Genomic DNA, 57,671 nt, shown 5'->3' on the forward strand with positions numbered 1-57,671 from the left:
CCTACACCATGGTGCACAAGGCCGCGCAGCGCACCGCCACGCCGCACGCGTCGATCGCCCCGGTTCCGGCCCGCTGATATTCTCGGCCTGAACCCGCAGGGAAATTCCCCAGGCAGTCAGACTAGTGCTAAAGTTCCGAGCCATGCCATCTGGTATTACCTGGCGGCATCATGCAAAGTTGATATCGGGAGAGACTGCCTGGCCAAGCGCCGGGCAGCGCCGAAGGAGCAACCGCCCCGGAAACTCTCAGGCAAAAGGACCGGTATCACGTTTGAACTCTGAAGAACCCCGGCGCTCGTCAGCCGGCGGTACCGAAGGAGCAAGCGATCCCCGCCACCCCCAAAGTGGCGTATCGTGAATCTCTCAGGTCAAGGACAGAGGGGGCGTCTTTTGCGCATGCTGCGCAAGAGGCTCCCATCCGACGTCCTGGAACCATAGAGATGAAATCAATTGCCGTTATCGGTGGTGGCATCACCGGCGTGACCACTGCCTACGCGCTCGCCAAACGCGGTTTCTCGGTCACCCTGCTCGAAAAACACCGCTATGCCGCCATGGAAACCTCGTTCGCCAACGGCGGCCAGCTTTCCGCTTCCAACGCCGAAGTCTGGACACACTGGTCCACCATCCTCAAGGGCATCAAGTGGATGCTCAAGAGCGATGCGCCGCTGCTGGTCAACCCGCGCCCGAGCTGGCACAAGCTGTCCTGGTTCGCCGAGTTCATCGCCGCCATTCCCCATTACCGCAAGAACACCATCGAGACCACGCGCCTGGCGATTGCCGCGCGTGACCACCTGTTCTCCTGGGCGGCGGCCGAAGGCATCGATTTCGACCTGAAGAAGGAAGGCATCCTCCATATCTATCGCGACAAGGCGGGTTTCGAGCATGCAGGCAGGGTATCGAAGCTGCTGGCCGAGGGCGGGCTGGAGCGCCACGCGGTCACGCCGGAAGAAATGCGCGCCATCGAGCCGACCCTGGCCGGGCAGTACTACGGTGGCTATTTCACCCAGAGCGACTCTACTGGCGACATCCACAAGTTCACCAGCGGCATGGCCGCGGCTATCGACCGCCTGGGCGTGCGTTGCCTGTACAGCCAGGATGTCCAGTCGGTCAGCACTGACGGCCGGCAGGTCACCATCGTCAGCAGCGACGGCCAGCAGGCCGAATCGCGCGTGTTCGACGGCGTGGTCGTCTGTGCCGGCACCGCCAGCCGGGCGTTGGCGGCCAGCCTTGGCGATCGCGTCAACATCTATCCGGTCAAGGGCTATTCGATCACCGTCAACCTGAACGACGCGCAAAGCCAGGCGGCCGCGCCCGTCGTGAGCCTGCTCGACGACGAGACCAAGCTGGTCACCAGCCGCCTGGGCGTTGACCGCTTCCGCGTGGCGGGCACGGCGGAGTTCAATGGCTACAACCGCGACATCCGCGCCGACCGCATCCGTCCGCTGGTGGAGTGGGTCAACCAGTGCTTCCCCGGTGTCAGCACGCGCAGCGTGGTGCCCTGGGCCGGCCTGCGGCCGATGATGCCTACCATGCTGCCGCGCGTGGGCCGGGGCCGTGCGTCCTGCGTGTTCTACAACACCGGCCACGGCCACCTGGGATGGACGCTGTCGGCGGTCACTGCGGACATGATCGGCGATGTGGTGCAGCAAGCCATGGGCGCCAGGCGTGCGCATGGCGTGCAGGACTCGGTGGCGCTGGTGACTCCGTAAGGGGCCGGACGCGTTACGCGCCAAGCGCGGCCATATTCTCCACCCGCAAGGTCTGCGGGACCGACAGCGAGATATCGGCCGCGCGCAGCCGCTTCAGTATCTCGAACAGCAGGTCGCTCTTGGTCGCGGTGGCGATCCGCGGGCTGCCTACGTAGCCCGTCACGCTTAGCGTGATCCCGTTCGGCGCCAGCTGGCTGAACGTGACGGATGGCGCGGGCTTGTCGAGAATCGCTTCATTTTCCCGATAGGAGTCGAGCAGCAGTTCGCGCACCTGTTCAGGATCGATGTTCAACGGGAAGGTGAGCAGCAGCGTCGCGACGCCTTGCGTGCTGTTGCTCATCGTCACGTTGCGCAGGTTCTGCGAGATCAACTGCGAGTTGGGCACGATCACGGTCGAGCGGTCGCCCAGCAGGATCTCCGTCGCGCGCACGTTGATGCGCTTGATGTCGCCCTCCACGCCGCCGATGCTCACCATGTCGCCGACCTTCACCGGGCGCTCGGTCAGCAGGATGAGCCCCGACACGAAGTTCTTGACGATCTCCTGCAGGCCGAAGCCAATACCCACGGACAGCGCGCTGACGATCCAGGCCAGGTTTTCCCACCTGACGCCCAACAGCGACAGCGTCAGCAATACGATCAGCACATAGCCGATGTTGCTGAACAGCGTGATGAGCGATGCGCGCAGGCCCGCTTCCATGCAGACCTTCGGCAAGAGTTCCGCGTCCAGCCAGCGCCGCACCGAGCGCAGCAGGTAGGTGCCGACCGAGAGCGCGATGACAGCGTTCAGGATGCGGTCGGGCATGATGTTGAGGCTGCGCAGCCGCTCGCCGCCGAGCATCGTCAGCAGGCTGTTGAGCAGGTCGCTCGGCGTGGTGCCGAAGCCGCCGGTCAGCAGCGCGATGACGGCCACCAGGAGCAGCAGGCTGGTGCCGATCCCCGAGAGCACCGTCGACGCCTGCGCGAGATGGCTGTCCCCGAGTCCGAATAACTGCTTGATGACTTTGCCGCTTGGATGGTGCGCGCTGAACACGCTTTCGCAGACGTCGCGGGTCAGTTGCGTCAACAGGTACAGGCTGCACAGGACGATGTCGATCCAGACAAGCTCGTAGGTCAGGAAGCGCGCGAACGTGATGTAGCCGATCAGCAGCGCCATCAGCGAGGCGACGACCGTCACCGTTACGCCAGCGTGGATCAGGCCCGCAAAGGTGGAGCGCGATTCAGGCCGCTCGCCCGCAGCGGCGAGCTTCGTGCGCACGCGGTTGGCGCGCAGCAGCGCCGCGCCGATTGTCAGCACCACCACAAGCGACACCAGGCCGCGGCCTAGCAAGGTCACCTGCAGGCTTGTGTCCGCGGTCCGGTTGAGTTGCTCGAGTGTGCCGGCGATCAGCAGCAGGCCCGCGAGGACACTAGGGAACGGACGCATCGCCAGCGCGACCTTGTCGGCGAGCGCAGGCACGCGCCATGAGGGATGGCGCGTGCACAGCAATGCCCGTCCCAGGCCCGCGATCAGCGCGCTTGTCAGCGTCAGCTTGCCGAGTTCGCTGATCAGGTCCTGCACCTGAGCTGGCAATTCGTAGTGCGGGGCGAAAGCAAAACACACAATCTGTACCGCGATGGCGGTTGCCGCAACCGTCGCGAGTGCCGTTGCAAGCGCGAGTGCGCTGCGCCGCAGCCGGCTCTCGGGCAAACGGGTCAGACAGAACCATGCCAGCGCCCGCTCGATCAGCCGCCGGCCGATGGTCCAGGCGCCGATCGCAAGCAGCAGAAGCAGGGCGGTGATTGCCTGCCGCCCGGGCTGCCAGGCCAGGTCCCACAACGGGGTAACTTGTCCCTTGAACGCGTTCAACCGCTGCTGGTCCTCTGGGCTTGGCGCGAACAACGGCTCCCAGAATGCCATGCTGAGAATGCTGGCCGAGCGCAGCGCGAGCTGGTTCTTCAAGCGGCTGCGCTGCAGCTTGGCGATCTGCTCGGTCAGGTTGGTGACATTGCCCTTGACCTCGGCCGCTTGCTTCAGTCCGCTGTCCAGTTGCGCCTTGCGCGCGTTCAGGTCTGCCCTCTGCTGTGCGACTGCAGCGGCCTCCGGTGTGGTGCCGGCGGCGGGTGGCGGCCCGAGCACGTCGAGCTGTGCCTGCAACTGCGCACGCTGGGGCGTGAGCGCCGCGCTCAGCTTGTCGACGTCGCCTGCCAACTGGTGGATGGCGTCATCCAGCCCTTCGAGCTGCGTGCCGCTGGTGGGCGACGATGCCAGTTGCTTGATGCGGTCCTGCTCGGTCTGGAGCCGTTTCAGCTCGGCAACGGCATCCGCGCGCGATGGCGGCCTGGTCGCGGGAGCATCCGCATTCGCGGTGGTGTCGGCGGCTGCCGCGGCCGGAAGCGCTGTGGGGATCAGGTGCAATAGCGCAACCAGCACAAGGCTCAGCGCGAGCCTGGGGAGTTTGCTCATAGAAAGAGATAGATCCTTACTGATCGGCTTGCCGGGCCGGCAATCGCGCAGGTTCGCGTGGATTGCCATGGCTCGTCAGACGGTCGATGACCGGCGGGCGACGATCAGGATGTTGGGCGGCCGCGCGGCGATCGAGATGGAAGTCGATCGGAGCGCCAGGGGCGATCTTGCCGGCGTGTGCTCTATAGTCCGTCGGACTATTGGCGATGCCGCGTGATTGGCACGCCGCTTGATACGGGAGAATTGCCTGAAAGAGTTTGAATTATACAGAAGGCATCGCGCGCCCTTGGTTTTCAGCAGGCAACAGGCGCTTGCGTCACTCGACCTGTACCATCCAAGGTTTCACGCGAGCGGCATGCAAGCTCTGCTATTCTTGGTCAGCCGCTGCTGCCGCGGCGTGGGTTTTCATGGTGGTGGTTTATTCCCGTGTGAGATCATGTCCGTCAACGCCAATACCTCCATCTCGCTCGCGGCCCCTGTATCGATTGACGCATTCGGGTGCGCCGCGGAAAAGCTCTCCAAGGATCAGAAGCTCGCCGGCAGCGAGATCCAGTTTTTCCGCAAAAGCTCGCCGGGCGAGAAAGCGAGCCAGGTTATCACTTCGGCGTCGAATCGTGGCTTTCTGGTCGGGGTTTCGCTGTGCACGGGACATCGCCGCCGGGTGTTTCATGAGCGCCGCGCGAGTACCCACGAATTTGAAAGGAACTCCATCTATATCCGGAATTTCTTTGAAGACTATAAAGCCGATTTTTATGGTTATTTCGATTTCATCCTGCTGGAGATTTCCCGCACCTTTATCGAGCGCACCAGCGCGGAACTAGGCCGCTCGCGCATCCTGGGGCTGCGCAGCGCGGCGGGAGAGCAAGACCAGGTACTGGCGCATCTCGCCCAGGCGGCGGCGCCGGCGCTGAGCCACCCCGGGATGGCCAGCAAGCTGTTCGTCGATCAGCTGGGCTTCACCATCGGGACCTATCTCGTCGAGCACTATGGGAATGGATCCGTCGCGACGCCCAAGACAAACCGGTTGCTGTCGCAACGCAGCGTGGCGATGGCCAAGGAAATGCTGATCGCCAAGATCGATGGCGATCTGTCCATTGCGGACGTCGCCGACGCCTGCAACCTGTCGCGTAGCCATTTCACCCGTGCCTTCCGGGATACGACTGGCCAGACACCCTATCAGTGGCTGGCGGCCCAGCGCCTGGAGCGCGCCCGCGGGCTCCTGCGCGAATCAGGACTCTCCCTGGCGGAAGTGGCCGTGGCTTGTGGCTTCTCCGATCAAAGCCATTTCACCCGCGTGTTCTCGCAAGCGGTCGGCGTCTCTCCCGGCAACTGGCGCCGCAGGGTTCACGCCTGACGCGCTGGGCGCAAGGCCAATGCGTCAGCGCCGATGCTAGCCGGTGCCGAGGCACAAAACAATTGTCCCTTGGTATGGGTAGACGGCGCCCGCTGTGCTCCACACAATGCGGCTGTGCCACTGTTGGCATTACCACCGTCAGTGCCTGAGCAACTTGCGACCAAGCCATGAATGACTCTCAAGCCGGCACTGCCGGCACGCCTGCCGCCGAGCGCGGCAGCGCCGGTGCTGCCGGCTCGCCGTGGAGCCCGCTGCGGCACCGCACTTTCCGGATGCTATGGATCGCCACGGTGGCGTCCAATGTGGGCACCTGGATGAACGACGTGGGTGCCAGCTGGCTGATGACCTCGCTCGATCCCGATCCCCTGATGGTCGCCCTGGTGCAGGCAGCGGGCAGCCTGCCGATGTTCCTGTTCGCCCTGCCGTCCGGGGTGCTGGCCGATATCGTCGACCGGCGCAAGTACCTGATCTTCGCGCAGCTTTGGACGCTGGTCGTGGCGACCACGCTGGGTGTGCTTGCGCTTACCGGCCTGGTCAACGCCCATGTGCTGCTGCTTGCCGCGTTTTTGCTGAGTACCGGCGCGGCGATGAGCTCGCCGCCGTTCCAGGCCATCGTGCCGGATCTGGTCGACAAGGCGGACTTGCCGCCGGCCATTGCGCTGAACTCCCTGGGGATCAATATCAGCCGTGCGATTGGCCCTGCGCTGGGCGGCTTGATCCTGTCGTTCTCCGGGCCCGCGGTGGTCTTTCTGCTCAACGCGCTGTCGGTGCTGGGCGTGACGCTGGTGCTGTATCGGTGGAAGGCCGAGCCCGCCCGGCGGAACCTGCCGTCTGAGCATTTCTTTTCGGCCGTGCGTGCCGGCCTGCGGTACGTGGAGGCCGCGCCGCTGCTGCGGGTCGTGCTGGTCAGGGCGGTCGCGTTTTTTCTCTTCGGCAGTGCCGGCTGGGCGCTGCTTCCGCTGGTGGCCAGGCGGGAACTGGGCCTCGGTCCGGGCGGATATGGCTTGCTGCTGGCCAGCATCGGCCTGGGCGCCGTCGGTGGCGCCCTTGTGCTCCCCAAGCTGCGCGGCCGGGTCTCCGCCGATCGCATGGTGGTGCTGGCAAGCCTGCTGTTCGCGCTGAGCTTGCTCGCGCTGGCCTATGTGCGGCATTTCTGGCTGCTGGCAGCCGCACTGCTGTTTGCCGGGCTGGCTTGGATCGCGGTACTGTCCACACTCAATGTGGCCGCCCAGCGCAGCGCCGCGGGCTGGGTCAAGGCACGCGCGCTGGCGGCTTACCTGACCGTGTTCTTCGGCGCCATGACTGCGGGGAGCGCGCTATGGGGCAAAGCCGCCGCGCTGCTGGGCATTCCCGTCGCCCTGGTGCTGGCGGCAGCGGGGCTGGTCCTTGCATGCGCCACTGCACTGCGGTGGCGACTGGGCATCTCGCCGGAACTGGACCTGGCGCCTTCAGGTTTTCTGCACCCGGGTGAACTGGACGTGGCCCACGACCGTGGGCCGGTGATGATCTGCGTGGAGTACGAGGTTGCGCGCGAGGATACGGCAGCGTTCGCCAAGGCCGTGCAGGAGATGCGCCGGATTCGTCGTCGCAGCGGTGCGCTGTCCTGGGGTGCCTACGAGGACCTGGCCGCGCCCGGACGCTTTATCGAGACCTTCCTGGTGGAGTCGTGGCTGGAGCATCTGCGCCAGCACGAGCGCCACACCATGAACGACAAACTGATCCAGACGCGCGTGCATGGTTTTCACCGCGGTGCCGCGCCGCCCGTCGTGCGCCACCTGGCAGCACCGGACGGCAGCTGACCACACCTGCGCCGGATCAGGGCGGGGTGGCGTCCAGGCGCGGCAGCAGTTGCCTGGACAGCGCCAGGATCAGCAGGATCACGAGCACGCCGCTGATGGCGAACAAGGCCGGAATGCCGGCCGTGTCCACCAGGCGCGCGGCCAGCAGCACGCCAAGGCCCTGGCCGGCGAACAGGCAGAACGCAAACAGGGCGACGGCGTTCGCGCGTTGCGAAGGCGCCATCTGCGTGGCGGCGGTTTGCATTGCATTCAGGACGATGTAGTAGCCACAGCCCGCGCACAGGCACCCCGCGGCGATCCAGAGCCAGTGTTGCCCAAGCGCAATGCAGGCCATCCCCACGCCAAGCAGCGCGGCCGCCAGCCTGGCCAGGCGCTGCCGTCCCATCCTGCGAATCAGCGCCGGCGCGAAGCCGGCGTACAGCAGCCCGCCTATGCCGTGCATCGACGTGATGGCGCCGGCCGCTGCCAGGGACAAGGCAAAGCGGAGCTTGAGGTAGGTCGGCACAAAGGCGAACACGCTCGGGCAGAGCAAGCCCAGCAGCAAGGTCATGCCGAGTACCCGGCGCACCCATGCGGATTTCAGCAGGGTTGCTGGCCCCGGCCGCGGGCCGGGTGCCCCGCGCTGCCAATAGCCGGCCGTTTCATCGCGGCGTGCCAGGCTGGCCAGGATCGCGGCCACGCAGGCGAAGCCGGCCGCCAGCAGCGCGAAGGCGGCACGCCAGCCCAGCGCATCGGCGACGAGCCCGGATACCCATTGGCCGGTCATCAGTCCGCAGATCGTGGCCACTGAATAGCGCGCGAGCAGGCTCTGCCGCGAGACCAGTGGTTCGGTGTCGCCGAGGCGCGCCAGGCAGATCGGGATGACGCCCGCGGCTGCGGCGCCGGCCATGGCGCGCAGCACCACCAGCCATTCGAAGCCAGGCGCCAGCGACTGGCTGAAATTGGCAACGGCGCAGGCCAGCAAGGCGGCCGCGATGACACGCAGCTTGCCGTAGCGCTCGGCCAGGGGCCCGTAGATCAGCTGGAATGCGGCGTAGGCCAGCATGAAGCTTGTCACCGCCACACCGGTCTTTCCCGCGGAGATCCCAAAATCGCGAGACAAGGCCGGCAGCAGCGTGTCGGCAGCCCGGATGGAGGCGGCGGCAAAGAAGCCGCTCAGGCCCAGGGCAAGCCGCTCGCGGCGCATGCCGAGTCCCAGGGGCATCACGCTTTCGGACATCGTCTTCAGTCCCCTGGCTGCGGCCCGGAATTCGCGCTTCGCGCCAGCACGTTCCCGATGCAACGGATGATGTCAGCTTCCATGAACGGTTTGCTGAGAAAACAGACAGCGCCGATCGCCTGGGCGCGTTGCCGGTAGCGCTCCTCGGGGAAGGCCGTCATGAAAATCACTGGCGTGGAAAACCCGCGTGCGCGGAGGTGTTCGCAAAGCGCGAAGCCGTTCATCGCGGGCATCTGCACGTCGGCGACCAGGCAGGAAATGGCATCGATGGTGTTTGACTGCAGCAGATCGTTCCCGCTCGCATAAAGCTCGACGCTCATGTTGAAGGAGCGGAGCAGGCTTCCCAGGGCTTGTCGGACAGCAGCATCGTCGTCGACGATGGCGATCACCGGGGTAGCTATCACACGATGTTCCTCCTTTTGTCATGAGCGGTGACGAAGCGGTCGGAGGCCCCCATCGCTTGCTACGAGGATATCGCGCTGTCGCACTCAGTGGAATCATACGGTGGTATTGTCGGCATCGGTCAGGGATTCCCCCCGGGCGCGCAGGGGAGGGCGGTCCGGCCGCGCCGTCCCCACCGTGCTATCAGGCCAGGCCTGGTCCGCGCGGGCAAGGCCTGACGTGGCCGGGGGTAACACCAAAGTATGAGACGGCGACACCGGCGCACGCCTCCTCTACAGCGGATTGCCCCTCCTTGGCGCAATATACTCTGAGATTCCCAGCTTTCATGATGCTGTCCCAGGTCCGATGAATTCGTTGCGCAGCTACAAGCTCGAGTATTTGCTGGACGGTGAGATCGCGCTGCTTCGCGGGACCGCCGCCGGATGCTCGCCCGTGCTGCTTTCGCTCGCCGGCCCGGCTGCCAGCGCGGCTGGCGTACGGCGACGCCTCGAGCACGAATACACCTTGCGGGACCTGCTGCGATCCGATTGGGCAGCGGTCCCGGTGGCATTGATCCGCTATGACCGCAGGCCGGCCCTGCTCGCGGCCGACGAGGGAGGCTTGCCGCTGGCCCAGATGCTTGGCCAGCCGTTCCCGCTGGATGCCTTCCTGGAAATCGCAATCGCCGTGTCCGCCGCGATCGCGGCCATGCACGAATCCGGCATCGTCCACCGGGACATCAAGCCTGCGCATCTCCTTCTCGCACCGAACCGGGAACGGGCCTGGATTACCGGGTTCGGTATCGCCACCGTCGCATCGTCCGGCACTTTGCCAGCCGCGGAACCCCAGATGCTGGCGGGAACCCTGGCCTACATGGCGCCCGAGCAGGCCGCCAGGGGAGAGTCGGCGGTCGACGCACGGGCGGACCTCTACGCGCTGGGCGTGATCCTGTATCAGATGCTTACGGGTGTCCTGCCGCTCGAAGCCAGCGAGCCGGTCGGCTGGGTGCACAGCCATTTCGCAAGACTGCCGGTGGCGCCGTGCGAGCGCAACGACGCCGTTGCGCCAGTGTTGTCGGCCATGGTGATGCGGTTGCTGGCCAAGGCGCCCGAGGAACGCTACCCTAGCGCGAGCGCGCTTGCCGGCGAACTGCGGCGGTGCCTTGCGGCGTGGCGCAACCAGGGCAGCCTGGATCTGGTCGCGAGCGCTCCATTGCCTGACTCGCCGGATATCCCGGGCGATGCGCCGGGTTTGCTTGCCGAGGGCCTGCAGCGACTGCCGCCAGAAACAGGCGCCTTGCTGATGGCCCTGTCTTGCCTGGGCAGCACGGTGCCGGCGGCAACAGCGGCTCAGGCGCTGGGTGTCAGCGAGGCACGCCTTGGCGGCCTGTTGGCCGAAGCCGTGGCCGGGGGCTACATCGTGGTCGGCGACGCCTGCTATCACTTCGCCCACGAACGGGTCCAGGAGGCGGCCTATGCCTTGATCCCGGCAGCTGATCGCCCGGCCTTGCACCTGCGGCTTGGCCGCCGGCTGGCGCAGCGGGTGGAGCACGGTGACAACAGCGGTGACAACAGCGGTGACAACAGCGGTGACAACAGCGGTGACATCGGCGGTGACATCGGCGAAGGCAGCCGCGACGGCGGCGTCTTCTGCGCGGTTGATCAGTTCAACCGGGCAGTCGGCATCCACCTCGATGGCGGCGAGCGGCTCCAGGTTGCCCAACTGAGCCTGGAGGCCGCACTTCGCGCGATGAAGACAACCGCCTACGACCGCGCCAGTGCCTATTTTTCCGCCGGCGAGCGATGGCTGCCAGACGGGGCATGGGAGACCCATCACGCATTGGCGCTGGCGTTGGCGATGGGGCGGGCCGAGTGCGAATTCGTTGGTGGCCGGCTCGGCGCTGCCGCGGCCAGTTTGCTGGACCTGAGCGCCAGGACGCGGACACCCTATGACCTGGCGGCGGTCACGCGGCTGCAAGTGGCGGTGCATACGGCGCTTGACCAGTCCGACCACGCCGTCCGGCTGGGGCTGGGGTTCATCCGCACGATGGGCCTGGACTTCCGGCCCGGCGCGCGGGGGCAGGTGGAGGAGGAGTACCAGCGCTTGCTTGCATTGCTGGGCGATCGGCCGGTCGAGTCGCTGGCCAGCTTGCCGCGCATGCATAGCCCGGTGTGGCGCGCCACGCTCAGCGTCCTGGCCGAGGTGATGTCGCCCGCGTCGTTCATGGACCGGAACCTGCGCGACCTGATACCGCTCTGGATGGCGCTCATCAGCCTGGAGCATGGCAACGACGAAGCCTCCTGCATTGCCTACGTTCACCTTGGCATGACGATCGGGCCACGCCGTGGCGACTACGGGCTGGGTTATCGCCTGGGCCAGGCCGGCCTGGCGCTGGTCGCGCAGGAGGGCATGGGCCGCTTTCGCGCCAAGGTCCATATGTGCTTTGGCGCGTTGCTGCTGCCGTGGACCCAGCCCATCCGCGGTGGGCGCGAACTGATCGAGCGCAGTTTCGAAGAGGGCCGGCAGACGGGGGATTTCAATTTCGCTGCCTACAGCCGCAACCAGCTGGTGACCCATCTGCTGGCTTGCGCGGAGCCGCTGGCCGACGTGGAGGCGAAGATCGAGGCTGGCCTGGCTTTCGCCCGCTCGCTGGGCCTGGGGCGGGTCGTCGACATCCTGAGCGCGCAATCCAGGTATGTTGCGGTGCTGCGGGGCAGGGCCGCGGGCTGGATGGCGCTGGACGCCAGCGAGCCGGGGCTGCCGGAAGCCGAGGCAAGACTGCAGGCCGACCCCCGCCTCGCCGTCGCCGCCTGCTGCTACTGGATTCGCAAGCTGCAGGCCTGCTTCGCCGCGGACGACTATCGGGGGGCGCTGGACGCGGCGGGCAAGGCGGAGCCGCTGCTTTGGGCCGCCCCTTATTTCCTGGAGATCGCGGACTATCATTTTTTCGCGGCGCTCACGCTGGCCTGGGCGCCGGCATTCCCGGGCCACACATCTGGCCACGTGCCTGGCAGCGCGCACGCGGCGGCCTTCAGGCGCCATCACGACCAGCTGAGCGCCTGGGCACGGGAGAATCCCGCCAACTTCGGCGCGCGCGCGGGCATCCTGTCGGCCGAAGCCTTGCGCATGGCGCGGGAGCCCTTGCAGGCCATGCGGCAGTACGAACAAGCGGCCCGCCAGGCGAGAGAGCGGGACCAGGTTCATGACGAGGCCCTGGCCTACGATCTTTGCGCGCGCTGCTGTTTCGAACAGGGCCTGGCGGCGCCGGCAATGGCTTACCTGCGCAAGGCACGCGATGCCTATGGCAACTGGGGCGCCGACGGCCAGGTGCGCAAGCTGGAGGCGCGCGCTCGCGCCCATGACGGCACGGATCTGGACACGGGCCGCGCGGCCATCGAACAAGCCGGCGTGGCGGCCCTTCAGCCCGCTACTTATATCGGCCCAGCCTCCCAGCTGGACCTCGACACCGCCATCAGGGCGACGCAGACGCTGGCCGGCGAGATACAGCTCGACCGCCTGATCAACACGCTGCTGACAACCACCCTTCAGCAGGCGGCCGCGCAGCGGGCGCTGCTGTTTCTCCGGCAGGACGGTGCACTGCGCTTGGCCGCGCAAGCCCGCACCGAGCGATCCGGCATCGTGGTCGACCTGGATCCGGCCGGTGCCGTGCCCTATCCCCGTGCCATCGTCGACGCGGCGCTCACGACCCGCGCGGATTTTGTCCTCGACAATGCCAGGACGCATGCGAAGTTCGGGCAGGATCCGGACGTCAAGGCGCGCAGCGTGCGCTCGGTGGCCTGCCTGGCGTTGGCAAAGCAGGCCGAGCTGATCGGCGTGCTTTACCTGGAGAATAATCTGGCAGATGCGTTGTTCACCGGCCGGCGAATCAACCTGCTGGCCATGCTGGCCTCCCAGGCGGCCATCTCGCTGGAGAATGCCAGGCTGTATGCCGAGTTGCTGCGCCAGAACCAGGAGCGCCAGCGGGCACAAGCCGAACTGGCGCACGTCTCCCGTGTCACCACGCTTGGCGAGCTGGCGGCATCGATCGCACACGAGGTCAATCAGCCGCTGACCGGTATCGTCACCTATGGCGGCGCGTGCCTGCGCTGGATCAACCGTCCTGAACCCAATCTCGATGAAGCGCGTCATGCGGTGGAGAACATGATCGCGGAAGGACTGCGCGCAAGCGAGGTGATCCGGCGCATCCGGGCGCTCGCGCGCAAGGGGGAGTCTCGTCGTTTGCCGTTGCAGCTGAGCGACCTTGCGGCCGAGACCGTAGCCATGGTGAAGCACCAGGCCGAGGCTCACGCCATCGTCATTGCCCAGGACTGCGTGGCCGGGCTGCCGCAAGTGCTCGGCGACCGCATCCAGTTGCAGCAGGTGATCATCAACCTGCTTGTCAATGCCATCCAGGCAATGTCATGCCGCCGCCCGGGGCGCCGTCACCTTCGTGTCACCACGGCGGCGCCAGCCGAGGGCCAGGTACTGTTGCGCGTGGAGGATACCGGCCCGGGTATCGAGGCGGGAAAGCTGGACAAGCTGTTCGAGGCTTTCTACACCACGCGCGAGCAAGGGCTGGGCATGGGCCTGTCGATCTGCCGATCGATCGTCGAAGCGCATGGTGGGTCCATATGGGCCGAGTCTCCCGTGCGCTCCGCGGCGCAAAGCGGCCAGCATCCGGCAGGCCCTGGCGCGGCCTTCTCCTTTACCTTGCCTGTGCCGCAACCACAGCCGTGACCTCTCTTAAAGTGATCGCTATTCAACTTGGAATGTGAGGTGCGCGCTAATCAGCCACAGTAGACAAAAGCCGGCACAAATTGACAATATGCCGGCAAGGCAAAAGCGTACAGTGCCCGCGGGGAAGCCACACGGCGACACAGCCCCGCGCAGCCCGACACAACGATTGACGTTGTCCGCGTTCTTGCTGGTGCCTTTGAAGCTGACTGGAGAAACTGACCGTGACAATTCAAAGCCTGGAGCCTGTCGAAACGATTACCCCGGACGAAGGGTTGGTGCTGGTCGTCGACGACGACGCGCTGCTGCGCGGTGCGCTGGGCAACCTGTTTCGCTCGGTCGGCATGCGTGCCGCGCTGTTCGGCTCGGCCGCGGAATTGCTTGAATACCGGTTGCCAGAGGCACCTTGCTGCCTGGTGCTCGACGTCAGGCTGCGCGGCCAGAGTGGACTGGACCTGCAGGCGCACCTGGGGCAATTGGGCATCTGTGTCCCGATCATCTTCATGACAGGCTATGGCGATATTGCCATGACCGTGGCAGCGATGAAGGCTGGCGCGGAAGACTTCATGGCCAAGCCGTTTCGCGATCAGGACCTGCTCGATGCGGTCTCGGCGGCGCTCGAGAAAGACCGCCGGCGACGCGAGGGAATGCGCAGGGCCCAGGGGCTTCGCAGCAGTTTCGAGACACTGACGCCGCGCGAGTCGGAGGTGATGGCACTGGCCGCATCCGGGCTGATGAACAAGCAGATTGCCAGCCGCATCGGCATTAGCGAGGTGACGGTAAAGATCCACCGCGGGCAGGCCATGCGCAAGATGAAGGCGCGCACGTTTGCCGATCTCGTGCTGATGGCCCAGCAACTTGGCGTCTGCCACGTCGCGTGCTAGCCGCGCAGTATAGCCACGCCTGCACATCCACACGCCTCGCGCCGGGACGCCTGCCTCGCCTACAATTTGTTCTGCATGGCTGCAATGGCCCAATCAGAAAACGAAGCAAGGCGAGGCAAAGCAAGATGATGGACTTCAGTTTGACGCCCGTTCAACGGGAGCTGCAGGAGCGCACCCGCCAGTTCATTGCGGACCAGGTCATGCCGATGGAGCGCGATCCGCGGCAAACGGCGCACGGCCCCACCGAGGATCTGCGCGCGGACCTGGTGGACAAGGCAAGGGCGGTGGGCTTGCTGACACCCCACGCCAGCACGCAGGCCGGAGGCCTCGGGCTTTCGCACCGGGACAAGGCCATTGTCTTTGAAGAGGCGGGCTACTCGCCGCTGGGGCCGATCGCGATGAATATCCATGCGCCGGACGAAGGCAATATCCACCTGATGGAGCTGGTCGCCACGCCGGAGCAGAAGGCGCGCTGGCTACATCCCCTGATCCTTGGGCACACGCGCTCGTGCTTTTGCATGACCGAGCCGGCGCCAGGCGCGGGGGCCGATCCGTCGATGCTGCAAACCACGGCGGTGCGCGATGGGGATCATTTCGTGATCACGGGCAGGAAGTGGTTTATCACGGGCGCCACCGGCGCCACCTTCGCCATCATCATGGCACGGATGGAAGACGGCACCGCCACCATGTTCCTCGCTGACATGAACCAGGCCGGTGTCGAGATCGAGCGGCAGATGGACGCGCTCGATACGTGCTTCACGGGTGGGCATGCCGTGGTGCGCTTCGATGGCCTGCGCGTTCCCGAGCGCGACGTGCTCGGCAAGCTTGGGGAAGGATTCCGCTACGCGCAGCTGCGCCTGGCCCCGGCGCGGCTGACGCACTGCATGCGCTGGCTCGGGGCGGCCCGGCGCGCGCATGACATTGCGGTCAACTATGCGCGGCAGCGCCTTGCGTTTGGCCGGACCCTGGTGGAGCATGAGGGCGTGGGGTTCATGCTGGCCGACAACGAAATGGATATGCACACCGCGCGCCTGACCATCTGGCACTGCGCCTGGGTGCTGGACCAGGGCGAGAAGGGGCGCGACGAGTCTAGCCTGGCCAAGGTGTACTGCTCGGAGGCGTTGTGGCGGGTGGTGGATCGTTCCGTGCAGGTGCTTGGTGGCAGCGGGGTGACGGACGAAACCATTGTTGCGCGCATCTTCCGCGACATGCGCGCCTTCCGGATCTACGATGGTCCCTCCGAGGTGCATCGCTGGAGCATGGCCAAGCGGATAGCGCGGGGCTGAGGCGGTTTCAGCGCGCAGGGTCGAACATTGATGCAGTGATGTGTCTTCACCAAAGGAGGTACGCTCGCCGTGGACAATTCCTTCCACCATTTTTCCGAGTTGTTTGCGCAACTCGGCCTGCCCGCCGACGATCAGGCGATCCGTGAATTCCTGGCCGCGCATTCTCCCCTGGCCCCCGATGTCGTGCTTGCGGACGCCCCGTTCTGGACGCCCGCGCAGGCCACGTTGCTGCGGGAGGAAATCCTGGAGGATGCTGACTGGGCGGAAGTGGTTGACCAGCTGAATGCGGCGCTGCGGGTGCCAGGCTAACGCCCCGGCGGAATTCGACTCTGCTCTGCTCCAAATAGCGTACTTCTGCTCCTGTTCTGCATTGTTGCGGTGCGGCAACATCCCCTGGACGCGCGTCATTGTCGACGCCAGGGGAAACCGCCGCAGCCATGAAGTACCAGTTATTTGTATTGGCCGGATGTCCGGCCTGCACCGCGCTTGAACTGTGCATGCGAGACGCCGGTCTCGCCTATGACCGCATCGTGCTGGCGTCGCCACGCCACGCTGCCGATGTGCTGGTTCTGCTTTCCGAATCCGATCCGCGTTGTCCGGCTTTGAGCATGGGCGAGCAAAGCGCAAGCGGCCTCGCGGCTTGCCTTGCGCTTCTCGGCCAGGGGCATCCCGAAGGTGTCTCGCTTGCACCGCCGGCTTTCACCGCCGCGGGCAAGGAACTGATGGATGGCGTGCTTAGTGGGCGTGTGCTGACGGCCAGGAATGAGCGGGCGTTCCTGCTCGCGCTCGGTGCGTTGCGTGCTGCCGTCCACGCATGGGGCTGTGCGATGCCGGCGGCGCTGCGCCGCATCGGCCTGTTCGTGCCTTACCTGGACCTGAGAATCGCGGATGGCCTGTCTGGCGGGAAATTCAGGCTTGCCGGTGCATTCGGCGCTGACGAAAGCGCGCTGGCGTCCATGGCCAATCGCTTGCCGGCCGGGTTTGAAGACGCCTACCTGGACCGTCTCAGAAGGGGCCGGAGCTGGGTCTATTGGGAAGGGGGCGCCAGCATGCTTGGCGACCGGACCACGCGGTTTCAGAACATCCGCCACTGGCCCGCGGCCAGCCGCACGGCGGCCGTCGGCAGCCTGCTTTTCTAGTCATTCTATCTAGTCATTCGCAAGCACGCCGCCTGACGGCGGCGCGTGGCCGGCCCCCGCCGAGGGGGCGGCCACGCCATGGTGCCCTTGGCGGCCGTGGTGCTAGTCGCGCAGACGCGCGCGTTCCGGCGACATATCCATCGGCATCATGTTGACGTTCGCGTTATGCATGACCCACAGCGAGCCTGCCACGATGATGGCGATCAGCACCCCGGTGCACACGAAGATTGCCGTGTTCATGCGCTGGTCCGCGGACGTCCCGATGTGCAGGAAAAACACCAGCTGCACCACCAGCTGCGCAACGCAAAGCACCACGATGGCGGCAAGGCCCATGCCCTTGGGCACGAACCCGCCCATCACCGCGCCGAACGACGCGAGGGTGAGCACCAGCGACAGCACAAAGCCGATCGCATAGCCTTTCAGGCTGCCGTGCGCGGCATGTGCCGCGGATCCTGTGTGGAGATGGGCGGTCTTCATACAAACTCTCGCAGATAGACAAAGGTGAACACGCAGATCCAGATCAGGTCCAGGAAGTGCCAGAACAGGCTGAGGCAGGCCAGGCGGCGCCGGGTCACGCCATCCAGGCCGAAGGACTTGACCTGGTGCATCATGACCAGGATCCACAGCAGGCCGCAACTCACGTGCAGGCCGTGGGTGCCCACCAGGGAGAAGTAGGCAGACAGGAACGCGCTGACGCCCGGCCCCGCGCCGGCATGCAGCAGCTCGGCAAACTCATACAGCTCCATGGCGATGAAGGCCGCGCCAAGGAGGAACGTGATGCCCAGCCATTGGATGACCTGGCGCTCCCGCCCGGGCTGCATGTTCAGCATGGCCACGCCGAAGGTGAAGCTGCTGATCAGCAGCAGCATGGTTTCGCCGAGCACGAACGGCAGCTCGAACAGCTCCCGGCCGCTCGGGCCGCCTGCCGTATTGCCGGCGAGCACCCCGAAGGTGGCGAACAGCACGGCGAAGATCAGGCAGTCGCTCATCAGGTAGATCCAGAACCCCAGTGTGGTCTTGGATCCGTCGTCGTGCGCGACGTGCTCGTGCGTGTTGTGAATGACTGTGTAGCTCATGGGTCAAGCCGCCTTGCGTAGCTGCGCATAGCGCGCGTTTTCGATGCGTTCGACTTCGGCCGCCGGGACGTAGTAGTCCACGTCGCGGTTGTAGGTCCGTGCGATGAAGGTGCCGATCACGCCCAGCAGGCCAAGGCCCGCGATCGCCCACATGTGCCAGACGAGCGCGAAGCAGAGCACCAGGCCGAACGCCGACACGATCACGCCTGCGCTGGTGTTCCTGGGCATATGGATGTCCTCGTAGTGGGCTGGCCGCACATAGGCGCGCCCCGCCTCCTTGTCATCCCAGTGCTGTTCCAGCGAGGTGATGTGCGGCACATGGGCGAAGTTGTAGAAGGGGGCCGGCGATGCGGTGGCCCACTCCAGGCTGCGGCCATCCCACGGGTCGCCGGTGAGGTCGGGGTTTTGCTTGCGGTCGCGCACGCTCACGGCCAGCTGGATGAGCAGGGCGACGATGCCGGCGCCGATGATCACGGCGCCGCACAGCGCCACGATCAGGTAGGGCTGCCAGTCGGCGTGCGTGTAGTGGTTCATCCGGCGGGTCATGCCCTTGAAGCCGAGCACGTAGAGCGGCATGAAGGCCAGATAGAAGCCCACCAGCCAGCACCAGAACGAGATCTTGCCCCAGCGCTCGTTCAGGGTGAAGCCGAACACCTTGGGGAACCAGAAGCTCATGGCGGCCAGGCAGCCGAAGATGACGCCGCCAATGATCACGTTGTGGAAGTGCGCGACCAGGAACAGGCTGTTATGCAGCAAGAAGTCCGCGCCGGGCACGGCCAGCAGCACGCCCGTCATGCCGCCGATGGCAAAGGTCACCATGAAGCCGATCGTCCACAGCGTGGACGAGTGGTAGCGGATGCGGCCGCGATACATCGTGAACAGCCAGTTGAACAGCTTCACGCCCGTCGGGATCGAGATGATGGTTGTCATGATCCCGAAGAAGGCATTGACGTTCGCGCCGGAACCCATCGTGAAGAAGTGGTGCAGCCAGACGAAGAACGACAGGATGCCGATGGACGAGGTGGCGTACACCATCGACTTGTAGCCGAACAGCGGCTTGCCGGAGAACGTGGAGATGATCTCCGAGAAGGCTCCGAAGCACGGCAGGATGAGGATGTAGACCTCCGGGTGTCCCCAGACCCAGATCAGGTTGACGTACATCATGGCGTTGCCGCCAAGCTCATTGGTAAAGAAGTGCATGCCCAGGTAGCGGTCGGCGGTGAGCAGCGCGAGCGTGGCGGTCAGCACCGGGAACACGGCAACGATCAGGATGTTGGTGATCAGCGCGGTCCAGGTGAACACCGGCATCTTCATCAGCGTCAGGCCCGGGGCACGCATGCGCAGGATGGTGACGATGAAGTTGATCCCGGTGAGCGTGGTTCCCAGGCCCGATATCTGTAGTGACCATATGTAGTAGTCCACCCCCACCGTCGGGCTATATCCCAGCTCGGACAACGGTGGATAGGCGACCCAGCCCGTGGCGGCAAAGTCGCCGACGAACATCGACATCATCACCAGCACCGCGCCCGCTGCCGCCAGCCAGAAGCTGAGCGAGTTGACGAACGGATAGGCTACGTCGCGCGCGCCGATCTGCAGCGGCACGATGACGTTCATCAAGCCGAGGATGAACGGCGTTGCCACGAAGAAGATCATGATCACGCCGTGGGCGGTGAAGATCTGGTCGTAGTGGTGTGGAGGCAGGTAGCCGGCCGCATCGCCCACAGCGATCGCCTGCTGCGCGCGCATCATGATGGCGTCGGCAAAGCCGCGCAGCAGCATGACCAGCGCCATGATGATGTACATCACGCCGATGCGCTTGTGGTCGACCGAGCAGATCCACTCGGTCCACAGGTATTTCCATTTGCCGAAGTAGGTCACGGCGCCGAGCAGCGCGACGCCGCCCAGAATGACGGCGGCCAGCGTACCCATGATGATGGGCTCATGGTACGGAATCGCCTCGAGGTTCAGTTTGCCGAACATGGATCAGTGCTCCGTGGCCGCGGCGCGGTGGCGTTGTGTGTGTGGCATGCAGTGCATGTGTTTCGGATTCATTGGCTTCATCAGTTGATGGCCAGCGGGGGGCTTTGGGCTGTGCATACGTCGCCAAGCGCATCACCACGCGTATTACCAAGCGTATTGCCGCGCATATTGGCGCGCAGATCGCTATGCATGTACTTGTTGACGATGTTCTGGAACAGGCCGGGCGCAACGCCCGCGTAGACCGTCGCCGGCTCCTTGGTGCTCGGCAGCTCCAGCGTCTTGTAGGCCTTCTCGTCCAGCGTCAGCGGCGACTGCCTGGCCTGCCGTACCCACGCGTCGAACGCCTCGCGCGAGGTGGCCACGGTGTCGAAATGCATGTCGGAGAAGCCGGGGCCGCTGTAGGCCGCGGACATGCCCGCGTAGGTGCCGGGCGTGTCGGCGATCAGGTGCAGCTTGGTCTGCATGCCGGCCATGGCATAGACCATGCTGCCGAGCTGCGGGATGAACAGGGAGTTCATCATCGATTCCGCGGTGATGCTGAAATTGATCGGCGTATCGACCGGGATGGGCAGCCGGTTGACCGAGGCGATGCCGTAGTCCGGGTAGATGAACAGCCATTTCCAGTTCAGCGCCACGGCTTCGACGCGGATGGGCTTGACGGTCGACTCCAGCGGCTTGTAGGGGTCCAGCGAATGCGTGGTGTTCCAGATCAGCACCGCCAGGCCGGCCACAATCACGCACGGGATGGTCCAGATGACCACCTCGATCCGCGTGGAGTGCGCCCACTTGGGCGCATACGTTGCCTTGGTGTTGGAGGCGCGATACCGCCAGCCGAAATACAGCGTCAGGAAAATGACGGGCACGACGACCAGCAGCATGATGAACAGCGAGACCAGGATCAGCGTCTTTTCCTGATGCCCGATGTCGCCCTTCGGGGATAGCAGCTCCAGCTGGCAGCCACTGAGAAGGAGCATCGCTGCTCCACCGAGGAACAGTCCCGCATGGCGGAACCCTCCCTTGCAAGCATTCAGCCAAGCGCTGGATTCTCGCCGGACAGCAGCGTCTGCCCCGGCATTTGAGTTACGCATAAGACACACCTTAGTTATGCATCACATAACCGGCGCGCGCGTCGGGACTGCCTGCCACGGCACGCTGGAAACCATCGCGAGAGAGGGGATTCCGCCGGACTGGCGGGAAACGCATACAAAGCGTTAAATGTATGGATTTGTGTGATGCTGCGGCGCATGATAATGTAAGACAAAGGCCATACATAAAGCAAAATGCATCAGAGTAAATCCATACAAGATGACGGCGCCGGTCCCGGCTGGGCCGCCGCCTTCGTGCGCGGCGAGGGCGCGCGCTACCAGCAGATCGTTGGCTTCATCGAGCGCGCGGTCGGGGACGGGCGCCTGAACCCCGGCGACCGCCTGCCGCCGCAGCGCGAGCTGGCCAGGCAGCTCGGGGTGGATCTCACCACGGTGACGCGTGCGTTCACCGAGGCCAAGCGGCGCAACCTGATCGAGGCGCGCGGGGCGCTGGGCACCTTCGTCGCCCCGCCAAAGGTCGAACTGGCACAGATGGTCGACCTGAGCATGAACGTGCCGCCGCCGCCCGCCGGCGTGGATTTCCATGATTTGCTGCAGCGCGGGCTTTCGCAGGTGCTGCTGCGCTCCGATGCGCACCTGCTCATGACCTACCAGCTTGGTGGCGGCAGCAGGGCGGACCGGGCCGCCGGCGCCATGTGGCTCAAGCCGGTGCTGGAGTCGGTCAGCCCGCAGCAGCTGATTGCCTGCCCCGGCGCGCAGGCCGCGCTGGCGGCGCTGATCCTCACGCTCACGCAGCCCGGCGACGCCATCCTTGCGGAGCCGCTGACCTATCCCGGCCTGCGCGCGGCGGCCGAGCAGCTCGGGCGCCGCGTGGTGACGGTGGCCACCGATGACGACGGCATGCGGCCCGATGCGATGGAGCAAGCGTTGCGCGAGCATGGCGCACGCGCGATCTACCTCAACCCGACCATCCAGAACCCGACCACGCGGACCATGCCCGCGCACCGGCGCCGCGATGTCGCGCTGGCCGCGCAGAAGTGCGGCGCCTGGATTATCGAGGACGATCCTTACTGGCTGCTCGGCAGCGACGCGCCGCCGCCCGTGGCCCACTTTGCGCCGGGCCAGGTCTACTACGTTGCCACGCTGTCGAAATGCCTGAGCCCGGGGCTGCGGACCGCCTATATCCGCCTGCCCGAAGCGCGCGGCCGGGCGGGCGTGCTGGCCGCGCTGCGCTCCTTCGCGCTGATGTCCACGCCGCTGTCGACAGCCCTGGCCACGCAGTGGATTCACGAAGGCTCCGCCGCGCAGTTGCTGGCTGGGATCCGCACGGAAGCCTTCGCGCGGCGAGAGCTTGCACGGCAGTTGCTGTTCAGCGCGGACCAGGCACCACCCAGCGGCATACACGTCTGGCACAACTTGCCGAGCTACTGGACTTCGCTGGCGCTGACGCAGGCCGCGCGTGCGGAGGATCTGCGTGTTACCGCTTCCGATGCGTTCTATGCTGGCCCCACGCCGCCCAATGCGATCCGCATCTCGCTGGGAGGTGTCGAGACGCGTGCCCATCTTGCTGCTGCGTTGAAGAAGCTGGCTGAGTTGCTGGTGCGCAGGCCGCAGGCGTCGCGGGAGATTGTGGTTTAGGGGGAGTTTTTTGGGTCTGCGCCGATCTGCGTGGCGAAGTGAGGGTCTCAAGACGACGCCAGGCGGAAGCACCGTCGCCGCAAGATCGGAAAGGTTGGGGTGTGGGGTGGACCGCCGATCACACTTCATGTAAGCTTGCCCGCCCTCTTTGCGCCGCCATAGCGCGCCGCCATGCCCCAGATCATCGTTAGTCGTCTACACAAGACCTACCGCATCCACGAGCGCGACCCGGGCGTGCTCGGTGCGCTGCGTGCGTTGATTCGGCCGCGCTATCGCACGGTCGATGCGCTGGCGGGGGTGTCATTCGAACTGCAGCGCGGCGAACTGCTTGGCCTCATTGGCCCAAACGGCGCTGGCAAATCGACCACCATCAAGATCCTTGCCGGTATCCTGCGGCCCGACGGCGGCCGCGTCGAAATCGACGGGCGCGCCCCTTTCGCCGACCGCGAGCGGCACGTGGCACGCATCGGCGTGGTGTTCGGGCAGCGCACGCAACTTTGGTGGGATCTGCCGGTGGGCGACGGCTTCGCGCTGCTGCGCGACATCTATCGGGTCGACCCGGTGCGCTTTGCCCGCACGCGCGACGAACTGGTCGCGCTATTGCATCTCGAGCGCTTGCTTGACCAGCCGGTGCGCCAGTTGTCGCTGGGGCAGCGCATGCGGGCGGAGATAGCGGCGGCGTTGCTTCACGAACCCGACATCCTCTTCCTGGACGAGCCGACAATCGGGCTCGATGCGCCCACCAAGCTCGCGGTCCGTGACTTCGTGCGGCGCGCCAACCACGAACGCGGCACCACCGTGTTACTGACCACGCACGACATGCATGACATCGAGGCGCTGGCCAAGCGTGTGATCGTGATCGGCCACGGCCGCGTGCTGGCCGACTGCGCGGTCGAGGCGTTGCGCTCCCAGGTGGTGGCTGCGCGCCGATTGGATGAGGGCCTGTCAGCGGACGCGGAAGACGAGGGTATGACCATCGAGGCCGTCATCGCGCGCTTCTACGCGATGCACGGCGCGGTCGAGGCCTAGTCCATGATGGCGCCGCGCGAACTCCTGCGTCCCTATCTCGCCGCGTTCAGATCCCGGTTCCTGCAGATGCTGCAGTACCGGGTGGCGGTATACGCGGGCTTCGTTACGCAGTGCTGGTGGGGGGGAATCAAGATCATGGTACTGGTGGCGTTCTACCGCAGCGCGGCGGCGGCGAGCGCGCCGCTGTCGCTCGCGCAGGCCATCACCTACACGTGGTTGGCCCAAGGCTTGCTCGCACTGCTGCCGTGGATGGGCGACCCCGAGGTGGCGCAGGCGGTGCGCACCGGAGCCGTGGCATACGACCGGCTGCGGCCGGTGAATGCCTATGCGCTGTGGTTTGCACGCTCGGCCGGCTGGACGGCGGCGCGCGCGCTACCGCGTGTGGCCCTGATGCTGGCCTTTGCTGGCATTGCGCTGCCAATTGCCGGGCTGGGTGAATGGGCCTGGCAGCCGCCTGCCGGACTGGCTGCGGGCTTGGGCTTCATCGCTTCGGTGCTGCTCGCGCTGCTGCTGTCCACATCGCTGGTGATGCTGCTCAACATCGCGGCGGCAGCCGCGCTCAACGAACGCGGCATCAATACGCTGGCGGGACCCGTCGTCATCGTCTTCTCCGGGAACCTGCTGCCTCTGGCACTACTGCCCGACACCTGGCAGACCGTGCTGCTGGTGCAACCGTTAGCGGGCGTGATGGATATTCCGGCGCGGATCTATTTCGGGCAGCTGGGCGGCGCGCAAATGCTCTGCGGGCTGGGCCTGCAATGCCTTTGGATCGTGCTACTGGTGAGCGTTGGCCATGCGGCCATGGGACGCACGATGCGCCGGCTCGACGTGCAAGGCGGCTGAGGCGAATGGGCTCCCTGGCATTGTTCGCCCGCCTCGTGATGGCTTCGCTGAGCGGCCAGGCACGCTATCCGGCCTCGGCGCTGTTGCTTACGGTGGGGCAGTTCCTCGTCACCGGAGTCGAGGTGGTCGCGGTCTGGGCGCTGTTCCACCGCTTCGGCGACGTGCAGGGTTGGAGAATCGGCGAGGTGGCGCTGTTCTACGGGCTGGTGAACTGCATGTTCGCCATCGCCGATGCCCTGGGGCGCGGCTTCGACGTGCTGGGCACGGCGTTGTTGCGCACCGGCGAATTCGACCGGTTGCTATTGCGGCCTCGTCCCCTGGCTCTGCAATTGATGGGGCACGACGTCCGCATCAGCCGTCTGGGGCGCTTGTTGCAAGGGCTGATGGTATTGGCTTTCGCAACGGTGCAGGTGGGCATCGCGTGGACACCGGGATCCATCGCCATCGCCCTGTTTGCGGTCGCAGGCGGCGTGGCGCTGTTTCTGGGCATCCTGGTACTGCAGGGCACGCTGTCCTTCTGGACCATCGAGAGCCTCGAAATCGCCAACGTCCTGACGTACGGCGGCGTACAGGCGACGCAGTATCCGCTGGCTTTGTATGCGCAATGGTTCCGGTACGTGCTGACCTTTGCCGTGCCACTGGCCTGTGTCGCCTATTACCCCGCGCTGGCCATATTGGGCAAGGCCGATCCACTCGGTGCGCCTGCCTGGACAGGGCTGGTGTCGCCGTTGGCGGGTTTCGTTTTTCTCCTGGCGGCCTTCGGCGCGTGGCGTGTCGGGCTGCGCCACTATGCCTCGACCGGCAGCTAGTCGGTAACGCGCCTGTCCGTTTTCGCTTCGGGGGTTGCCTCCGCAACCACGTGCCTGGCATCCCGGCTCACCACGAAACCATCACGACATGATGTATTTCGGCACACCGAACTGGTAGTGGCAGATTGGCGAGTGGGCAAGAATGCCGCTACCGGGGGCCTCACCCCGAAACCAGTATCACTCGCGGGATCGTGGTGATTGATGCCGGCAGCGGCATGAGTTCGTTAGAGCCCGGGGCCTGACGACGAAACTACCGGGCCGCGCGGTCCCGACACGCCAGCACCTAGAAGCCCCAAAGGACCGCCCCAAAACGTTCCCCTGCGCCAGTAGCAGACGCGCCGCCCAATTTTGTGCGGCGTGGCATGGCCGCGTCCGGCCGCCATCAAGACCCCTTCACCAACTCAATAGCCCGCGCCAGCTTACCAACCGCAGGTGCAATCTCCGCATCCGCAACCCCACCATAGCCGAGCACCAACCCATTCTGCGCCTGCAGCGAATCAGCAAAATACGACGACAACGGTCGCGCCACGATCCCGTGCGCCAGCGCGAAACGCGATACCAACTGGTCATTGGCATGCCGGAGTATGACGCTCAGATGCAGCCCGGTATCGGTGCCCACGATCGCCACCTCGTCGCCGAGCTGGCGCTGCAATTCGTCAATCAGCAACACCTGGCGTTCGCCGTAGATCTTGCGCATGCGCCGTACGTGCGCTGCGTAATGGCCATCGGAAATAAACTCCGCCAGCGCGGCTTGCACCGATAGCTGTCCGCCGCGATGCAACTCGGATTGCGCTACCGAGAAGGCGTCGACCAGTTCCGGTGGCACGATCAGGAAGGCGAGCCGCAAGCCGGGATAGAGCACCTTCGAGAAGCTGCCGACATAGATGGTGTTGCGGTGCGGGTCCAGCCCCTGCAGCGACGGCAAGGGTGCGCCCTGATAGCGGAACTCGCTGTCGTAGTCGTCTTCGATGATCCATGCGTTGTGGCGATGCGCCAGCTCTGTGAGCAGGCGGCGCCGCGCAAGGCTCATCACCACGCCGCTCGGGTATTGGTGAGAGGGGGTGACAAAGATCAGCCTTGGCGCGCTCTCTGGTGCAACCGGCGGCCGGATCCCGTGCTCGTCCACCGCAATTCCCTCCATCTGCAGGCCCGCCGAGCGAAAGACACTGCGCGCGCCCCAATAGCATGGGTCCTCGACCCAGACCAGTTCGCCCGGGTCCGCGAGCAGGCGGGCGCAGAGATCGATGGCCTGGTGGCTGCCCTGCGTCACGATGATCTGCTCCGGCGAACAATCCACGCCGCGGGCGAGCGACAGGTACTCCGTCAGCGCGCGCTTGAGCGGCGGATGGCCATGCCGGCTGCCATAGCCCAGTTGTTCCTGGCTGGCGGTCTTCCAGACCTTGGTGATCAGGCGCTGCCACACGCCGCGCGGGAACTGGCTGACATCCGGAATGCCGGGCACGAACGCACCCACTTGCAGGTCCGATGCGCCAACGCTGGCCAGCAGTTCGCGCGCGCGCAGCGAGAGCCTGGATTGATCGCCGGGGAGCGCGGGCTCGCCGGCCCGGCCGGGGGCGACGATGTGGGCGAGCAGGGCGGGGTCGGGGGCGGTGTCGCCAACGTAGGTGCCGCTGCCGCCGTGCGTGTGCGTGTAGCCCTCGTCGGTGAGCCGCTCGTAGGCATAGAGGACCGTGTTGCGGGCAATGCTCAGTTCACGGGCAAGTTCGCGGGTGGGTGGCAACCGTGTGCCCGGGGATAGCTGGCCGGCGAGGATGGCCTCGCGGATGTCGTCGAACAACTGCCTGTTCAGCGGAGCACCGGATCGTTCGGGCTGGCTCCAATGACTGCGCGCGAGAAGCCAATCGGTCAGCGGAGTCTCTCTCAATTCTTGGCTCCATCTGAAAATTTGTACCGGCACTATACAGTGGAGCCAACGGGCTTGTAGAGTAGATCCCATCATGTCGCGGCATTACCACATAACCATTTCAACTAAGTAACAGACCGCCGGCTTGGCCCAAAAAAGTGTGAAAGACCAGATATTGAGCGGGCACTTAATTCACCACATAAATGCGATGGGGCAATGGCGAATATCCCCATATCGGTGCGTGCTGATGTACCAGTATGTTGTATTTATCGAGGCATTAAATGAAGCGTTTTGCAGTAGCAGGTATCCAGATGCCGGTGTCGGCATTCGACGAGAACATCACGCAGATGAATCGCTACCTGGCCCATGTCAGGCACCGCTTTCCGTGGGTCGACATGGTGATGTTCTCCGAGCTGGCGGCGTTTGGCCCGAGCCCGGCCAAGGCCGAGGAAATGCCGGGCGCAGCCGAGGCCCGCCTGTGCGAGATGGCTGCCAAGTACGGCTTGTGGCTGATCCCCGGATCCTTGTTCGAGCGTCGCGGCGGCGCGATCTACAACACCGCGCCGGTGATCGACCCCGCCGGGAACGTGGTTGCCCGTTTCCGCAAGCTGTTTCCCTTCCGGCCCTATGAGCAAGGCATCGCCGCGGGCAGCGAGTTCGTGGTGTTCGATGTGCCGGGCGCGGGGCGCTTCGGCATCTCGATCTGCTATGACATGTGGTTCCCGGAGACGACCCGGACACTGGTTGCGATGGGCGCTGAAGTGATCCTGCACCCGACCATGACGGACACCATTGACCGCGACATCGAATTGTCGATCGTGCGGGCATCGGCGGCAACCAACCAGGTCTATTTTTTCGATATCAACGGTGTCGGTGACGGTGGCGTGGGCCGCTCCATCGTGGTGGATCCCGCTGGCTATGTGCTGCATGAAGCCGGCCCGGGCACCGCGGAGATCATCCCCGTGGAGATCGATTTCGAAAAGGTCCGGCGCGAGCGCGAGCGCGGCTTGCGCGGGCTTGGCCAGCCGCTCAAGAGCTTCCGCGACCGGGAGGTGGAGTTCCCGGTCTACCAGCGCAACAGCGGCGCGGATGCCTATCTCCACACGCTTGGCAAGCTGGTGAAGCCGGGTGTCCTGGAAGACGCAAAGCCGGAAGTGACCGGGCCGGCGGGCGAGTAGCCGCCGGGGGAAAAGCCTCGGCAGGCCGCCACGTTATTCCGGTGCGGCGAAAAAAAAGAATTCAAATATCCAAGGGAAAGCGTGATGGCTGGCCCAATGGATAGCGCTTGCTTTCAAGGTTGCTATCGACCCGCTTGATAAACAGGAGCCGGTGAATATCGGGCCGGAAATAAAACGGTCGTTCTATTAAACGGATTCGCAGTTGCAGATCCGCGCATTGAGATTATCTAGTTAGCAGAGGAATAACATGGCACGCAGCACGGCACGAAAAGCAAAGACCGGGCAAAACATTTCCCTAAACCGTTACCGCAGCGTTTGGGAAATGCGCGCGGATGGCTGGATGAATCTGACTGACGACCTGGGCCGCCTGGTCAATCTCGCGCGGGAGTGCAAGGAATTCATCGAACGCCACGCCCGGGTAAAAGAGACGCTGGCCATGCTTGAACCGATCGAGCGGTTCTGGGCATTCCCGGGGCACCGATTGTTCGAGGAGCTGACCGCGTGGTTCGAGGCTGGCGACCTGGGCCGGCTGAACATTGCCGTGCACCGTATCAACCGCATGCTGGCCAGCGATACCTATCGCCATAAGAAGCTGTCGCTGGATGCGGAGTCGGAGGAGCCGTCCGAGATCGAGACGGAAGAGGAGATGCAGGCGCAAATAGCACGACCGTACTTTGAGGTCCTGATCGTCGACGACATGACGCGCGAGGATGAAGAGGCCTTGCGCCGGCGCGTTCAGCGCAAGCAGCGCGTGGATGATCCCTTCGTGTGGGACGTGGTGGTGGTGCCAAGCTTCGAGGATGCGCTGATCGCCACGCTCTTCAACTTCAACCTGCAGGCTTGCGTGATCCGGCATGGCTTTCCGTTCAAGTCCGAGTATGAGCTGGACCTGCTGCGCAAGTTCCTGGAAGGCCTGGACGAGGGCATCGAGGAGCAGCCGGAATCCGAGCGCGGCCCCTTGCTGGGGCAGAAGATTGCGGAGCTGCGGCCGGAACTGGACCTGTACCTGGTCACGGACGTGAAGGCCGAAGAGATCGCGTCGCGGCTGGGCGAGGTCTTCAACCGGATCTTTTTCCGGGAGGAGGACCACACCGAGCTGTACATGTCGATCATGAAAGGCGTGTCGGAGCGTTACAAGACGCCGTTTTTCACGGCGTTGAAGGAGTACTCGAAGCAGCCGACCGGGGTGTTCCACGCCTTGCCGCTGGCGCGGGGCAAGTCGATCATGAACTCCCACTGGATTCAGGACATGGCGCAGTTCTACGGCCTGAATCTGTTCATGGCCGAGACCTCCGCCACGTCCGGCGGGCTCGACTCGCTGCTGGACCCCATCGGCCCCATCAAGGTCGCGCAGGAGTATGCCGCGCGCGCATTTGGCGCGCGCCGCACCTTCTTCGCGACCAATGGCACTTCGACGGCCAACAAGATCGTGGTGCAGGCGCTGGTCAAGCCGGGCGACATCGTGATGGTAGACCGCAACTGCCACAAGTCCCACCACTACGGCATGGTGCTGGCGGGCGCCAAGGTGGCGTATCTCGACTCCTATCCACTGGACGATTTCTCGATGTACGGGGCGGTCCCTATCGCCCAGATGAAGCGCACGCTGCTGCGGTTCAAGCGGGCGGGCACGCTGCACAAGGTCAAGATGGTGCTGCTGACCAACTGCACGTTCGATGGCGTGGTCTACGACGTGAAGCGCGTCATGGAGGAGTGCCTGGCCATCAAGCCCGACCTGATCTTCCTGTGGGACGAGGCCTGGTTTGCCTTTGCCCGCTTTCATCCCACCTACCGCCAGCGCACCGGCATGGATTCGGCGTCGCGCCTGCGCCGCGAGCTCGATAGCGAGGATTATCGCCGGCGCTACGATGCATTCACCGCATCGTTCGGCGGGGCGGACTGGGACGATGAGGAGAAGCTTGTCGCCACCCGCTTGATGCCGGATCCGGACCGCGCGCGGGTACGGGTCTACGCGACCCAGTCCACCCACAAAACCCTGACCTCGCTGCGCCAGGGCTCCATGATTCACGTGTGGGACCAGGACTTCAAGGACAAGGCGGAAGAGGCGTTCCACGAGGCGTACATGACGCACACCTCCACCTCGCCGAACTACCAGATCCTGGCCTCGCTCGATGTCGGCCGCCGCCAGGTGGAGCTGGAGGGCTACGAGCTGGTGCAGCGCCAGATGGAACTGGCCATGACACTGCGTGAGTGGATCCACACGCACCCGTTGCTCAAGAAGTACTTCCAGTTCCTCAACGTCTCCCGCGTGGTGCCGACCGCGTACCGGCCATCCGGCATCGAGGCGTACTACAGCCCGGAATCCGGCTGGGCCAATATGGAAGCCGCGTGGCGCGTCGATGAATTCGCGCTGGACCCGACCCGGCTGACCCTGTCGATCGGCACCTCCGGCATTGACGGTGACACGTTCAAGAACAAGTACCTGATGGACAAGTACGGCATCCAGATCAACAAAACGTCGCGCAACACCGTCTTGTTCATGACCAATATCGGTACCACGCGGTCGTCGGTGGCTTACCTGATCGAGGTGCTGATCAAGATTGCCAGGGAGCTGGAGGAGCGCACGGCGGACATGAGCGTGATCGAGCGCCGCCTGCACGAGAAGCGCGTTTCGTCGCTGACCAGGGAACTGCCGCCGCTGCCGGACTTTTCGCACTTCCATTTTGCGTTCCGCAGCGTGTGCAACAGCGGGCAGATCGAGACGCCGGACGGCGATATCCGCAAAGCCTTCTTCATGTCCTATGACGAGGAGAACTGCGAGTACCTGAACATGGCCGAGGTGGCCAAGGCCATCTCCAAGGGCCGTGAAGTGGTATCGGCCTTGTTCGTGATTCCCTACCCCCCGGGCTTCCCCATCCTGGTGCCGGGGCAGGTGATCAGCTCCGAGATTCTGGAGTTCATGCAGGCGCTGGATGTGCGGGAGATCCACGGTTACCGCCCGGAGTTGGGCTTCCGTGTGTTCAGCGACGGGGCGCTCCAGCAACTGGCGCTCCAGGCCGCCGGCGAGGCAGCTGCGGCGGTGGCGGCCGCGGCGAAGGCGTCGGTCTCGGCCGTTGTGGAAGTCTCGACGGCAACGGTCGATGAAGTGGCGGCGGCGGCCCTGGCGGAACGCCCCGCGGCAAAAAAGTAGCGAGGCGGGAGGCTGGGACAGGCGCCCGGCTTCTCGCAACAGAGCCCATGTCGACAAAAAAAGAATGCCGGACCTGGATGTCCAGGAACCGCGGGAAACCCGCGTCCAGCCGGCCCCGAGTTCATCAGGAGAAAGCCGCGATGCAAAAAGTCCGTAATGTCTCAGATCTGCGCGTGATGTTCCACAGGAACGAGAAGCCCATCTACTTCATCAGCGCCACTAACTTCAATCTCCTGGGCATCGATCAGTGGGTCAACCGTTTCAAGTACATCAACTACATCGATTGCTTCGACGGCCGCCATCCCAATGTCTTCGTGCCGCAGGCGCTGCCGCACGAGGAGTTCACCTCGATCGAGGACATCAACAACTACCTGCTGCAGCATAAGGACGTGGTGGAAATGATCGAGCAGCGGGGGGGACGGCCTGCCGCGACCTTCCTGATGTTCGATGAGAAAACCGAAGAGCTGGCCGACGAGCTGGGGCTTGACGTGTGGTTCCCGTCGGCCGCGCTGCGCAGCCGCTGCGATAACAAGATGGAGACTGTGCGCATCGGCAACAAAGCTGGCGTGCACTCGGTGCCCAACGCACTGGAGAAGGTGGACAGCTACGAGCATCTGATGCAGATCGCGGAGCACCACGGTCTGGGCAATGACCTGGTGGTGCAGAGCGCGTTCGGCGACTCCGGCCACACCACCTTCTTTATCGCAAGCGTTGACGATTTCAACAAGCACAAGGATGAGATCGTCAACGACCCCGAAGTCAAGATCATGAAGCGCATCAACTGCCGCGGCGCGACCCTGGAGGCCTGCGCCACGCAGTCAGGCACGCTGGTCGGGCCGCTGCTGACCGAGGTGGTGGGCGCGCGTGAACTGACCCCCTACAAGGGCGGCTGGTGCGGCAACGAGATCTTCCCCGGGGCGTTCTCGGAAGACGTCAGGATGAAGGCGCGCGACATGGCCTTCCGTTTCGGCAACCAGTTGCTGGAGGAGGGCTATCGCGGCTACTTTGACCTGGACTTCCTGATCGACGTCGATAGCGGCGAGGTGTATCTCGGCGAGCTGAATCCCCGCATCTGCGGCGCCAGCCCGATGACCAATCATGCGGCCTTCGCCTATGCGGACGCGCCGTTGTTCCTGTTCCACCTGCTGGAATTCTCGGGTGTGCCATTCGACCTCAATGTGCGCGAGCTCAATGAGCGCTGGGCCGAGAAGTCGTTCATCGACGGCTGGTCCCAGCTGGTCATCAAGTACACCGAGGACAACGTGGATATCGTGACCCATGCGCCGCCCTCGGGCATCTATCGCATGGCATCCGACGGCTCCGTGTCCTACCACCGCTTCGATTCCAACCGTCGCGAGATCGAGAGCGAGCAAGAAGCCTTCTTCCTGCGTATCACCGGGCCCGGCGACTATCGCTACGAAGGCGCGGATCTGGGCATCCTGATCACGCGGGGTCGTTCGATGAACGACGAGTTCAAGCTCAACGAGCGCGCGCACCAATGGATCCGGGGCATCAAGCAGTATTACGTGGCCAAGCCCCTGGTTGCCGCACAGGCCGAGCTGGCGCCGCAGCCGGGCGCGTTCAAGATCCTGTAGGCCGAAGGTCCAACCACGAGAGGCCAGGAATTCATGCGTTGTACATTCGAAGCGATCAGTGAGGACTTGCCCGGCCAGCGATGGCAGAACATCTTCCGGCAGTTCTGGCCCGGGTACCGGCAATGGTATCTGCGCGACGGCGATCGCGCGCGGCCGGGCTTCCTGATGTGCCGCAAGGCCTTGCGCCACCACATGCCGGAGCTGGTCCCGACCTGGGAGCGGCTGGTCGAGCTGTCCGGCGGCGGCGACCTGGAAGCGCGCTTCCTCTCGATGTGGGGGCCGCCGCCCTACATTGCCGGCTGCTCGCAGGCGGTGTGGCTGCCGGTGGACGGGCAGCAGGCTGCAGGCGCCACGCCCGCGCTGTTGCGCAACTACGATTTCGCCCCGGCTTTGCTCGAGGGCGTGTGGCTGGCGTCCAGATGGCATGGCCAGCGGGTGGTGGCGGTCAACGACTGCCTGTGGGGCGCGCTCGACGGCATCAACGAGAGCGGCCTGGCCGCGTCGCTGTCGTTCGGGGGCCGCAAGGCGGTGGGTAATGGATTCGGCATTCCACTGGTCTTGCGCTACGTGCTGGAGTTCGCGGAGAACGTCGACCAGGCCGTGGAAATGCTCGCGCGCATCCCGGTGCATATGAGCTACACGGTGAGCCTGCTTGACCGCCGCGCACAGTGGGCAACGGTGTTTGTCACGCCGGACCGGCCGCTGGAGGTGGTGCGCAAGCAGGCGGTGAGCAACCTGCAGCATGGCGTCGAGTGGACGGCGCACGCCAATGCGACCCTGGCCGAGGCCAGGGAGCAGACGCTGGCTGTTGCGGTGCGGCAGGCCGAGGATGCCAAGGCTGTCCTGCGCGCGCTGCTGCGCCCGCCGCTGTTTCAAACTGCCTACGGACGTGGCCACGGCACGTTGTACAGCGCCGTCTATCACCCCTATGACGGTTCCGTCGAAATGGTCTGGCCAGATGCCGTCTGGCGGCAGTCCTGCAGCCATTTCCTGCCCGGCGCCCGGATGATCGAGTTCGACGTGGAGAGCACCGCGCTGCCGCATGCGGTGGTGCCGGCGCGCCGGTGGATGCTCGACGATGTTGGCAGTTTTCAGTGAGTTTCCTAGTCTCATAGTCATGGGGGAAGGCATGCATGGCGAATCCGGGCTGCCTTTGGCCGCAGGCTAACCATCGAATACGCGCAAACGCAAGCAGGACGCGGCCCGGTCCGGACCGCGGCGACCCAATTCGCCAGAACATATCCGAGGGTGGCGGCTTCGGAAAAGCAGGCTCGCAAGAATCCAAGGAGCAGTCATGAAAAAAAAGCGCCCAATCACCACCTACATCGTCATCGCGATGATCCTCGGCGTTATCGTCGGCTATAGCTGTAACAAGGCCTTCCCGGATCCCGGTACCGCCAAGGAGATCGCCGGCTATATATCGATCTTCACCGATGTCTTCCTGCGCCTGATCAAGATGATCATCGCACCGCTGGTGTTCTCCACCCTGGTGGTTGGCATCGCGCACATGGGCGATGCGAGCACCGTTGGCCGCGTCGGCGTGAAGGCGCTCGGCTGGTTTATCGTGGCTTCGTTTCTCTCGCTCACGCTGGGCCTGATCCTGGCCACCCTGCTGCAGCCCGGCCACAACATCGGCCTGCCGTTGCCGGACGTGGGGGCGGCCACCAACCTGAAGACCAACGCCTTCACGCTGAAGGATTTCATTACGCACCTGGTGCCGAGGTCCGTGGCGGAGGCCATGGCCACCAATGAAATCCTGCAGATCGTGGTGTTCTCGATCTTCTTCGGCACCGCGCTGTCGACCCTGGGGGAGACGGGCAAGCGGCTGGCGGGCGTCATCGACGACCTGGCGCAGACCATGCTCAAGATCACCGGCGCCGTGATGTGGATGGCGCCGCTGGCGGTGTTCGCGGCCATTGCTTCCACCGTGACCACGCAAGGGCTGGGCATTCTCATCACCTTCGCGAAGTTCATGGGCAGCTTCTATCTTGGCCTGCTGGTGCTGTGGGGCCTGCTGGTGGCGGCCGGGTTCTTCTTCCTGGGCAAGCGGGTGTTCACGCTGATCCGGCTGATTCGCGAGCCCTTCCTGCTGTCCTTTTCCACGGCCAGCTCGGAGGCCGCCTACCCGAAGATGCTCACCGCGCTGGACCGGTTCGGCGTCAGCCGCAAGATCTCCAGCTTTGTGCTGCCGATGGGCTACTCCTTCAACCTCGACGGCACCATGATGTATTGCACGTTCGCCGTGCTGTTCATTGCGCAGGCCTACGACATTCACCTGCCGATCGGTACCCAGATCACCATGCTGCTGCTGCTCATGCTGACGTCAAAAGGCATGGCCGGGGTGCCGCGCGCATCGCTGGTGGTGATTGCCGCCACGCTGAACCAGTTCGGCATTCCGGAAGCTGGCTTGCTGCTGATCATGGGGGTCGACCAGTTCCTGGACATGGGCCGCTCGGCGACCAATGCGGTAGGCAACTCGATTGCCGCTGCCGTGGTGGCGAAGTGGGAGGGTCAGCTGGCGAGCGAGTTGGATCCGGACGGCGAGGGCGACAGCACGGTATCGGATGCGCGCGCCCCGCTCGGAAAGCCGGGCGCGGTCCAGGCCTGAGCGGCCAGCGCGGGAGGGTGCCTCGCAGGCGGCCTCCCGCATGGTGTGCCGGGCATTGTGCGAACGATCACTGCAGGAGTGCAAATCAAATGCGTTCAAATGGAGCACGCGTGGGTGGCGGGCGCGGCAGCCGCGGCGGCCGGCAAATCGTGATGTGGGCGGCCGTTGCGCTGTGCGCGGCATTGTCCGCCGGCGCGGCGTTGGCGCAACAGGCGGGGGAACTGGCCGGCACGCTGAAGAAGGCGAAGGAAATCGGCACCCTGACCATCGGCTATCGCGAGTCGTCCTTGCCATTCTCGTACCTGGACCGGCTTGGCAAGCCGGTCGGCTATTCCATCGATATCTGCCGCGCGATTGTGGATGCGGTGGCGGCGGAGGTGGGCCGCGAGGTCGGCATTCAGTGGGTGCCGGTCACCTCGGACAATCGATTCGATGCGGTCACGTCCGGCAGGGTCGATCTGGAATGCGGCTCGACCACCAGGAACGTCGAGCGCCTGAAGCGCGTGTCGTTCTCACCGGTGATCTTCGTGGCCGGGACCAAGCTGATGGTGCCGAAGGGATCGCCGATCAAGTCGTTCAAGGACCTGAAGGGGAAGACCGTGGTCGCGACCGGCGGCACCACGAACGTGGAGGCGCTTGAGCGGCTCTCGGCTCGCTTCGGCCTGCAGCTGAACGTTATCAAGGCGCGGGACCATGCCGATGCGTTCCAGGTTTTGCAGCACGGTGGCGCGGACGCCTATGCGGGGGATGATGTGCTGTTGTATGGTTTTTTGCGCAGCAGCAGCGCCGGCGGCAGGTTCCAGATCGTCGGTGATTTCCTCTCCTACGATCCCTACGGGATCATGTTCCGCAAGGGCGATCTGCAGTTCGCCGCCGTGGTGGACAAGGCGGTGCGCGAGATGGCCGTGTCCGGGGAACTGGATCGCACGTACAAGCAATGGTTCATGAACAAGCTGCCCACCGGCGAGCGGCTCGGGTTGCCCATGAGCGCGCAGCTCGATGAGCTGATACGGGCCATCCCGGACCAGTCGGATTAAGCCGCTCGCGCATCCAGGGTTTCATGCCATCGCCGGGGAGCGCCGCTCAAGGGCGCGCTCCTCGGCCCTTGGAATGGCGAGCCGGACTGCTCAGCGATAGCTGGCGATGAACGCGCGCAGCTGCGGATAGATCGCCTCGCGCCAGCGCCGGCCGGAGAAAATGCCGTAGTGCCCGCAGCCCTGCGCTGTCACATGCTGCTTGCGCGCGCCGGGAATGCCCGCGCAAAGATCGTGCGCCGCCGCGGTCTGGCCCGCTCCCGTGATGTCGTCCAGTTCGCCCTCGATGGTCAGCAGCGCCGCGCCGGTGATGTCCTGCGGCCGTACCGGCTTGCCGTCGATCTCCCAGGTGCCGCTGGCCAGCCGGAATTCCTGGAACACATCGCGGATCGTATCCAGGTAATACTCGGCGGCCATGTCGAGCACGGCGTTGTACTCGTCATAGAAGTGCACGTGAGCCTCGGCGTCGTCCAGGTCGCCATCGACCAGGTTCTGGTAGTAGTCGTAGTGCGAGGAGAGGTGGCGATCCGGGTTGGTGGCCACAAAGCCGGCGTGCTGCAGGAAGCCCGGGTAGACCTTGCGGCCGTGTCCCGGGTAGTTGGCCGGCACGGCATGAATCACGTTGTTCTCGAACCACGCGAAGGACTTGTCGGTGGCCAGCGCGTTCACGGCAGTGGGGCTGCGGCGCGCATCGATCGGGCCGCCCATCATGGTCATGGTCCGCGGCGTGGCCTCACCGGCGGAAGCCAGCAGCGAGATGGCGGCAAGCACAGGCACGGCCGGCTGGCACACGGAGATGACATGGAGGTTTTCCGCGCCGATGTGGCGGATGAAGTCCTGAATGTAGTGTACGTAGTCGGTCAGGTGGAACGGGCCGTCCTCCGCCGGCACCATGCGGGCATCGATCCAGTCGGTCACGTAGACCTTGTGATGCTGCAGCAGGGTTCGCACCGTATCGCGCAGCAGGGTTGCATGATGGCCTGACAGCGGGGCGCACACCAGCACCACCGGCTCGTCCTTCAGCCACTGGATGACCTGCGGATCGTCGGCATAGCGCTTGAAGCGCAGCAGCTTGCAGAAGGGCTTCTCCACGATGGTCTGCTCGACGATGGGAACGTCCCGCCCGTGGCATTGCACCGACTTGATATCGAAGGGCGGCTTCTTGTAATCCTTGCCGAGGCGGTAGAGCAGTTCGTAGCCGGCGGCCATCCGGTTGGCGCCCGGCATCATGGACAGCGGGCTGAGCGGATTGGTAAAGGCGCGCGACGTGGCTTGCGCCAGTGCGGTGAGCGGCAACAGCAAGGCGCTCTTGAGTTCGTGGAATTGGTAAAGCATGGGGAATACCTGTCAGTCTTGAAAATAGGGGGCGTCCCCCGGGCTACCGGGGGGCGATGGTGGATCGGGTGGATCAGTTGGGCCAGTTGGCTCAGTTGGCTCAGTTGGATTACGCCTGGGTCACTCCTCGGCCTGCACCTTGTCATAGGCGATTTGCAGACGGCGCAGCTTGGAGTACAGCGTTTGCTTGGGGATGGAAAGTGCCCTGGCGGTAGCCGCCACGTCGCAGTTGTTCCGCTTGAGTTCCTCCATGACAACCACCCGTTCAAACTGTTCGAGCTGGTCGGGCAGGCTGTTGCCGTGCTCGGCATGGCCGCCGTGCAGCTCGAAATCATCGGACAGCAGCCCGAGCACGAAACGGTCGGCCACATTGCGCAGCTCCCGCACGTTGCCAGGCCATGAATGGGACAGCAGCAGCTCGAACTGCGCGTTCCCGAGCACCGGCGCCGGCCGGTTGAAGCGGGTAGCGGCCTGCAGGATGAGATGCTCGAACAGCAGCGGGATATCTTCGCGCCGCTCGCGCAGTGGTGGCAGGTCGATAAAGGCCACGCCGATGCGGTAGTACAGGTCGGCACGGAACTTCTTTTGCTCGCTGAGGAGTTTCAGGTCCTCCTTGCTGGCGGCAATGACCCGGCAATCCACCGCGATGGGCTCGTTCGACCCCACCCGTTCGATGGAGCGCTCCTGCAGCGCGCGCAGGAACTTGACCTGCACCGACATCGGCATGCTCTCGATCTCGTCGAGAAACAGGGTGCCCCCCTGCGCATGCTCGAACTTGCCGCAACGCCGCCGCGTGGCGCCCGTGAAGGAACCCACCTCATGCCCGAACAGTTCGCTCTCGGCCAGGGCTTCGGGCAGGCCGCCGCAGTTCAGCGGCACGAAGTTGCCGGTGCGGCGCGCGCTATGGTCATGCAGGCAGCGCGCCACCAGGTCCTTGCCCGTGCCGGTCTCGCCATAGATCACCACGTCCGCGGGCGCATCGGCCAGCGCGCGCACGGCGCGGCGCACCCGCTCCATCTGCGCGGAGCGTCCGATCAGGCAGGCCTGGATCCCGTGCCAGCTTTCCAGCTGCTCGCGCAGGCCCAGCACTTCCAGGCTGAGCTTGCGCCGGTCGGCGGCGCGCCTGACCACGGAGACCAGCCGCTCGGAGGAGCACGGTTTCTCGATAAAGTCGTACGCGCCCTCGCGCATGGCTTGCACCGCCATGGAGATGTCGCCGTGGCCAGTCATCAGGATCACGGGCAGGTCGGGGTCGATGTGCCGGATCTCGTTGAGCCAGGCCACGCCGTTCATGCCCGGCAGCTTCACATCGCAGACCACCACCACCGGCTCGCCGATGCCGATGCTGCTGCGCGCCTGCTCCACCGAGGCAAAGCCGTTAACGGCGAAGCCCGCCAGCTCGAGGGCCTGCGAGCTGCCGACCAGCACATCCTCCTCGTCCTCGACAAAAACCACGCGGATGGGATGGGTGTCAGTCATTGGTTTGTCTCTCATGCGACGGCGCCAGCGGCAGCTCGACCACGAACTCGGCACCGGCAGGCGCAAGGTTGCGGGCGTACAGGCGCCCGCCGAATTCGCGCACGATGTGCGCCGAGATCATCAGGCCAAGGCCCAGGCCCTTGCCCGCCGGCTTGGTGGTAATGAATGGGTCGAACAGGCGCGGCAGCACGTCGGGATGGATGCCGGGGCCGGTGTCGCGGATGGTGATGATGCAGAGTTGGTCCTGCCGGGCCGCATGGATCTCCAGATCCCGCACCGGCGCGCCCGACAAGGCATCGGCGGCATTGCCCAGCAGGTTGACCAGCACCTGCTCGACGCGGATCTCATCGGCCAGGACGCTGATGTCGTCGGGGTCGATCGCCACGTTGACCGTGATATCGCGCTCCCGCATCCGGGTGCTGACAAGGAGCAGTGCGTCCTGCACCGCCTGGCGTACCAGGACCGGCTGCACCGCATCCTGGGACTTGAAGGCAAAGACCTTGAGCTGCTGCGTCAGCCGGCCGAGGCGATCGATCAGCTTGGCGATGCGCTGGAGGTTGCCCGCCACATCCTTGAGCCTGCCTTTTTCCAGCAGCACCTCGGCATTGTCCGACAGCGTGCGCATGGCCGCCAGCGGCTGGTTGAGTTCATGCACCACGCCGGCGGACATCTGCCCGAGCGCGGCCAGCTTGCCGGCGTGGACCAGGTCGCTTTGCAGCGCGCGCAGCTCGGCCGTGCGCTCCAGCACCTTGGCCTCCAGGCCATCGTGCGCGGCGCGCAGCGCGCGTTGCGCGGCGGCTTGTTGTTGCGCGGCGCGCAGGCGTAGCGCAATCACCAGCGCCAGCAGCAGTATCACCATGCAGGCCAGGAGAGCGCCGATGGCGGCGTTGCGGGCCAGGTTGCGCGCCGGCAGTTCGTCATCCAGCAGCATGATGCGCCAGAGGCCATGGTTGACCGTGCGCTCCGAGGCCAGGTAATCCACGCCATCCAGGCGCACGCGCGTGGTGTGCGCATCCAGCCTGGCGCGTTCCTGCCAGTCCAGGGGCATCAGGTCGGACTTGCCGTAGGTGCGCGCCAGGCCGGCCTCGGCCAGCATCGCTTGCGTCAGCGGCGCCAGCGGACGCAGCCGCCACGGCGCAAGCGACGCGAGGATGACCACATCGCGGGCATCGACCACCATCACCTTGCCCGGGATCTGGACCCAGTTGCGTTCCACCGCGTCGAGGTTGACCTTGACCGTGGCCACGCCGCGCTGCGCGCCGCCTTGCTGCAGCGCGTAGGCGAGGTAATAGCCGGGCCGGCCGGAGGTAAACCCTACGCCGTAGAAGCGGCCCCGGCCGTGCTCGAGTGCATCGCGCATATACGGCCGGAACGAGAGATCCGCGCCCACCGGGGTGCCCGGCTGGTCCCAGTCGGCCGCCGCCAGGGTCAGGCCGGAGCGCTGGGTGACGTACAGGTTGTCCGCGCCGGCGGTTGCGGTGATGCCGTGCAGGTAACGGCTGACCTGCTGCTTGAGCGCCACGTCATCGGGCCGGCTGAGCAACGCGAAGACATCCGTGGTGGATTCGAGCAACGATGGCAGGTAGTCGAACCGGGACAGCTCGCCGTCAAGCCGCGCGGACACGACATCGAGGCGATGCTGGGCGGCAACCCGCAGCTGATCGAGTCCGGCGCGCAACGCCATGACATAGGCTAGCCACGTGGCCAGCGCGATCGCTACCAATGCCATACCGCACCAGATCCCCATGCGCATACGGCCGAGATTCATGTCGCGAGCCCTTTCTCCGCGGTCCTCAAGGATGCAGGACTTGTCGTCCGGATACCAGTGATAGAAGCGAGACCTGTGCTCGTCCAGGCACAGGTCAGGTGAATGCAGTGTACTCCCGGAGCACGGTTGCGCGAAGCCCGCGCAGCCGTCGGCGGGGCCTTGCGTTGTGTCGCGCCGCAGCATGTTCCAAGGCCAGCTAGGCATAGCGGAGTTCGCCGGTCTTGCCACGGAATACCCGGTACGAAAACACCGTGTAGCCGGCAATGGCCGGCACCGAGATGCACACGCCCACCAGGATCACCTTCAAGGCCTCCGGGCTGCTGGCGGCCTGCCAGATCGTCAGGCGGTGGATCACGACAAACGGAAAGATGCTATAGGCCAGCCCGAGGAAGCTGAGCACAAAGACCCCGATCAGCAGCACGAAGGGCAGCCAGCTCACCGGCCCACGCACCACGCGGGTGTTCAGCAGCATGCGCACGGCCACGAGCGCGACGCCGGTCACCAGCGGGATGGAGACGAGGGCGACAATCTGCGGCAGCACGAACCAGCGCTCGCGCACCGCCGGGCTGATCCAAGGTGTGGCAATCGAGATCAATGCCAGCCCGCAGACCATCGGCGCCCACGCGATCCTGGCCCAGTGCACCGCGCGCTGCTGGAGTTCGCCCTCGGTTTTCATGACGAGCCAGCACGCGCCGAGCAGCACGTAGGCCATCGGCAACGCCACGGCGATGGCCGCAGCGAACAGGGGATAGTTCCAACCGGTACCGAAGCCACTGATGTAACGTCCCAGCATCCAGCCTTGCGAGACCGACGCGATCGTCGAGCCGGCGAAGAAGAGGCGGTCCCACATCGGCTTGTGCGCGCTCTTTACCTTCACCCGGAAGTCGAACGCCACGCCGCGCAGGATCAGCCCCACCAGCATCAGCGTGACAGGCAGGTAGAGCTCGGTCAATATGAATCCGTGCGCCTTAGGGAAAGCCACGAGGAGGATGCCGATGCCGAGCACCAGCCAGGTTTCGTTGGCATCCCAGAACGGACCGATCGACGCCACCATGACGTCTTTCTCGGCCGGGGCCGCCCGGTGCATCAGCATGCCGACGCCCAGGTCATAGCCATCGCTGATCACGTAGACCAGCATGGCCACGCCCATCAGCGCCATGAAGATCACGGGCAGGGCATCGTCAAAACGCATCCAGGTCATGGTTGGCTCCCGGCAGGCAAGGGGCGCGCGGCGATCGTGCCGGACGCCGGCGTGGGTTGTCCGGCGTGATCGGCCCCGAGCGGGGCTTCCGGTTTCTCCGCCAGGTACTTGAGCACGCTGGCATAGGCGACGATCAGCGCGAGGTACACCGTCGCAAACAGCGTCAGTGTCAGGGCGATATGGGGCGCCGGCACGTTGGAGGCAACGTCGGCGGTGCGTACCAGGCCGTAGACGATAAAAGGCTGGCGTCCGATCTCGGTGACGTACCAGCCGGCCACCGTGGCAATCCAGCCGGAGAAGGTCATGCCTGCGAATCCCCACAGCAGCGCGCGCGGCAGCCGCTGCGGCTGCCAGCCGGCGCGGCGGTACCACCACCAGCCCAGCCAGCTGGCCGCCAGCATCAGCACCCCCATGCCCACCATCACGCGAAACGCGAAGAACAGCGGGAGGACGGGCGGATGCGCGTCGCCGAACGTGTTCAGCCCGCGGATCTCGCCGTCAGCGCGGTGCGTCAGGATCAGGCTGGCGAGATGCGGGATGCCGATCGCCGCGCGGTTGGTGCGGGCGCGGGCATCGGGAATGGCGAAAAGCAGCAAGGGCGCGCCGCGCTCTGTCTCCCACACGCCCTCCATGGCCGCGATCTTCTGGGGCTGGTGCTCAAGCGTGTTGAGCCCGTGCATGTCGCCGACCGCGATCTGCAGGGGGATCGCGACAGCGGCGAGGGTCAGCCCGACCCGCAGCACCTTGGGCGCGGACAGCTGTCCGGTGCCCTTGAGCAACTGCCACGCGCTCAGCCCCGCGAGCAGGAAGGCGCAGGTCAGCGCCGAGGCCAGCAGCATGTGGCAGAAGCGGTAGGGGAAGGAGGGGTTGAAGATGATGGCGAGCCAGCTGTGCACATGGAACTCGCCATGGATGATCTCGTAGCCCTGTGGCGTCTGCATCCAGGAGTTCAGCGCCAGGATCCAGAAGGCGCTGAGCGTGGTGCCGAAGGCGACGAAGAAGGTCGACATCAGGTGTATCCGCTCGCCCACCTTGCCGTGGCCGAACAGCATCACGCCAAGAAAGCCGGCTTCGAGAAAGAACGCGGTCAGTACTTCATAGGCGAGCAGGGGCCCGGCAATATTGCCGACCGTTTCCATGAAGCCAGGCCAGTTGGTGCCGAACTGGAAGCTCATGGTGATGCCGCTGACCACGCCAAGCGCGAACGTCAGCGCGAACACCTTGGTCCAGAACCGGTAAGCATTCAGCCAGGCATGGCGCAGCGGTGGCGTGTCCGCCTTCAGATAGCGCCAGCGGAAGAACAGCAGCAACCATCCCAGGGCGATGCTGATGGTCGGGAACAAGATATGGAAGGTGATGTTGGCAGCAAACTGCATGCGCGCCAGCAGGATGGGATCCATCTGTCCGGGCTCCTCCGTGGGTTGTGGATGGGACGCCGCGCGTGCGGCGTCCCGGTTGCTGCATGGCGGCGTGGCTACCGCGAGGTCAGCGCTTGCCTTCGCCGTTCAGGCCGTTCGACATGCCGATCAGCACGCCGCTGACCAGCGTGGCGTAGTGCTCGAGCCAGGCTTCGGTGCTGCTTTGCGCAAAGGCCCGTCCCTCGCGCGCGAGCTCGCGCGCCTGGGTGGTCAGTTGCTCGACCACTGCCGTGGCGCTGGCGCCGGTCGCCGTGCCTTTGAGCTTCATGCCCTCCAGCACCGACGACCACGGCCCCTGAACTGACTGTGGCAACTCACCGATGGATTTGGCCACCGTGCCCAACAGCGCGTCCTCCATCTTCTCGATGTCGGCCACGGCCTTCTTGAGGTGGGTCTCGCGCAATTGCGCGCCCTGGTCGACGATCTGCTGCAACGCCCGGCGATTGGCTTCCACCGCCTGCACCAGCGCGGCGTCCATGCCCTGCGCGACCTGGGACAACATCGGCTCCAGCCCCGGCCCGGCGAGCCCGCTGCCGGTCACCCCGGCGGAGGCCGCCTGGGTGACCATCTTCAGCGTGTCCTTGATGCTCTTCAGGGTCAGCTCCCGGCCTTGCAACGCCTTGAGGGTCGCTTGCTGGACCGCCTGTTGCAGGGATTCGCCTTGCTTTTGCGACGATTGCGCGAACTGCTTGATCAGCGCGTCGTGATCGATGCCCATGGATTTCATATGGTCTCCGGTTGCTGCCTTGCCTTGCTGTTGTCTTGCCAGATGGCCGTCATCGCTGCGCCCGCGTCACTGCATGTGCTGGCCGCCGTTGATGGCGATGTTGGCGCCGGTCAGGAAGGCGGCTTCTTCCGAGGCCAGGTAGATGATCAGGCCCGCCACTTCCTCCGGCTTGCCCAGGCGGCCTACCGGGATCTGCGGGAGAATCTTGGTATTCAGGATCTCCTCGGGAATGGCAGTGACCATCTTGGTCCCGATGTAGCCGGGCGAGATAGTGTTGACCGTCACGCCTTTCCTGGCGACCTCCAGGGCCAGTGCCTTGGTAAAGCCGTGCACGCCGGCCTTGGCGGCCGAATAGTTGGTCTGGCCGAACGCGCCCTTGGAGCCGTTGACCGACGACACGTTGATCACGCGGCCCCAGCCGCGCTCGACCATGCCGTCCGCGACCTGCTTGGTCATGTTGAACAGGCTGTCCAGGTTGGTGCGCAGCACCATGTCCCAGTTCACCTTGTCCATCTTCTTGAACGTCATGTCGCGCGTGATGCCGGCGTTGTTGACCAGCACATCGACCGGGCCGGCGACTTCCGTCACTGCCGCCACTGCCTTGGCGCACGAATCGATGTCCGCCACATCGCAGGGCACGGCGAGGATGTCGTAGCCGCGTGCCTTCATCTGCTGAACCCATTCGCCATGGGTGGTGTTGCCGGGCGAATAGGTGACCGCCACCCGGTAGCCGGCATCGGCCATCTTGGTGGAAATGGTTTCGCCCAGGCCGCCCATGCCGCCCGTGACCAGTACTACGCGTTGCTTGCTCATGGTTGTTTTCTCCTTGTGGAATGTATGTTGTCTTAGCGATAGATTGGCGCTCGATTAGCGCTCGACGGCCAGCGCCACGCCCATGCCGCCGCCGATGCACAGCGACGCCAGGCCGCGCCTGGCATCGCGCCGCGCCATTTCATGGAGCAGGGTGACCAGGATGCGGCAGCCGGACGCGCCGATGGGATGGCCGATGGCAATGGCGCCGCCATTGACGTTGATCTTGCTGGCGTCCCAGTCCATTTCCTGGTTGACCGCGCACGCCTGGGCGGCGAAGGCCTCGTTGATCTCCATCAGGTCCAGGTCGTTGATGCTCCAGCCCGCCTTGTGCAGGCAACGCTGCGAGGCCGGGACCGGGCCCATGCCCATGATCGTGGGGTCAAGCCCGGCGCTGGCATAGGAGGCGATGCGGGCCAGCGGCGTCAGCCCCAGCTCGCGCGCCTTGCTGGCCGACATCATCAGTACCGCCGCCGCGCCGTCGTTCAGGCCAGAGGCATTGCCTGCGGTGACGGAGCCGGCCTTGTCGAACGCCGGCCGCAGGCCCGCCAGGGCATCGGCCGTGGTGCCGTGCTTGATGAACTCGTCGGTATCGAACACCACCGTGCCCTTCTTCGAGACGATCGAGACCGGCACGATCTCGTCCTTGAAACGGCCGGCTTTCTGTGCCAGCTCGGCCTTCTGTTGCGACGCGGCCGCGAACGCGTCCTGCTGTTCGCGCGAGATGTTGTAGGCCTTGGCCACGTTCTCGGCGGTGGTGCCCATGTGGTACTGGTTGAAGGCGTCCCACAGGCCGTCGACGATCATGGTGTCGGTCAGCTTCCAGTCGCCCATGCGCTGGCCGTCCCGCGAGCCTGCCAGCACGTGCGGTGACGCGCTCATGTTCTCCTGGCCGCCGGCGATGACGATATCGGCGTCGCCGCACTTGATGGCCTGGGCCGCCAGGTGCACGGCCTTCAGGCCGGAGCCGCAGACCTTGCCGATGGTCATGGCGGGCACGGTGTTGGGCAAGCCGGCCTTGATGGCGGCCTGGCGCGCGGGGTTCTGCCCGCTGCCAGCGGTCAGCACCTGGCCCAGCAGCACTTCGTCGACCATCTCGGGTTTCAGGCCGCTGCGTTCGAGCAAGGCCTTGATGACCGTGGCGCCCAGCTCAGGGGCCGGCACCTTGGCGAGCGATCCGCCGAACTTGCCCACGGCGGTTCTGGCTGCGGCGACGATGACAACATCTTCCATGTGACTCTCCTGGGTGAATCTTGGGGGTAGGGTGGATAGCGAATTGACGGGGCGGCTGGCTGGTTGGTAGCTAGCTGGCCTTCGCCTTGACGTAACGCCCGGGTGCGGGCTCGATCACGGGGTAAGCGGCGTGGCCGGGCGACCGGCGCGCAGCGGTGCGCGCGCCGGCGTGCTGCGCCAGCCAGCGGGTCCAGGCCGGCCACCAGCTGCCTTCGGCGCGCTCGGCGCCGTCGAGCCAGCGTTGCGGATCGCTCTGGAGCGGCCCGGTCCAGTGATGGCGCTTGCCTTTGGCCGGCGGGTTGATCACGCCGGCGATATGGCCGCTGGCGCCCAGCACAAAGGTCGTGGGCCCGCCCAGCAGGCGCGTGGTGGCATAGGCGCTGCCCCACGGCACGATATGGTCGTCATGCGAGGCATAGAGAAAGGCTGGCACCTGGACCTGGGCAAAGTCCACCGGCTCGCCGCACTGCACCGTGCCGCCGGGCACCCGCATACGGTTCTCCAGGTAGGCGTTGCGCAGGTACCAGCAATACATCGGCCCGGGCAGGTTGGTGTCGTCGCAGTTCCAGGACAGCAGGTCGAACGCGGGCGGCGCGCTCCCCTTCAGGTAGCTGTTGACGGCATAGGGCCAGATCAGGTCGTTGGCGCGCAGCGCCGCGAACACATGGGCCAGCTCGCGGCCGCGCAGCAGCCCGCCGCGGCCGATCGCGGCCTCGTGCATGGCGACCATGGCTTCGTTGACCAGTAGCCCGATCTCGCCCGTGTCGTGGAAATCCAGCATCGTGGTGAGCAGCGTGACGCTGGCAACCTTGTCCTCGGCGCGCGCGGCGGCCACGGCCAGCGCGCAGGCCAGCAGCGTGCCGCCCACGCAGAAGCCCAGCGTGTTGACGCGGTCGGCGCCCGTGATGTCCTGCGCCACGTCGATGGCGCGCAGCACGCCTTGCTCGAGATAGTCGTCCCAGGTCAGGTGCGCCTGCGCCTGCGCCACGTTGCGCCAGGACACCAGGAAGACCGTATGTCCTTGCGCCACCGCATGGGCGACGAAGGAGTTCTCGGGCTGCAGGTCGAGGATGTAGAACTTGTTGATGCAGGGTGGCACGATCAGCAGGGGGCGCTGATGGACCTTGCCCGCGCCCGGTGCGTACTGGATGAGCTGCATCAGCTCGTTCTCATGCACCACGGCGCCCGGCGTGGTGGCCACGTTGCGGCCAACCTCGAAGCGCTGCTCATCGGTCATGGACACGCGCCCCTTGGCCAGGTCCTGCAGGAACAGGCGCATGCCTTCCACCAGGCTGGCGCCGCCGGAGTCCACGGCTAGTTGCAGCGCCTCGGGGTTGGTGGCCAGGCAGTTGGCCGGGCTGAGCGCATCCAGCACCTGGCGCAGCGCAAACTGCCACTGGCCTTTGGTCTGCGCATCGGCCGGCGCTTGCTCGATCGCGCCTTGCAGCAGCGTGGCGTAGCTCTGGTAGTGGCGCACCGCCAGCGCGAAGCGCGGGTCATCGCGCCAGGCCTGTGCGGCAAAGCGCCGGTCCGCGGTGCCGGCAGGCTCGCTCGCCGGCCAGAGCGCGCTCATTTGCCTGAGGGCCTGTTCCGGCCAGGCGGCGAGCGCGCGCGCTGCCGCCAGCATGGAGACCGGCGCGGGCGTGCCGTCGGCATCCTGCGGTGCCTGGCCGGGAGCGGCGCCGAACGCGCGCAGCATGGTCTGTTGCGCGCTGAAGAGCTCGGCAATCCAGCGGGAGGGGTCGGGCGTGGGCGTGGTCATGGGGTCCGGATTTGTGCGGTTGCTTGTGCGTGTGCGTGTGTGTTTGCAGGACAGCGGCACCGGGTTCAGTGCAGCTTCACATGTGGCTCGGTGCGCCGGACGATGGAGCGCGCCAGCGTGTCCAGCGCCACCTTGGCAAAGCCGTGCAAGGCCAGTTCGTGCATCTTGTAGAGCGACAGGTACATCATCCGGGCGAACAGTCCCTCCATCATCAGGCTGCCGCCGATCAGGCCGCCCATCATGTTGCCCACGGTGCTGAACTCGCCCAGCGACACCAGCGAGCCGAAGTCGCGGTAGCGGTAGTCGGCCAGCGGCTTGCCCGCCATGCGGGCGCGGACCTGCCTGACCATGTGCGAGGCCTGCTGGTGCGCGGCCTGGGCGCGCGGCGGCACGAACCCGCCCTTGCCCTGATTGGCCTCGGGCCACGCGCACGCCGCGCAATCGCCGATCGCGAAGATGTTCTCGTCGCGGCTGGCCTGCAGCGTGGGATGCACCACAAGCTGGTTGATGCGGTTGGTTTCAAGGCCCGCCAGGTCCTTGAGAAAGTCGGGTGCTTTCACGCCCGCCGCCCATACCACCAGTTCCGCCGGCAGCAGGCGGCCATCGCCCAGCAGCACGCCGCCGGGCAGCACCTCGGCCACCTTGGCGTCGGTAAGTACTTCCACGCCCAGCTTGCGCAGCAGGCCCTGCGTGGCGCTTGAGAGGCGCGGCGGCAGCGCCGGCAGCACGCGCGGCGCGGCTTCGATCAGCGTGACGCGGATGTCCTTGTCGGCGTCGACCCGGTCCAGGCCGAAGGCCACCACCTCGCGGGTGGTGCGGTGCAGCTCGGCCGCCAGTTCCACCCCGGTGGCGCCGGCGCCGATGATGGCAACGTGCAGCTGCTGGGCCAGCAGGGGCGCGGTCTGCGCATGCGCGCGGATGCAGGCATTGACCATGCGCGAGTGAAAGCGCAGCGCGTCCGCCGCGGACTCCAGCCGCATGGCGTGCTCGTAGACGCCAGGGGTGCCGAAGTCGTTGCTCTGGCTGCCCACCGCGATAATCAGCGTGTCATAGCCAAAGGTGCGCGGCGGCGTGATCTGCGTGCCTTCGTCATCCACATAGGGCGCCACCAGCACCTCCTGGCGCTCCCGGTCCAGTCCCACCATCTCGCCGACGCGGTAGCGGAAGTGGTGCCAGTGCGATTGCGCGAGATAGCCCACTTCATGGGCGCTCATGTCCATGCTGCCGGCGGCGATCTCGTGCAGCTTGGGCTTCCACACGTGGGTGCGGGTTTTCTCGATCAGGGTGACTTCGGCTTGCCGGCGCCGGCCAAGGGTGTTGCCCAGCCGGGTGGCCAGCTCAAGCCCGCCAGCGCCGCCGCCGACGATGACGATGCGGTGCGGTGCCTTGACGCTGGCGTCGGGACGATAGGTGGAAGGTTTCATCGCGGCCTGCCGGTCACCGGGTCAGCGTGGTGCCGGAGGCCGGCATGCGCGCCACCATCGGATCGAGCACGGCCTCCGGCTCGTCGGCCTCGGCGTCCGATTCGTTGTCCAGCCGGCGGTGCATGCGCGCCACGTCCAGGTCGCCGGTCCATTTCGCTACCACCACCGTGGCCACGCCGTTGCCGATCAGGTTGGTCAGCGCGCGCGCCTCCGACATGAAGCGGTCGATGCCCAGGATCAGGGCCAGGCCCGCCACCGGCACATGGCCCACCGCCGACAGCGTGGCCGCCAGCACGATGAAGCCGCTGCCGGTGACCCCGGCCGCGCCCTTGGAGGTGAGCAGCAGCACGGCCAGCAACGTCAGCTGCTGCATCAGGCTCATGTCGGTATTGGTGGCCTGGGCGATAAACACAGCCGCCATGGTCAGGTAGATGGACGTGCCATCCAGGTTGAACGAGTAGCCGGTGGGAATCACCAGCCCCACGACGGACTTGCGCGCACCCAGGTTCTCCAGCTTGGCCATCATCCGCGGCAGCACCGATTCGGACGACGACGTGCCCAGCACGATCAGCAGTTCCTCCTTGATGTACTTGATGAACTTCCAGATCGAGAACCCATGCGCGCGCGCGATGCCGCCAAGCACGACAAAGATGAAGAACAGGCAGGTCGCGTAGAACGTTGCCATCAGCTGGCCAAGCTGCAGCAGCGAGCCCACGCCATATTTCCCGATGGTGAACGCCATGGCCCCGAACGCACCGATGGGGGCCACCTTCATGATGTAGCCGACGATGGTGAACAGCACATGCGAGAATTTCTCGATGAAGTCGAACACCAGCGTGCCGCGCCCGCCGAACTTGTGCAGCGCGAAACCAAACATCACGGCAAACAGCAGCACCTGCAGGATCTCACCCTTGGCGAAGGCGTCCACCACGGTATTGGGGATCACATGCAGCAGGAAATCCACCGTGCCCTGCATCTTGCCGGGCTCGGTATAGGCGGCGATGCTCTTGGTATCGAGCGTGCTCACGTCGACATTCATGCCCGCCCCGGGCTTGACGATGTTGATGATCACGAGACCCACCACCAGCGCAATGGCGCTCACCACCTCGAAGTACAGCAGCGCCAGCCCGCCGGTCTTGCCGACCTTCTTCATGTCCTCCATGCCGGCGATGCCGACCACGACCGTGCAGAAGATGATCGGCGCGATGATCATCTTGATCAGCTTGATGAAGCCATCGCCCAACGGCTTCATCGCCTCGCCGGCCTGCGGGTAGAAGTGGCCGAGGATCACACCGATGACGATCGCGGTGATGACCTGGAAGTACAGGGATCGGTACAACGGCTTGGGGTGATTGTCATTGTCCATGGGTGTCTCCTCTTTGGGGTTGCGTGGGCGCCGGCGTCGTCGCGGGTCAGGTCAGTCGATTGCCCAGGCAGAGGCGCGCTGCGCTGGCGTCGACCGTTGCCACGGCGCTCATGTTGACGATGCGGCGTACCGTCGATGAAGACGTCAGGATGTGCACCGGGCGCGCGGCGCCGAGCAGGATGCCGCCCACCGTGATGCCGCCGCCCGCGGCGATGCGCATCAGGTTGTAGGAGATGTTGGCGGCATCCACGTTGGGCATCACCAGCACGTTGGCTTCGGTGGGCAGGCAGGATTCGGGGAACTCGTGCTCCAGGATGGGCTTGGACAGCGCCGCATCGCCGCGCATCTCGCCTTCCACGGCCAGCGACGGCTCGCGCGCCTTCACCAGCGCCAGCGCCTCGCGCATCTTCACCGCGGCCGGCGCGGTGGAGCCGCCGAAGTTGGAGTGGGAGAGCAGGGCCACGCTAGGCGTGATGCCGAAACGCCTGACCGCCTCGGCCGCCAGCAACGTGATGTCGGCGATCTGCTGCGCCGTCGGGTCGAGGTTGACGTGGGTGTCGCAGATAAACAGCTGGCGGCCCGGCAGCATCAGCATCTGCATGACGGCGAGCGTCTCGCTGCCGGGCTTGAGGCCGATGGTGTCCCGCACATAGCCAAGGTGATCCTGGAAGCGGCCCACGGTGCCGCACAGCATGGCATCGGCCCGGCCCTGGCGCACCAGCATGGCGCCCAGCAGCGTACCGCGGCTGCGCACCTCCGCCTGTGCCAGCGCCCGCGACACGCCGTCGCGGCAACTCAGCTGGTAGTACGCCTCGGCCGCGTCGCTGTAGACGGCGGGGTCCAGTGGATCCACGCACTCGCAATCCACGCCGGGCTGCAGGCGCAGGCCGAACTGCGCGATGCGCTGGACGATCGCATTGGGGCGGCCCACCAGCAACGGGCGCGCGATGCCCTCATCGATCACCACCTGGGCGGCGCGCAGCACGCGCTCGTCCTCGCCTTCAGCGTAGATCACCCGCTTGGGCGCGCGTTTGGCGGCGGCAAACACCGGCCCCATGGCGCTGCGCGACTGGTAGACGAACTGGCCCAGGCGCTGGCGATACGCCTCCATGTCAGCGATCGGGCGCGTGGCCACGCCGCTGTCCATCGCGGCCTTGGCCACGGCGGGCGCCACCGCTTCGATCAGGCGCGGGTCGAACGGCTTGGGAATCAGGTATTCGGCGCCGAAGCGCAGGCCCACCGCGCCGTAGGCCTGGGCCACCACTTCGGGGATTTCCGCATGCGCCAGTTCGGCGATGGCGCGCACGGCGGCCAGCTTCATCTCCTCGTTGATGGTGGTGGCGCCAACGTCCAGCGCACCGCGGAAGATGAACGGAAAGCACAGGACGTTGTTGACCTGGTTCGGATAGTCCGAGCGCCCGGTGCCCAGGATGGCATCGGGACGTACCGCCAGCGCATCCTCCGGCGCGATCTCCGGCGTGGGGTTGGCCATGGCCAGGATGATCGGGTCGCGCGCCATCACCTTGACCATGTCCGGCTTGAGCACGCCGCCGGCCGACAGCCCCAGGAAGATGTCCGCGCCGCCGATGATGTCAGCCAGCGTGCGCGCGGACGTGTCCTGCGCATAGCGCGCCTTGTTCGGGTCCATTGCCTCCTTGCGGCCCTGATAGACCACGCCGTTGCTGTCGGAGACGAACACGTTGCCGGTCGGCAGGCCCAGGCTGACGATCAGGTCCAGGCAGGCCAGTGCCGCGGCGCCGGCGCCGGATGCGACCAGCTTGACCTCGGCGATATCCTTGTCAACGTGCTTGAGCGCATTCAGGATGGCCGCGGCGGCCACGATGGCCGTGCCGTGCTGGTCGTCATGAAAGACCGGGATCTTCATGCGCTCGCGCAACTTCTTCTCGATGTAGAAGCACTCGGGCGCCTTGATGTCTTCCAGGTTGATGCCGCCAAAGGTCGGCTCCATGCGGGCAATGGTGTCGATCAGCGCGTCCGGATCGTCTTCCGCCAGTTCGATGTCGAACACATCGATGCCCGCGAACTTCTTGAACAGGCAGCCCTTGCCCTCCATCACCGGCTTGCCCGCCAGCGGCCCGATATTGCCCAGGCCCAGCACCGCGGTGCCGTTGGTGATCACGGCGACCAGGTTGGCGCGCGACGTGAGGTTCATTGCCTCGGCCGGATCGCGCACGATTTCCATGCAGGCATCGGCCACGCCCGGCGAGTAGGCGAGGGCGAGGTCGCGCTGCGTGGCCATTGCCTTGGTCGGCGTCACGGAGATCTTGCCGGGCGTGGGGTAGCGGTGGTAGTCGAGTGCGGCTTCGCGAAGGTTTTCGGTCATGGTTGTCTCTGTGGCTCGGTCAGGGCGCCAGATCGGCGATACACGTTCTTGTGATCTCTTGGGCGTAGCGCACGGCGCAAATGCCGCGCCGTGCGCCTCTCGCTTATTTCTTCTTATTTCTTCTTCACAGGCGGCAAATCGGTGCAATGCCCTTCAAACACCTCGGCCGCCATCCCGATCGATTCGCCCAGCGTCGGGTGCGGGTGGATGGTCTTGCCGATATCGGCGGGCTCGCAGCCCATCTCCACGGCCAGGCAGATCTCGCTGATCAGGTCGCCGGCATGCGTGCCGACGATGCCGCCGCCGATCACGCGATGGGTGGCTTCGTCGACGAGCAGCTTGGTGAAGCCTTCGTCGCGGCCGTTGGCGATGGCCCGGCCCGAAGCGGCCCACGGGAACACGGCCTTGCCGAACTTGATGCCTTCGGCCTTGCACTGGTCTTCGGTCTTGCCGGCCCAGGCCACCTCGGGATCGGTGTAGGCAACGGACGGGATCTGCCGCGCGTCGAAGAAGGCGGGCTCGCCGTGCGCGGCCTCGGCGGCCACATGCGCTTCATGTACCGCTTTGTGCGCCAGCATTGGCTGGCCGATGATGTCGCCGATCGCATGGATATGCGCGATGTTGGTCCGCATCTGCTTGTCGACCTCGATGAAGCCGCGCTCGGTGACGGCCACGCCGGCTTTGTCCGCGCCGATGGACTTGCCGTTGGGGCTGCGGCCCACCGCCACCAGCACCGCGTCGTAGACCTGCGGCGCCGGCGCCTCCTTGCCCTCGAAGCTGACTTCGATGCCCGCCGCGGTGGCCTTGGCCCCCACCGTCTTGGTCTTGAGCATGACGTGGTCGAAGCGGTGCGCGTTCTTCTTCTCCCACACCTTGACCAGGTCGCGGTCCGCGCCCTGCATCAGGCCATCCAGCATCTCCACCACGTCGATGCGCGTGCCCAGCGTGGAGTAGACCGTGGCCATCTCCAGCCCGATGATGCCGCCGCCCACCACCAGCATGCGCTTGGGGATCGACCTGAGCAGCAGCGCGCCGGTGGAGTCGACCACGCGCTCGTCGTCGGGCATGAACGGCAGCTTCACCGCCTGGCTGCCCGCCGCGATGATGGCCTTGGCGAACTTGATCACGCGCTTGCCGCCGTCGGCCGCCACCACTTCCAGGTGATACGGGTCGAGGAAGCTGCCGACGCCGGTCACCACCTCGACCTTGCGTGCCTTGGCCATGCCGGCCAGGCCGCCGGTCAGCTTCTTGATGACGCTGTCCTTGAAGCCGCGCAGCTTGTCCAGGTCGATCTCGGGCGCGCCGTAGCGGATGCCGTGGTCCGGCAGGGTCGCCACTTCGTCCATGACCGATGCGGTGTGCAGCAGCGCCTTCGAGGGGATGCAGCCCACGTTGAGGCAGACACCGCCAAGCGTGTCGTAGCGCTCCACCAGGACAGTCTTCATGCCCAGGTCGGCGCTGCGGAACGCGGCGGAATAGCCCCCGGGGCCGGCGCCCAGCACCAGCATTTCGCATTCCTGGTCCACCTTGCCGGTGTAGCTGGCAGCGTTGGGAACGGGCGCGGCGGCTGGCGCTGGCTTGGGCGGTGCCGATGGGGCCGATGGGGCCGCAGGCGCTGGCGCGGCGGGCGCGGCAACGGTTGCAGCGCCCGCGGCGGCCTCCACCACCAGGATCACCGATCCCTCGCTCACCTTATCGTTGACCTTGACGGTGATCTCCTTGACTACGCCGGCGTGGGTGGAAGGGATCTCCATCGAGGCCTTGTCGGACTCGACCGCGATCAGGCTGGTATCCACGGCGATGGTCTCGCCGGGCTTGACCATGACCTCGATCACCGTGACATCCTTGAAATCGCCGATATCCGGCACTTTGACTTCGACACGTTGGGTCATTGCAGCGCGCCCCTCAGAACAGCACACGCCGCAGATCGGCGAGCAGGTTGGCAAAATGGACATTGAAGCGGGCAGCCGCGGCGCCGTCGATGACACGGTGGTCCCATGACAAGGACAGCGGCAGCGTGAGGCGCGAAGCCCAGTTCTTGCCGTCGCTGGAGTGCTGCTTCCAGAAGCTCTTGCATACGCCCATGATCGCGACTTCGGGCGCGTTGATGATGGGGGTGAAGTTGATGCCGCCGATGCCGCCGAGCGAGCTGATGGTGAAGGTGCCGCCCGACATCTGGTCGGGCTTGAGCTTGCCCTCGCGCGCCAGCTTGGCCAGCTCGCCCATCTCCCGCGCGATATCGGGGATGCTCTTCTTGTCGACGTCGCGGATTACCGGCACCATCAGGCCGTTGGGCGTGTCGGCCGCAAAGCCGATGTGGTAGTACTGCTTGAGCACCAGGGTGTCGCCGTCCAGGCTCGCGTTGAACTCGGGGAATGCCTTGAGCGTGGCCACGGCCGCCTTCATCATGAAGGGCAGCATGCTGATCTTGACGCCGCTCTTCTCCAGCTCCTTGTTCATCTGCACGCGGAATTGCTCGAGGTCGGTGATATCGGCTTCGTCGTGCGTGGTGACGTGCGGGATCACCACCCAGTTGCGGTGCAGGTTGGCGCCCGAGATCTTCTTGATGCGGCTCAGTTCCTTGCGCTCGACCGGGCCGAACTTGGCGAAGTCGACCTTGGGCCACGGCAGCAGGTCCAGGCCGGCGCCGCCACCCGCGGGCGCGGCGGCGGGCCTGGCGGCAGGCGCCACGGCGCCGCCCGGGCGGGCGAACGCCTCTACGTCGGCGCGCAGGATGCGGCCATGCTCGCCGCTGCCGCGCACCTTGCCCAGGTCCACGCCGGTCTCCCGGGCGAGCTTGCGCACCGCCGGGCTGGCGTAGGCAAGGGCAAAAGCGGTTTCGTCGACGCCACCGGATGCGGCGGTGGCAGCGGCGGGGGCAGGGGCGGCAAGCGCGGCTGCCACGGCGGGCGCGGCGCCCGGCGCCGTCGCCGCTGTCGTCGCTGTCGCCGCCGGCGCATCGCCGGTGGCCAGCGCCATGATGATGCTGCCTTCGCTGACGGTGTCGCCCACCTTGACGCGGATCTCCCGCACCACGCCGCCCAGCGGCGCCGGCACGTCCATGGTGGCCTTGTCGGACTCCAGCGACAGCAGCGCGTCCTCCGCCTTCACGGTATCGCCGACCTTGACGAAGATCTCGATCACCGGGATGTCCTTGAAGTCGCCGATGTCGGGAATGCGCACTTCGGCCAGCCCGGCGGGCGCGCTGACCGGCGAGGGCGGCGCGCTCACGCTGGGCTTGGTGGCTTGCGCCGGCGCGGCGGCGGCAGTGCCGGCCCCATTGCCCTCGAACTGCATCAGCACGCTGCCTTCGCTGACGGCATCGCCCAGCTTGACGTGGATCTGCTTGACCACGCCGCCGTGCGGCGCGGGCACTTCCATGGTGGCCTTGTCCGACTCCAGCGAGACGAGCGGGTCCTCGGCCTTGACCAGGTCTCCCACCTTGACGAATAGCTCGATCACCGGCACGTCCTTGAAGTCCCCGATGTCGGGCACCTTGATTTCAATGGCTTGGTTCATTGTCTTTATTCCTTCGCCTGTCAGACCGTCCACGGCGCTGCGCGCTCGCTATCCACCCCATATCTGGCAATGGCCTCGGCCACCACCGCGGGCTTGATCGCGCCGTCATCGCACAGCGCCTTGAGCGCGGCCACGGCCACGTGGTAGCGGTCCACCTCGAAGAAGCTGCGCAGCTTGGCGCGGTAGTCGCTGCGGCCAAAGCCATCGGTGCCGAGCACCACGTAGCGGCGCCCGGCGGCGTGCACGTATTCGCGCACCTGGTCGGCGTAGTTGCGCATGTAGTCGGTGGAGGCGATCACCGGGCCGTCATGGCCTGCCAGGCTCGCCTCGACCCAGCTCTTGCGGCGCGGCTCGGTGGGGTGCAGCAGGTTCCAGCGCTGCGCGGCCATGCCGTCGCGGCGCAGCTCGTTGTAGCTGGGGGCGCTCCAGATGTCGGCGGTGACGTTGAAGTCCGCCTTCAGCAGCTCGGCCGCCGCAATCACCTCGCGC

At 65.5% G+C, this 57,671-nt stretch carries 41 protein-coding genes, 1 pseudogene and 1 riboswitch (1 of these 43 running past the window's edge); of the genes and pseudogenes, 19 read left to right on the forward strand and 23 right to left on the reverse strand.

Annotation, left to right across the window (positions count from 1 at the left end; all coding sequences use genetic code 11):
- Both AC1RQK_RS31175 and AC1RQK_RS31180 read left to right on the forward strand, forming a co-directional pair.
- Nucleotides 1-77, forward strand: a pseudogene (locus tag AC1RQK_RS31175) (hydrolase); the annotation flags it as partial.
- Between the two features lie 98 nt (nucleotides 78-175).
- Nucleotides 176-272: riboswitch (glycine riboswitch) on the forward strand.
- Nucleotides 273-440: 168 nt separating this feature from the next.
- Entirely contained in the window at nucleotides 441-1,709 is a 1,269-nt protein-coding gene (locus AC1RQK_RS31180; protein ID WP_492375744.1) for a D-amino acid dehydrogenase, read from the forward strand.
- 13 nt (nucleotides 1,710-1,722) lie between these two features.
- Here AC1RQK_RS31180 and AC1RQK_RS31185 read toward each other — a convergent pair whose 3' ends face one another.
- On the reverse strand, nucleotides 1,723-4,152 hold the full coding sequence (locus AC1RQK_RS31185; protein WP_492813199.1) for a DUF3772 domain-containing protein: 2,430 nt from the start codon (nucleotides 4,150-4,152) through the stop codon (nucleotides 1,723-1,725).
- A gap of 355 nt (nucleotides 4,153-4,507) precedes the next feature.
- Between AC1RQK_RS31185 and AC1RQK_RS31190 the strand changes: the two genes are divergently transcribed.
- Nucleotides 4,508-5,506, forward strand: coding sequence for a helix-turn-helix domain-containing protein (locus AC1RQK_RS31190; protein ID WP_492813201.1), 999 nt, complete (start codon nucleotides 4,508-4,510; stop codon nucleotides 5,504-5,506).
- A gap of 167 nt (nucleotides 5,507-5,673) precedes the next feature.
- The gene (locus AC1RQK_RS31195; RefSeq protein ID WP_492813203.1) at nucleotides 5,674-7,305 is read left to right on the forward strand and encodes an MFS transporter; all 1,632 of its coding nucleotides are present in this window, start codon (nucleotides 5,674-5,676) and stop codon (nucleotides 7,303-7,305) included.
- A gap of 16 nt (nucleotides 7,306-7,321) precedes the next feature.
- On the opposite strand, the gene AC1RQK_RS31200 is transcribed toward AC1RQK_RS31195, so the two are convergent.
- Nucleotides 7,322-8,509, reverse strand: coding sequence for an MFS transporter (locus tag AC1RQK_RS31200; protein WP_492813205.1), 1,188 nt, complete (start codon nucleotides 8,507-8,509; stop codon nucleotides 7,322-7,324).
- Between the two features lie 20 nt (nucleotides 8,510-8,529).
- Nucleotides 8,530-8,928: a response regulator transcription factor gene (locus AC1RQK_RS31205; RefSeq protein ID WP_492813207.1), complete on the reverse strand. Its 399-nt coding sequence runs from the start codon at nucleotides 8,926-8,928 to the stop codon at nucleotides 8,530-8,532.
- 343 nt (nucleotides 8,929-9,271) lie between these two features.
- On the opposite strand from AC1RQK_RS31205, the gene AC1RQK_RS31210 reads away from it, so the two are divergent.
- The 5 genes from AC1RQK_RS31210 (at nucleotide 9,272) to AC1RQK_RS31230 (ending at nucleotide 16,948) form a co-directional block, all read left to right on the forward strand.
- A complete protein-coding gene (locus tag AC1RQK_RS31210) occupies nucleotides 9,272-13,642 on the forward strand; it encodes an ATP-binding protein (protein WP_492813209.1) in 4,371 nt (1,456 codons plus the stop codon).
- A gap of 221 nt (nucleotides 13,643-13,863) precedes the next feature.
- The gene (locus AC1RQK_RS31215) at nucleotides 13,864-14,523 is read left to right on the forward strand and encodes a response regulator transcription factor (RefSeq protein ID WP_492375737.1); all 660 of its coding nucleotides are present in this window, start codon (nucleotides 13,864-13,866) and stop codon (nucleotides 14,521-14,523) included.
- 128 nt (nucleotides 14,524-14,651) lie between these two features.
- Nucleotides 14,652-15,809 carry an acyl-CoA dehydrogenase family protein gene (locus tag AC1RQK_RS31220; protein WP_492375756.1) on the forward strand — a complete coding sequence of 386 codons (1,158 nt, stop codon included), beginning with the start codon at nucleotides 14,652-14,654 and terminating at the stop codon, nucleotides 15,807-15,809.
- A gap of 69 nt (nucleotides 15,810-15,878) precedes the next feature.
- Nucleotides 15,879-16,118: a DUF2789 domain-containing protein gene (locus AC1RQK_RS31225; RefSeq protein ID WP_492375736.1), complete on the forward strand. Its 240-nt coding sequence runs from the start codon at nucleotides 15,879-15,881 to the stop codon at nucleotides 16,116-16,118.
- A gap of 188 nt (nucleotides 16,119-16,306) precedes the next feature.
- A complete protein-coding gene (locus AC1RQK_RS31230) occupies nucleotides 16,307-16,948 on the forward strand; it encodes a hypothetical protein (protein WP_492813212.1) in 642 nt (213 codons plus the stop codon).
- Between the two features lie 102 nt (nucleotides 16,949-17,050).
- On the opposite strand, the gene cyoD is transcribed toward AC1RQK_RS31230, so the two are convergent.
- The 4 genes from cyoD to cyoA form a co-directional block, all read right to left on the reverse strand.
- A complete protein-coding gene (gene cyoD / locus AC1RQK_RS31235) occupies nucleotides 17,051-17,425 on the reverse strand; it encodes a cytochrome o ubiquinol oxidase subunit IV (protein ID WP_492374511.1) in 375 nt (124 codons plus the stop codon).
- The gene (gene cyoC / locus AC1RQK_RS31240; protein ID WP_043354234.1) at nucleotides 17,422-18,024 is read right to left on the reverse strand and encodes a cytochrome o ubiquinol oxidase subunit III; all 603 of its coding nucleotides are present in this window, start codon (nucleotides 18,022-18,024) and stop codon (nucleotides 17,422-17,424) included. The genes cyoD and cyoC overlap by 4 nt, the downstream gene beginning before the upstream one ends.
- A gap of 3 nt (nucleotides 18,025-18,027) precedes the next feature.
- The gene (gene cyoB / locus AC1RQK_RS31245; protein WP_174425386.1) at nucleotides 18,028-20,004 is read right to left on the reverse strand and encodes a cytochrome o ubiquinol oxidase subunit I; all 1,977 of its coding nucleotides are present in this window, start codon (nucleotides 20,002-20,004) and stop codon (nucleotides 18,028-18,030) included.
- A gap of 80 nt (nucleotides 20,005-20,084) precedes the next feature.
- Nucleotides 20,085-20,978 carry a ubiquinol oxidase subunit II gene (gene cyoA, locus AC1RQK_RS31250; protein WP_492813215.1) on the reverse strand — a complete coding sequence of 298 codons (894 nt, stop codon included), beginning with the start codon at nucleotides 20,976-20,978 and terminating at the stop codon, nucleotides 20,085-20,087.
- Between the two features lie 306 nt (nucleotides 20,979-21,284).
- On the opposite strand from cyoA, the gene AC1RQK_RS31255 reads away from it, so the two are divergent.
- From AC1RQK_RS31255 to AC1RQK_RS31270, 4 genes are all read left to right on the forward strand, one after another.
- On the forward strand, nucleotides 21,285-22,688 hold the full coding sequence (locus tag AC1RQK_RS31255) for an aminotransferase-like domain-containing protein (RefSeq protein WP_492813217.1): 1,404 nt from the start codon (nucleotides 21,285-21,287) through the stop codon (nucleotides 22,686-22,688).
- Nucleotides 22,689-22,859: 171 nt separating this feature from the next.
- A complete protein-coding gene (locus tag AC1RQK_RS31260) occupies nucleotides 22,860-23,717 on the forward strand; it encodes an ABC transporter ATP-binding protein (RefSeq protein WP_492813219.1) in 858 nt (285 codons plus the stop codon).
- Nucleotides 23,718-23,723: 6 nt separating this feature from the next.
- Nucleotides 23,724-24,560: an ABC transporter permease gene (locus AC1RQK_RS31265; RefSeq protein ID WP_492813308.1), complete on the forward strand. Its 837-nt coding sequence runs from the start codon at nucleotides 23,724-23,726 to the stop codon at nucleotides 24,558-24,560.
- Between the two features lie 5 nt (nucleotides 24,561-24,565).
- A complete protein-coding gene (locus AC1RQK_RS31270) occupies nucleotides 24,566-25,369 on the forward strand; it encodes an ABC transporter permease (protein WP_492374516.1) in 804 nt (267 codons plus the stop codon).
- 382 nt (nucleotides 25,370-25,751) lie between these two features.
- Here AC1RQK_RS31270 and pdxR read toward each other — a convergent pair whose 3' ends face one another.
- Nucleotides 25,752-27,254 (reverse strand): MocR-like pyridoxine biosynthesis transcription factor PdxR, encoded by a 1,503-nt coding sequence (gene pdxR / locus AC1RQK_RS31275; protein WP_492813222.1) that lies wholly within the window; start codon nucleotides 27,252-27,254, stop codon nucleotides 25,752-25,754.
- A gap of 260 nt (nucleotides 27,255-27,514) precedes the next feature.
- Between pdxR and AC1RQK_RS31280 the strand changes: the two genes are divergently transcribed.
- The 6 genes from AC1RQK_RS31280 to AC1RQK_RS31305 all read left to right on the forward strand — a co-directional run bounded on the left by AC1RQK_RS31280 (nucleotide 27,515) and on the right by AC1RQK_RS31305 (nucleotide 36,799).
- Nucleotides 27,515-28,411 (forward strand): carbon-nitrogen hydrolase family protein, encoded by an 897-nt coding sequence (locus tag AC1RQK_RS31280; protein WP_492813224.1) that lies wholly within the window; start codon nucleotides 27,515-27,517, stop codon nucleotides 28,409-28,411.
- A 340-nt stretch (nucleotides 28,412-28,751) separates the two neighbouring features.
- Complete coding sequence (locus tag AC1RQK_RS31285) at nucleotides 28,752-31,559, forward strand: aminotransferase class I/II-fold pyridoxal phosphate-dependent enzyme (RefSeq protein ID WP_492813226.1); 2,808 nt, start codon at nucleotides 28,752-28,754, stop codon at nucleotides 31,557-31,559.
- A gap of 77 nt (nucleotides 31,560-31,636) precedes the next feature.
- Nucleotides 31,637-33,154 (forward strand): biotin carboxylase, encoded by a 1,518-nt coding sequence (locus AC1RQK_RS31290; RefSeq protein ID WP_492813310.1) that lies wholly within the window; start codon nucleotides 31,637-31,639, stop codon nucleotides 33,152-33,154.
- Nucleotides 33,155-33,187: 33 nt separating this feature from the next.
- The gene (locus AC1RQK_RS31295; protein WP_492374520.1) at nucleotides 33,188-34,252 is read left to right on the forward strand and encodes a C45 family autoproteolytic acyltransferase/hydrolase; all 1,065 of its coding nucleotides are present in this window, start codon (nucleotides 33,188-33,190) and stop codon (nucleotides 34,250-34,252) included.
- 196 nt (nucleotides 34,253-34,448) lie between these two features.
- Nucleotides 34,449-35,762, forward strand: coding sequence for a dicarboxylate/amino acid:cation symporter (locus tag AC1RQK_RS31300; RefSeq protein ID WP_492813228.1), 1,314 nt, complete (start codon nucleotides 34,449-34,451; stop codon nucleotides 35,760-35,762).
- 152 nt (nucleotides 35,763-35,914) lie between these two features.
- Nucleotides 35,915-36,799 (forward strand): amino acid ABC transporter substrate-binding protein, encoded by an 885-nt coding sequence (locus AC1RQK_RS31305; RefSeq protein ID WP_492813312.1) that lies wholly within the window; start codon nucleotides 35,915-35,917, stop codon nucleotides 36,797-36,799.
- A 90-nt stretch (nucleotides 36,800-36,889) separates the two neighbouring features.
- On the opposite strand, the gene AC1RQK_RS31310 is transcribed toward AC1RQK_RS31305, so the two are convergent.
- From AC1RQK_RS31310 to aceE, 15 genes are all read right to left on the reverse strand, one after another.
- On the reverse strand, nucleotides 36,890-38,131 hold the full coding sequence (locus AC1RQK_RS31310; RefSeq protein ID WP_492813230.1) for a polyhydroxyalkanoate depolymerase: 1,242 nt from the start codon (nucleotides 38,129-38,131) through the stop codon (nucleotides 36,890-36,892).
- Between the two features lie 120 nt (nucleotides 38,132-38,251).
- Nucleotides 38,252-39,610: a sigma-54-dependent transcriptional regulator gene (locus AC1RQK_RS31315; protein ID WP_416051921.1), complete on the reverse strand. Its 1,359-nt coding sequence runs from the start codon at nucleotides 39,608-39,610 to the stop codon at nucleotides 38,252-38,254.
- Nucleotides 39,603-41,378: a sensor histidine kinase gene (locus AC1RQK_RS31320; protein WP_492813232.1), complete on the reverse strand. Its 1,776-nt coding sequence runs from the start codon at nucleotides 41,376-41,378 to the stop codon at nucleotides 39,603-39,605. The genes AC1RQK_RS31315 and AC1RQK_RS31320 overlap by 8 nt, the downstream gene beginning before the upstream one ends.
- A gap of 196 nt (nucleotides 41,379-41,574) precedes the next feature.
- Nucleotides 41,575-42,570 carry a cytochrome d ubiquinol oxidase subunit II gene (locus tag AC1RQK_RS31325; RefSeq protein WP_492813314.1) on the reverse strand — a complete coding sequence of 332 codons (996 nt, stop codon included), beginning with the start codon at nucleotides 42,568-42,570 and terminating at the stop codon, nucleotides 41,575-41,577.
- A 5-nt stretch (nucleotides 42,571-42,575) separates the two neighbouring features.
- Nucleotides 42,576-43,979, reverse strand: a complete 1,404-nt coding sequence (locus AC1RQK_RS31330) for a cytochrome ubiquinol oxidase subunit I (protein ID WP_492813234.1) — start codon at nucleotides 43,977-43,979, stop codon at nucleotides 42,576-42,578.
- An 85-nt stretch (nucleotides 43,980-44,064) separates the two neighbouring features.
- On the reverse strand, nucleotides 44,065-44,724 hold the full coding sequence (locus tag AC1RQK_RS31335) for a DUF6781 family protein (protein WP_492813236.1): 660 nt from the start codon (nucleotides 44,722-44,724) through the stop codon (nucleotides 44,065-44,067).
- 66 nt (nucleotides 44,725-44,790) lie between these two features.
- Entirely contained in the window at nucleotides 44,791-45,537 is a 747-nt protein-coding gene (gene phbB / locus AC1RQK_RS31340; RefSeq protein ID WP_043354246.1) for an acetoacetyl-CoA reductase, read from the reverse strand.
- 54 nt (nucleotides 45,538-45,591) lie between these two features.
- Nucleotides 45,592-46,767 (reverse strand): acetyl-CoA C-acetyltransferase, encoded by a 1,176-nt coding sequence (locus AC1RQK_RS31345; protein ID WP_492813239.1) that lies wholly within the window; start codon nucleotides 46,765-46,767, stop codon nucleotides 45,592-45,594.
- Nucleotides 46,768-46,837: 70 nt separating this feature from the next.
- Entirely contained in the window at nucleotides 46,838-48,529 is a 1,692-nt protein-coding gene (phaC, locus tag AC1RQK_RS31350; protein ID WP_492374528.1) for a class I poly(R)-hydroxyalkanoic acid synthase, read from the reverse strand.
- A 65-nt stretch (nucleotides 48,530-48,594) separates the two neighbouring features.
- Nucleotides 48,595-49,953 (reverse strand): NAD(P)/FAD-dependent oxidoreductase, encoded by a 1,359-nt coding sequence (locus AC1RQK_RS31355; RefSeq protein ID WP_492813241.1) that lies wholly within the window; start codon nucleotides 49,951-49,953, stop codon nucleotides 48,595-48,597.
- Nucleotides 49,954-49,966: 13 nt separating this feature from the next.
- Complete coding sequence (locus AC1RQK_RS31360) at nucleotides 49,967-51,319, reverse strand: dicarboxylate/amino acid:cation symporter (RefSeq protein WP_492374530.1); 1,353 nt, start codon at nucleotides 51,317-51,319, stop codon at nucleotides 49,967-49,969.
- Nucleotides 51,320-51,365: 46 nt separating this feature from the next.
- Nucleotides 51,366-53,663 carry an NADP-dependent malic enzyme gene (locus AC1RQK_RS31365; RefSeq protein WP_492813243.1) on the reverse strand — a complete coding sequence of 766 codons (2,298 nt, stop codon included), beginning with the start codon at nucleotides 53,661-53,663 and terminating at the stop codon, nucleotides 51,366-51,368.
- A gap of 113 nt (nucleotides 53,664-53,776) precedes the next feature.
- A complete protein-coding gene (gene lpdA, locus AC1RQK_RS31370) occupies nucleotides 53,777-55,555 on the reverse strand; it encodes a dihydrolipoyl dehydrogenase (RefSeq protein WP_492813245.1) in 1,779 nt (592 codons plus the stop codon).
- Nucleotides 55,556-55,568: 13 nt separating this feature from the next.
- The gene (aceF, locus tag AC1RQK_RS31375; RefSeq protein WP_492374533.1) at nucleotides 55,569-57,182 is read right to left on the reverse strand and encodes a dihydrolipoyllysine-residue acetyltransferase; all 1,614 of its coding nucleotides are present in this window, start codon (nucleotides 57,180-57,182) and stop codon (nucleotides 55,569-55,571) included.
- Between the two features lie 20 nt (nucleotides 57,183-57,202).
- Nucleotides 57,203-57,671: the end of a pyruvate dehydrogenase (acetyl-transferring), homodimeric type gene (gene aceE / locus AC1RQK_RS31380; protein ID WP_492813247.1), read on the reverse strand. Its footprint extends 2,225 nt past the window's final position; only the last 469 of its 2,694 coding nucleotides appear in the window; its start codon lies beyond the right edge, outside the window; its stop codon occupies nucleotides 57,203-57,205.

The sequence above is a fragment of the Cupriavidus sp. GW822-FHT02D05 genome, from assembly GCF_058802485.1.

What these genes read in the sequence shown, in the direction of transcription:
- AC1RQK_RS31180 (WP_492375744.1), top strand. Translation starts at nt 441, where the DNA reads ATGAAATCAATTGCCGTTATCGGTGGTGGCATCACCGGCGTGACCACT.
- AC1RQK_RS31185 (WP_492813199.1), bottom strand. Translation starts at nt 4,152, where the DNA reads ATGAGCAAACTCCCCAGGCTCGCGCTGAGCCTTGTGCTGGTTGCGCTA.
- AC1RQK_RS31190 (WP_492813201.1), top strand. Translation starts at nt 4,508, where the DNA reads ATGCAAGCTCTGCTATTCTTGGTCAGCCGCTGCTGCCGCGGCGTGGGT.
- AC1RQK_RS31195 (WP_492813203.1), top strand. Translation starts at nt 5,674, where the DNA reads ATGAATGACTCTCAAGCCGGCACTGCCGGCACGCCTGCCGCCGAGCGC.
- AC1RQK_RS31200 (WP_492813205.1), bottom strand. Translation starts at nt 8,509, where the DNA reads ATGCCCCTGGGACTCGGCATGCGCCGCGAGCGGCTTGCCCTGGGCCTG.
- AC1RQK_RS31210 (WP_492813209.1), top strand. Translation starts at nt 9,272, where the DNA reads ATGAATTCGTTGCGCAGCTACAAGCTCGAGTATTTGCTGGACGGTGAG.
- AC1RQK_RS31220 (WP_492375756.1), top strand. Translation starts at nt 14,652, where the DNA reads ATGGACTTCAGTTTGACGCCCGTTCAACGGGAGCTGCAGGAGCGCACC.
- AC1RQK_RS31230 (WP_492813212.1), top strand. Translation starts at nt 16,307, where the DNA reads ATGCGAGACGCCGGTCTCGCCTATGACCGCATCGTGCTGGCGTCGCCA.
- cyoD (WP_492374511.1), bottom strand. Translation starts at nt 17,425, where the DNA reads ATGAAGACCGCCCATCTCCACACAGGATCCGCGGCACATGCCGCGCAC.
- cyoC (WP_043354234.1), bottom strand. Translation starts at nt 18,024, where the DNA reads ATGAGCTACACAGTCATTCACAACACGCACGAGCACGTCGCGCACGAC.
- cyoB (WP_174425386.1), bottom strand. Translation starts at nt 20,004, where the DNA reads ATGTTCGGCAAACTGAACCTCGAGGCGATTCCGTACCATGAGCCCATC.
- cyoA (WP_492813215.1), bottom strand. Translation starts at nt 20,978, where the DNA reads ATGCTCCTTCTCAGTGGCTGCCAGCTGGAGCTGCTATCCCCGAAGGGC.
- AC1RQK_RS31255 (WP_492813217.1), top strand. Translation starts at nt 21,285, where the DNA reads ATGCATCAGAGTAAATCCATACAAGATGACGGCGCCGGTCCCGGCTGG.
- AC1RQK_RS31260 (WP_492813219.1), top strand. Translation starts at nt 22,860, where the DNA reads ATGCCCCAGATCATCGTTAGTCGTCTACACAAGACCTACCGCATCCAC.
- AC1RQK_RS31265 (WP_492813308.1), top strand. Translation starts at nt 23,724, where the DNA reads ATGGCGCCGCGCGAACTCCTGCGTCCCTATCTCGCCGCGTTCAGATCC.
- AC1RQK_RS31270 (WP_492374516.1), top strand. Translation starts at nt 24,566, where the DNA reads ATGGGCTCCCTGGCATTGTTCGCCCGCCTCGTGATGGCTTCGCTGAGC.
- AC1RQK_RS31280 (WP_492813224.1), top strand. Translation starts at nt 27,515, where the DNA reads ATGAAGCGTTTTGCAGTAGCAGGTATCCAGATGCCGGTGTCGGCATTC.
- AC1RQK_RS31285 (WP_492813226.1), top strand. Translation starts at nt 28,752, where the DNA reads ATGAATCTGACTGACGACCTGGGCCGCCTGGTCAATCTCGCGCGGGAG.
- AC1RQK_RS31290 (WP_492813310.1), top strand. Translation starts at nt 31,637, where the DNA reads ATGTCCAGGAACCGCGGGAAACCCGCGTCCAGCCGGCCCCGAGTTCAT.
- AC1RQK_RS31295 (WP_492374520.1), top strand. Translation starts at nt 33,188, where the DNA reads ATGCGTTGTACATTCGAAGCGATCAGTGAGGACTTGCCCGGCCAGCGA.
- AC1RQK_RS31300 (WP_492813228.1), top strand. Translation starts at nt 34,449, where the DNA reads ATGAAAAAAAAGCGCCCAATCACCACCTACATCGTCATCGCGATGATC.
- AC1RQK_RS31305 (WP_492813312.1), top strand. Translation starts at nt 35,915, where the DNA reads ATGTGGGCGGCCGTTGCGCTGTGCGCGGCATTGTCCGCCGGCGCGGCG.
- AC1RQK_RS31310 (WP_492813230.1), bottom strand. Translation starts at nt 38,131, where the DNA reads ATGCTTTACCAATTCCACGAACTCAAGAGCGCCTTGCTGTTGCCGCTC.
- AC1RQK_RS31315 (WP_416051921.1), bottom strand. Translation starts at nt 39,610, where the DNA reads ATGACTGACACCCATCCCATCCGCGTGGTTTTTGTCGAGGACGAGGAG.
- AC1RQK_RS31320 (WP_492813232.1), bottom strand. Translation starts at nt 41,378, where the DNA reads ATGAATCTCGGCCGTATGCGCATGGGGATCTGGTGCGGTATGGCATTG.
- AC1RQK_RS31325 (WP_492813314.1), bottom strand. Translation starts at nt 42,570, where the DNA reads ATGCGTTTTGACGATGCCCTGCCCGTGATCTTCATGGCGCTGATGGGC.
- AC1RQK_RS31330 (WP_492813234.1), bottom strand. Translation starts at nt 43,979, where the DNA reads ATGGATCCCATCCTGCTGGCGCGCATGCAGTTTGCTGCCAACATCACC.
- AC1RQK_RS31335 (WP_492813236.1), bottom strand. Translation starts at nt 44,724, where the DNA reads ATGAAATCCATGGGCATCGATCACGACGCGCTGATCAAGCAGTTCGCG.
- phbB (WP_043354246.1), bottom strand. Translation starts at nt 45,537, where the DNA reads ATGAGCAAGCAACGCGTAGTACTGGTCACGGGCGGCATGGGCGGCCTG.
- AC1RQK_RS31345 (WP_492813239.1), bottom strand. Translation starts at nt 46,767, where the DNA reads ATGGAAGATGTTGTCATCGTCGCCGCAGCCAGAACCGCCGTGGGCAAG.
- phaC (WP_492374528.1), bottom strand. Translation starts at nt 48,529, where the DNA reads ATGACCACGCCCACGCCCGACCCCTCCCGCTGGATTGCCGAGCTCTTC.
- AC1RQK_RS31355 (WP_492813241.1), bottom strand. Translation starts at nt 49,953, where the DNA reads ATGAAACCTTCCACCTATCGTCCCGACGCCAGCGTCAAGGCACCGCAC.
- AC1RQK_RS31360 (WP_492374530.1), bottom strand. Translation starts at nt 51,319, where the DNA reads ATGGACAATGACAATCACCCCAAGCCGTTGTACCGATCCCTGTACTTC.
- AC1RQK_RS31365 (WP_492813243.1), bottom strand. Translation starts at nt 53,663, where the DNA reads ATGACCGAAAACCTTCGCGAAGCCGCACTCGACTACCACCGCTACCCC.
- lpdA (WP_492813245.1), bottom strand. Translation starts at nt 55,555, where the DNA reads ATGACCCAACGTGTCGAAGTCAAAGTGCCGGATATCGGCGATTTCAAG.
- aceF (WP_492374533.1), bottom strand. Translation starts at nt 57,182, where the DNA reads ATGAACCAAGCCATTGAAATCAAGGTGCCCGACATCGGGGACTTCAAG.